The organism is Gottfriedia acidiceleris (genome assembly GCF_050457485.1).
In the GTDB taxonomy this organism is placed as follows: Bacteria; Bacillota; Bacilli; order Bacillales; family Bacillaceae_G; genus Gottfriedia; species Gottfriedia acidiceleris_D.
This window is the reverse complement of sequence record NZ_JBCMJM010000006.1, coordinates 158,111-215,781: the sequence shown is the minus strand read 5'-3', so window position 1 is coordinate 215,781 and position 57,671 is coordinate 158,111. Positions and strand designations below refer to the sequence as shown.

At 32.6% G+C, this 57,671-nt stretch carries 50 protein-coding genes, 1 pseudogene and 3 riboswitches (1 of these 54 cut by a window edge); of the genes and pseudogenes, 34 read left to right on the top strand and 17 right to left on the bottom strand.

The window, feature by feature from the left end:
- Window positions 1-716, bottom strand: the 5' end (the start) of a protein-coding gene (gene poxB, locus ABEY15_RS06405; protein ID WP_429889189.1) for a ubiquinone-dependent pyruvate dehydrogenase. It extends 1,021 nt beyond the left edge of the window; only the first 716 of its 1,737 coding nucleotides appear in the window; its start codon is at window positions 714-716; its stop codon lies beyond the left edge, outside the window.
- 247 nt (window positions 717-963) lie between these two features.
- Here poxB and ABEY15_RS06400 point away from each other — a divergent pair, with 247 nt between their 5' ends.
- Entirely contained in the window at window positions 964-1,386 is a 423-nt protein-coding gene (locus tag ABEY15_RS06400; RefSeq protein WP_429889187.1) for a MerR family transcriptional regulator, read from the top strand.
- The gene (locus tag ABEY15_RS06395; RefSeq protein WP_429889185.1) at window positions 1,373-3,037 is read left to right on the top strand and encodes an acyl-CoA dehydrogenase family protein; all 1,665 of its coding nucleotides are present in this window, start codon (window positions 1,373-1,375) and stop codon (window positions 3,035-3,037) included. The genes ABEY15_RS06400 and ABEY15_RS06395 overlap by 14 nt, the downstream gene beginning before the upstream one ends.
- A 236-nt stretch (window positions 3,038-3,273) precedes the next feature.
- On the opposite strand, the gene ABEY15_RS06390 is transcribed toward ABEY15_RS06395, so the two are convergent.
- Window positions 3,274-4,005, bottom strand: coding sequence for an IclR family transcriptional regulator (locus ABEY15_RS06390; RefSeq protein WP_429889184.1), 732 nt, complete (start codon window positions 4,003-4,005; stop codon window positions 3,274-3,276).
- Window positions 4,006-4,801: 796 nt separating this feature from the next.
- Here ABEY15_RS06390 and ABEY15_RS06385 point away from each other — a divergent pair.
- A complete protein-coding gene (locus ABEY15_RS06385; RefSeq protein ID WP_429889182.1) occupies window positions 4,802-6,016 on the top strand; it encodes an MFS transporter in 1,215 nt (404 codons plus the stop codon).
- A 170-nt stretch (window positions 6,017-6,186) separates the two neighbouring features.
- Entirely contained in the window at window positions 6,187-7,398 is a 1,212-nt protein-coding gene (locus ABEY15_RS06380) for an acyl-CoA dehydrogenase family protein (RefSeq protein ID WP_429889266.1), read from the top strand.
- Window positions 7,399-7,528: 130 nt separating this feature from the next.
- Here ABEY15_RS06380 and ABEY15_RS06375 read toward each other — a convergent pair whose 3' ends face one another.
- Window positions 7,529-8,086, bottom strand: a complete 558-nt coding sequence (locus ABEY15_RS06375; RefSeq protein WP_429889180.1) for a hypothetical protein — start codon at window positions 8,084-8,086, stop codon at window positions 7,529-7,531.
- Between the two features lie 116 nt (window positions 8,087-8,202).
- Between ABEY15_RS06375 and ABEY15_RS06370 the strand changes: the two genes are divergently transcribed.
- The 4 genes from ABEY15_RS06370 (at window position 8,203) to ABEY15_RS06355 (ending at window position 12,013) form a co-directional block, all read left to right on the top strand.
- Window positions 8,203-8,502: a metal-sensing transcriptional repressor gene (locus tag ABEY15_RS06370; RefSeq protein WP_025671826.1), complete on the top strand. Its 300-nt coding sequence runs from the start codon at window positions 8,203-8,205 to the stop codon at window positions 8,500-8,502.
- 14 nt (window positions 8,503-8,516) lie between these two features.
- Window positions 8,517-10,910, top strand: coding sequence for a heavy metal translocating P-type ATPase (locus tag ABEY15_RS06365; protein WP_429889178.1), 2,394 nt, complete (start codon window positions 8,517-8,519; stop codon window positions 10,908-10,910).
- Window positions 10,911-10,922: 12 nt separating this feature from the next.
- On the top strand, window positions 10,923-11,123 hold the full coding sequence (locus ABEY15_RS06360; protein ID WP_088014159.1) for a cation transporter: 201 nt from the start codon (window positions 10,923-10,925) through the stop codon (window positions 11,121-11,123).
- Between the two features lie 83 nt (window positions 11,124-11,206).
- Complete coding sequence (locus tag ABEY15_RS06355) at window positions 11,207-12,013, top strand: hypothetical protein (protein WP_429889177.1); 807 nt, start codon at window positions 11,207-11,209, stop codon at window positions 12,011-12,013.
- 241 nt (window positions 12,014-12,254) lie between these two features.
- On the opposite strand, the gene ABEY15_RS06350 is transcribed toward ABEY15_RS06355, so the two are convergent.
- The 5 genes from ABEY15_RS06350 to ABEY15_RS06330 are packed head-to-tail and all read right to left on the bottom strand — an operon-like array spanning window position 12,255 to window position 15,948.
- Entirely contained in the window at window positions 12,255-13,262 is a 1,008-nt protein-coding gene (locus tag ABEY15_RS06350) for a ThiF family adenylyltransferase (protein WP_429889176.1), read from the bottom strand.
- Entirely contained in the window at window positions 13,259-14,026 is a 768-nt protein-coding gene (locus ABEY15_RS06345; RefSeq protein WP_429889174.1) for a thiazole synthase, read from the bottom strand. The genes ABEY15_RS06350 and ABEY15_RS06345 overlap by 4 nt, the downstream gene beginning before the upstream one ends.
- 2 nt (window positions 14,027-14,028) lie before the next feature.
- Window positions 14,029-14,232 carry a sulfur carrier protein ThiS gene (gene thiS, locus ABEY15_RS06340; protein WP_429889172.1) on the bottom strand — a complete coding sequence of 68 codons (204 nt, stop codon included), beginning with the start codon at window positions 14,230-14,232 and terminating at the stop codon, window positions 14,029-14,031.
- 26 nt (window positions 14,233-14,258) lie between these two features.
- The gene (thiO, locus tag ABEY15_RS06335) at window positions 14,259-15,350 is read right to left on the bottom strand and encodes a glycine oxidase ThiO (protein WP_429889171.1); all 1,092 of its coding nucleotides are present in this window, start codon (window positions 15,348-15,350) and stop codon (window positions 14,259-14,261) included.
- Entirely contained in the window at window positions 15,334-15,948 is a 615-nt protein-coding gene (locus ABEY15_RS06330) for a thiamine phosphate synthase (protein ID WP_429889169.1), read from the bottom strand. The genes thiO and ABEY15_RS06330 overlap by 17 nt, the downstream gene beginning before the upstream one ends.
- An 88-nt stretch (window positions 15,949-16,036) precedes the next feature.
- Window positions 16,037-16,146: riboswitch (TPP riboswitch) on the bottom strand.
- Between the two features lie 234 nt (window positions 16,147-16,380).
- Window positions 16,381-16,495, top strand: a riboswitch (TPP riboswitch).
- A 135-nt stretch (window positions 16,496-16,630) separates the two neighbouring features.
- On the opposite strand from ABEY15_RS06330, the gene thiC reads away from it, so the two are divergent.
- Both thiC and ABEY15_RS06320 read left to right on the top strand, forming a co-directional pair.
- The gene (gene thiC, locus ABEY15_RS06325) at window positions 16,631-18,409 is read left to right on the top strand and encodes a phosphomethylpyrimidine synthase ThiC (protein ID WP_429889168.1); all 1,779 of its coding nucleotides are present in this window, start codon (window positions 16,631-16,633) and stop codon (window positions 18,407-18,409) included.
- 15 nt (window positions 18,410-18,424) lie between these two features.
- Window positions 18,425-18,595 (top strand): hypothetical protein, encoded by a 171-nt coding sequence (locus ABEY15_RS06320; protein WP_429889166.1) that lies wholly within the window; start codon window positions 18,425-18,427, stop codon window positions 18,593-18,595.
- 61 nt (window positions 18,596-18,656) lie between these two features.
- On the opposite strand, the gene ABEY15_RS06315 is transcribed toward ABEY15_RS06320, so the two are convergent.
- Window positions 18,657-18,836, bottom strand: a complete 180-nt coding sequence (locus tag ABEY15_RS06315; protein ID WP_429889165.1) for a small acid-soluble spore protein H — start codon at window positions 18,834-18,836, stop codon at window positions 18,657-18,659.
- A 427-nt stretch (window positions 18,837-19,263) separates the two neighbouring features.
- On the opposite strand from ABEY15_RS06315, the gene ABEY15_RS06310 reads away from it, so the two are divergent.
- Window positions 19,264-19,797, top strand: a complete 534-nt coding sequence (locus ABEY15_RS06310; RefSeq protein WP_429889164.1) for a hypothetical protein — start codon at window positions 19,264-19,266, stop codon at window positions 19,795-19,797.
- A 56-nt stretch (window positions 19,798-19,853) separates the two neighbouring features.
- Here the strand turns inward: ABEY15_RS06310 and ABEY15_RS06305 are convergent, their stop codons facing one another.
- From ABEY15_RS06305 to ABEY15_RS06290, 4 genes are all read right to left on the bottom strand, one after another.
- The gene (locus tag ABEY15_RS06305; RefSeq protein ID WP_088014171.1) at window positions 19,854-19,985 is read right to left on the bottom strand and encodes a YjcZ family sporulation protein; all 132 of its coding nucleotides are present in this window, start codon (window positions 19,983-19,985) and stop codon (window positions 19,854-19,856) included.
- Window positions 19,986-20,158: 173 nt separating this feature from the next.
- Window positions 20,159-20,419 (bottom strand): hypothetical protein, encoded by a 261-nt coding sequence (locus ABEY15_RS06300; protein ID WP_025672087.1) that lies wholly within the window; start codon window positions 20,417-20,419, stop codon window positions 20,159-20,161.
- Window positions 20,420-20,596: 177 nt separating this feature from the next.
- A complete protein-coding gene (locus tag ABEY15_RS06295; protein WP_429889163.1) occupies window positions 20,597-22,003 on the bottom strand; it encodes an amino acid permease in 1,407 nt (468 codons plus the stop codon).
- Window positions 22,004-22,428: 425 nt separating this feature from the next.
- Complete coding sequence (locus tag ABEY15_RS06290; RefSeq protein WP_056471502.1) at window positions 22,429-22,608, bottom strand: H-type small acid-soluble spore protein; 180 nt, start codon at window positions 22,606-22,608, stop codon at window positions 22,429-22,431.
- A 337-nt stretch (window positions 22,609-22,945) separates the two neighbouring features.
- On the opposite strand from ABEY15_RS06290, the gene ABEY15_RS06285 reads away from it, so the two are divergent.
- Complete coding sequence (locus ABEY15_RS06285; protein ID WP_429889161.1) at window positions 22,946-23,905, top strand: LacI family DNA-binding transcriptional regulator; 960 nt, start codon at window positions 22,946-22,948, stop codon at window positions 23,903-23,905.
- 96 nt (window positions 23,906-24,001) lie between these two features.
- On the opposite strand, the gene ABEY15_RS06280 is transcribed toward ABEY15_RS06285, so the two are convergent.
- On the bottom strand, window positions 24,002-24,901 hold the full coding sequence (locus ABEY15_RS06280; RefSeq protein ID WP_429889159.1) for a LysR family transcriptional regulator: 900 nt from the start codon (window positions 24,899-24,901) through the stop codon (window positions 24,002-24,004).
- Window positions 24,902-25,032: 131 nt separating this feature from the next.
- Here ABEY15_RS06280 and ABEY15_RS06275 point away from each other — a divergent pair, with 131 nt between their 5' ends.
- The 7 genes from ABEY15_RS06275 (at window position 25,033) to ABEY15_RS06245 (ending at window position 32,617) form a co-directional block, all read left to right on the top strand.
- The gene (locus ABEY15_RS06275) at window positions 25,033-26,298 is read left to right on the top strand and encodes an APC family permease (RefSeq protein ID WP_429889158.1); all 1,266 of its coding nucleotides are present in this window, start codon (window positions 25,033-25,035) and stop codon (window positions 26,296-26,298) included.
- Window positions 26,299-27,000: 702 nt separating this feature from the next.
- Window positions 27,001-27,148: riboswitch (FMN riboswitch) on the top strand.
- A gap of 332 nt (window positions 27,149-27,480) precedes the next feature.
- Window positions 27,481-28,128, top strand: coding sequence for a riboflavin synthase (gene ribE, locus ABEY15_RS06270; protein ID WP_429889157.1), 648 nt, complete (start codon window positions 27,481-27,483; stop codon window positions 28,126-28,128).
- Between the two features lie 12 nt (window positions 28,129-28,140).
- Window positions 28,141-29,334 (top strand): bifunctional 3,4-dihydroxy-2-butanone-4-phosphate synthase/GTP cyclohydrolase II, encoded by a 1,194-nt coding sequence (locus ABEY15_RS06265; RefSeq protein WP_429889156.1) that lies wholly within the window; start codon window positions 28,141-28,143, stop codon window positions 29,332-29,334.
- Between the two features lie 17 nt (window positions 29,335-29,351).
- The gene (gene ribH, locus ABEY15_RS06260; protein WP_429889155.1) at window positions 29,352-29,813 is read left to right on the top strand and encodes a 6,7-dimethyl-8-ribityllumazine synthase; all 462 of its coding nucleotides are present in this window, start codon (window positions 29,352-29,354) and stop codon (window positions 29,811-29,813) included.
- A 273-nt stretch (window positions 29,814-30,086) separates the two neighbouring features.
- On the top strand, window positions 30,087-31,085 hold the full coding sequence (locus ABEY15_RS06255; protein WP_429889264.1) for an MBL fold metallo-hydrolase: 999 nt from the start codon (window positions 30,087-30,089) through the stop codon (window positions 31,083-31,085).
- An 80-nt stretch (window positions 31,086-31,165) separates the two neighbouring features.
- Window positions 31,166-31,642: a YbaK/EbsC family protein gene (locus ABEY15_RS06250; protein ID WP_429889153.1), complete on the top strand. Its 477-nt coding sequence runs from the start codon at window positions 31,166-31,168 to the stop codon at window positions 31,640-31,642.
- 153 nt (window positions 31,643-31,795) lie between these two features.
- Entirely contained in the window at window positions 31,796-32,617 is an 822-nt protein-coding gene (locus ABEY15_RS06245; protein ID WP_429889152.1) for an MBL fold metallo-hydrolase, read from the top strand.
- A gap of 48 nt (window positions 32,618-32,665) precedes the next feature.
- On the opposite strand, the gene ABEY15_RS06240 is transcribed toward ABEY15_RS06245, so the two are convergent.
- Window positions 32,666-33,853, bottom strand: a complete 1,188-nt coding sequence (locus tag ABEY15_RS06240) for an ABC transporter permease (protein ID WP_429889150.1) — start codon at window positions 33,851-33,853, stop codon at window positions 32,666-32,668.
- Between the two features lie 181 nt (window positions 33,854-34,034).
- Here ABEY15_RS06240 and ABEY15_RS06235 point away from each other — a divergent pair, with 181 nt between their 5' ends.
- Complete coding sequence (locus ABEY15_RS06235; protein ID WP_429889149.1) at window positions 34,035-34,643, top strand: TetR/AcrR family transcriptional regulator; 609 nt, start codon at window positions 34,035-34,037, stop codon at window positions 34,641-34,643.
- A gap of 61 nt (window positions 34,644-34,704) precedes the next feature.
- Here the strand turns inward: ABEY15_RS06235 and ABEY15_RS06230 are convergent, their stop codons facing one another.
- Window positions 34,705-35,553 (bottom strand): MurR/RpiR family transcriptional regulator, encoded by an 849-nt coding sequence (locus ABEY15_RS06230; protein ID WP_025672344.1) that lies wholly within the window; start codon window positions 35,551-35,553, stop codon window positions 34,705-34,707.
- A 548-nt stretch (window positions 35,554-36,101) separates the two neighbouring features.
- Here ABEY15_RS06230 and ABEY15_RS06225 point away from each other — a divergent pair.
- The 13 genes from ABEY15_RS06225 (at window position 36,102) to ABEY15_RS06165 (ending at window position 56,137) form a co-directional block, all read left to right on the top strand.
- Complete coding sequence (locus ABEY15_RS06225; RefSeq protein WP_429889147.1) at window positions 36,102-37,361, top strand: helix-turn-helix domain-containing protein; 1,260 nt, start codon at window positions 36,102-36,104, stop codon at window positions 37,359-37,361.
- 364 nt (window positions 37,362-37,725) lie between these two features.
- Window positions 37,726-41,886 (top strand): S8 family serine peptidase, encoded by a 4,161-nt coding sequence (locus ABEY15_RS06220; RefSeq protein ID WP_429889145.1) that lies wholly within the window; start codon window positions 37,726-37,728, stop codon window positions 41,884-41,886.
- A gap of 625 nt (window positions 41,887-42,511) precedes the next feature.
- Window positions 42,512-46,684 (top strand): S8 family serine peptidase, encoded by a 4,173-nt coding sequence (locus ABEY15_RS06215; RefSeq protein ID WP_429889144.1) that lies wholly within the window; start codon window positions 42,512-42,514, stop codon window positions 46,682-46,684.
- 622 nt (window positions 46,685-47,306) lie between these two features.
- On the top strand, window positions 47,307-48,377 hold the full coding sequence (locus tag ABEY15_RS06210) for a GerAB/ArcD/ProY family transporter (protein ID WP_429889142.1): 1,071 nt from the start codon (window positions 47,307-47,309) through the stop codon (window positions 48,375-48,377).
- Window positions 48,374-49,840, top strand: coding sequence for a spore germination protein (locus tag ABEY15_RS06205; protein ID WP_429889140.1), 1,467 nt, complete (start codon window positions 48,374-48,376; stop codon window positions 49,838-49,840). The genes ABEY15_RS06210 and ABEY15_RS06205 overlap by 4 nt, the downstream gene beginning before the upstream one ends.
- Before the next feature lie 8 nt (window positions 49,841-49,848).
- Window positions 49,849-50,967 (top strand): Ger(x)C family spore germination protein, encoded by a 1,119-nt coding sequence (locus ABEY15_RS06200; protein WP_429889138.1) that lies wholly within the window; start codon window positions 49,849-49,851, stop codon window positions 50,965-50,967.
- A gap of 109 nt (window positions 50,968-51,076) precedes the next feature.
- Window positions 51,077-51,796 carry a hypothetical protein gene (locus ABEY15_RS06195; protein WP_429889136.1) on the top strand — a complete coding sequence of 240 codons (720 nt, stop codon included), beginning with the start codon at window positions 51,077-51,079 and terminating at the stop codon, window positions 51,794-51,796.
- A gap of 41 nt (window positions 51,797-51,837) precedes the next feature.
- Window positions 51,838-52,404, top strand: a complete 567-nt coding sequence (gene cobU / locus ABEY15_RS06190; protein WP_429889135.1) for a bifunctional adenosylcobinamide kinase/adenosylcobinamide-phosphate guanylyltransferase — start codon at window positions 51,838-51,840, stop codon at window positions 52,402-52,404.
- 10 nt (window positions 52,405-52,414) lie between these two features.
- Window positions 52,415-53,155: an adenosylcobinamide-GDP ribazoletransferase gene (gene cobS / locus ABEY15_RS06185; RefSeq protein WP_429889133.1), complete on the top strand. Its 741-nt coding sequence runs from the start codon at window positions 52,415-52,417 to the stop codon at window positions 53,153-53,155.
- The gene (locus ABEY15_RS06180; RefSeq protein WP_429889131.1) at window positions 53,152-53,751 is read left to right on the top strand and encodes a histidine phosphatase family protein; all 600 of its coding nucleotides are present in this window, start codon (window positions 53,152-53,154) and stop codon (window positions 53,749-53,751) included. The genes cobS and ABEY15_RS06180 overlap by 4 nt, the downstream gene beginning before the upstream one ends.
- Window positions 53,752-53,765: 14 nt before the next feature.
- Window positions 53,766-54,263, top strand: a complete 498-nt coding sequence (locus ABEY15_RS06175; RefSeq protein ID WP_025568888.1) for an ECF transporter S component — start codon at window positions 53,766-53,768, stop codon at window positions 54,261-54,263.
- Window positions 54,244-55,014, top strand: coding sequence for a hypothetical protein (locus ABEY15_RS06170; RefSeq protein WP_429889129.1), 771 nt, complete (start codon window positions 54,244-54,246; stop codon window positions 55,012-55,014). The genes ABEY15_RS06175 and ABEY15_RS06170 overlap by 20 nt, the downstream gene beginning before the upstream one ends.
- Before the next feature lie 34 nt (window positions 55,015-55,048).
- The gene (locus ABEY15_RS06165; RefSeq protein WP_429889127.1) at window positions 55,049-56,137 is read left to right on the top strand and encodes a DNA alkylation repair protein; all 1,089 of its coding nucleotides are present in this window, start codon (window positions 55,049-55,051) and stop codon (window positions 56,135-56,137) included.
- A gap of 60 nt (window positions 56,138-56,197) precedes the next feature.
- On the opposite strand, the gene ABEY15_RS06160 is transcribed toward ABEY15_RS06165, so the two are convergent.
- Complete coding sequence (locus tag ABEY15_RS06160; RefSeq protein WP_429889126.1) at window positions 56,198-57,070, bottom strand: hypothetical protein; 873 nt, start codon at window positions 57,068-57,070, stop codon at window positions 56,198-56,200.
- Between the two features lie 329 nt (window positions 57,071-57,399).
- Here ABEY15_RS06160 and ABEY15_RS06155 point away from each other — a divergent pair.
- Window positions 57,400-57,579, top strand: a pseudogene (locus ABEY15_RS06155) (alcohol dehydrogenase catalytic domain-containing protein); the annotation flags it as partial.
- Window positions 57,580-57,671 lie beyond the last annotated feature (92 nt).

Sequence of the window (57,671 nt, the reverse complement as noted above, 5' to 3'; positions counted from 1 at the left end):
AATTCTTTTCCTCGAAGCGCAATAACCATTGGAGATTTTAACTTTTCGCAAAGTAGCATTAAATGAGAATGAGCACCTTCACAGCCTGCTCCGCAAAGTAATGTAACTTTTTTACCATCATTAAGAAATCCAGCCAGTTTTTCCAATTCAGGTTTTGATGGACAAATCAAAGGGTTAGTAACATGAATTACTTGTTCTGGAACAGTTTGATGATCTTCTAAAGCAGCTATGTCTCCAGGTAAAACAAGTACAGATACACCTTTTCTTGCGATTGCATGCTGCATTGCAATTGTTGCTAGACGTGGCATTTGTTCTGCTCTATACACTGTTTCACAAAAGTGACTGCATTCTTTAAATAATTGTTCAGGTTTAGTTTGTTGAAAATATTCACTTCCAATTTCAATACTTGGAATATGTGCAGCAATCGCAAGAACAGGAATACGACTTCGATGACAATCGTATAATCCGTTAATTAAATGAAGATTACCTGGACCACTGCTTCCCGCACAAACTGCGATACTTCCACTCATTAGAGCATCTGAACCTGCAGCAAAAGCCGCAACCTCTTCATGGCGAACGCCGATCCATTCAATTCTTTTTGAGTTTTTAATTGAATCCAAAACAGCATTTAAAGAATCTCCAACAATACCATAAATTCTAGTAACTCCAGCCTGAATCAATGAATCAATTAGTAAATCTGCAATTGTTTTCCTCATTGTAATCTCCTTCTAGTTCACCATGATGGAACTAATTCAATTTATTAAACCTTAGGCTACAGATAATTTTATGTTTTGCAGAACTTTAAAACGTTATACCAAAAAAAGGCAGGAAAAGTAGGAGGTATTAAGAATAAATACTTTAAAAAGTCTATTATCCTCGAATTTTTTGTCGAAGGAATCCATCTTGAAACTTACGTTTACGTAAGATTTATAATAAATCTATAGCTAGAAGGAGGAGGGCATTTTGAAGTTTTATTCGATTCGAGAGATGACGAATGAATTTAATACGACTCATAGAACCCTTAGATATTATGAAGAAATCGGATTATTAATGCCTACCTATACTGAAAGTGGTAGAAGAAGGTACTCTCAAAAAGATTGTACACGTCTTTATTTAATTCAAAGAGGTAAAAATTTAGGCTTTAATTTACAAGAAATAAAAGAAATGATTGATTTATTTATGATTGATCGAACAGGTGAAAAACAATTACAAAAAACAATTGAATATGGGAATCAGAAGATTATAGAGTTAGATAAAAAAATAAACGATTTAATCCAATTAAAAGAAGAAATTATGAGAATGAAGAGTAATCTTGAGCGAAATTTATTTGAATTGGGAAGAAATACTTCCGAAAAAGGATGTGGAAGGCTTAATGAATTTTTATAAAGAAGATCTTAATCTACAGATGATTTTAAGAAAATATTTTAATGAAGATTTTTTTACATGGGCTAATAAAGAATTAAAAGAATTTGGAGAGCTTTGTGCGAATGAAATCGATCAACGTGCAATTCACACAGACAGAGAAGGCCAACCACGTTTAATCAAATATGATGCATATGGTAATGACATTTCACATGTTTGGGTAAATGAAGGTTATAAACAAACTGTAAAAGATACTTATAATAGAGGGATTGTTAGCTATGTCCATAAGCCAATTCCAGAACTTGGTATAAAGGGGAATTATATTTATTCCTATGCGCAAGGTTATTTATTATCACAGACTGAAGCTGGTTTTTATTGTCCAGTAACATTATCAATGGCTGCTACGTTTTTAGTTGAGAGATATGCAGATGAAGCATTAAAAGAAAAATATCTTCCTCATTTATTATCGACTGGGGAAACAGAATTATATGAAGGAGCGACTTTTTTAACCGAAAGACAGGGTGGTTCAGATGTTGGAGCCAATGTCGTGAAAGCAGTTAAGGAAGGAGATTACTATCGTATTTACGGAGAAAAATATTTTGCTAGCAATGTAGGTCAGTGTGGTATTACAACGATTTTAGCAAGAATTGAGGGAGCACCTCCTGGGAGTAAGGGATTAAGTTTATTTTTAGTTCCTTGGAAGAATGATGATGGTACAAATAACGGATTCACGATTCGTCGTTTAAAAGATAAGCTAGGTGTTAGAGCGGTTCCATCAGGAGAAGTTGAGTTTAATGGATCGAAAGCATTTCTAATCGGAGATCCTTCTAGAGGAATTAACTATATGATGGAAGCACTGAATCTTTCTAGAATATGTAATGCTGTAGCATCAGTTGGAATTATGAGAAGGGCCTATGTAGAAGCGAAGAAATATGCAGAAAATAGGCTAGCATTTGGACAATTACTAACAAATTTTCCGATGATCCAAGAGACATTAGCAAAACTTGCATCTATTCAAGAAGTACAAACAAGTGCAGTATTTAATTTAGTGGCCTTATATGATCGAGTAGTTGGGAAAGAAAATGGAACAACCGAGGAGCAAACACTAGTAAGACTTTTGATTGCTATTTTAAAAATGCGTACTGCTGAGGAAGCAATTCATTTCTCACATGAAGCGATTGAAATGCATGGAGGAAATGGTTATATTGAAGATTTTGTTACACCTCGACTTTTAAGAGATGCACAAGTACTTACAGTCTGGGAAGGAACAGCAAATATTTTAGGTTTAGAGATTTTGAGACTGTTTAACAAAATGAATGGATACAAAGCCTTTAAATTATTCATTGAAGAAAAATTTTTAGATATACCTCAAACATTAGTAAATGAAGGTGAAATAATAAAGAAAAAGCTGGATGAATTAAATGAAATTGTTCAATATCTGTATACTTTAGATGCTAATACGCAAACATACTATGTTAAGAAAATAGTAAATAAAATGGCTGATTTAGTTGAAGCAGTTACTGCTCTTGAAGATGCGAAAGATCATGTTCGAAAAGAGTATATTGCAAAAGTATTGATTCATGAACGATATTTTAAGGATGAAATTAATAAAGAACAAATTCATTTAAAGTATTTTGATGAAATTGTTAATTATAAAGTTTCGGTTAATAAATAATCTTAATATAAAAAAAGGAACCCCTTACTCTGCCAATTATAGCAGAATTAGGGATTCCTATTTTTTTATTTCACTTTAAGTAATTATAAGTTGGTAGCGATGATGGGTACTCGACGTAGTTGCCAATTATAGTAATAAAGTATAAGTGCAACACAGCTTTGACTTCGTCTAAACGGCCCGTCAGTCGACAAGTTTTTTTATAATACACTATTTTGGTAGTTTGGTGAAAACTTATTTTAATATAACGATTTAGATATATTTTCACTAGTTTTCAACAATAACGGTATATGTTGTTCCATTGATTTTTTATTCCAGCGAAAAAGAGGGCCTGAAATGGCTATAGCGCCAATAACCTTACCTTTTGAACCGAATACAGGAGCAGATAATGCAGCGACATTGTCTGTAAGTTCTTCTTCATTAGTTGAGTAACCAGTTTTTACGATTGTTTCTAGTTTCGCTTGAAGTATGTTTCTTTCTTCCTCGGATAGGAAACTTAATATTTGAGCTTTTATATCTTCACTTAGGAATGCTAAAATTACTCGTCCACTTGAACCAAGTTGAAGTGGTATTTTATTCCCAACACCCGCTCTTCTGCTTATTTCCTGTTTACTCTCGTGTTCTACAACACATAATCGATCCATTCCCGTTAACATATATAAGCCTACAGTTTCCCCAGTTTCGTCCCGTAACTTCATTAAATGTGGATCAATTAAAGAAATAATTGGCACATCAGAAATTACTTTATTTGCATAATCAATAAATACCGTACCGAGTGAATATTTTTTAGAATTGATATCCTGATAAACCATTCCCTCCAACTTTAAAGTGGTAAGAAGTCTATGAGTGATTGGAGGTGAAATATTAAGGTTTTCGCTGATATCTTTTATTCCTTGTGGCCCGTAATTTTCATTTAAATAGTTAATAATTTTTATTGCGCGTTGAACTGTTGACGAAATCTTTGAATTCATAAATATGTTCCCCCAAGCCAATTCCATTCCGATTTAGTTAATAAATACATTATATCATACTAATATAATTGGCCATACAGAGGTACGACGATATTAGAATTGATCGATTTTAATTACCAAAAATAAGAAGCTTATTTCAAAAAAAAATAATTGACCCTAAAGAAAATTATATTTATATTCATAATAAAGGAATTTAAATTCCGATATTATGAATTATTTATTATAGTTAGTATATTAAGAAGTGAAATAACAGATATTGCTTAATATTGGAATAGGTTTCCTAGATATGGGAAAACTTCCTTTACGATATGGAAATCAACGTCCGACTTTAATACATTATCAGAATTTTAAAACGAGATATTTTGATATTATTATTGCAATTGGAAAAGACGGACAATTTCTGCGTCTTTGTTGTGTACTAGAGGTTAGAGGTGGCTGAATTATCGATTGATGAGCAATTTGCGACAGCTAATGCTCGGATTATAAATAGGGAAATACTGATTCCTCTAATATAGAACGGTGTATAGTTAACAAAAATAGCGGATGAATGGTTTGGAATCATTTAATAATAATCCATGTGGACCAATCAATACACTTGATCGGGTTTGGGTTTAATCGATAAGAAATTGAAACTTTTAAGAATGAAAAAGTCAACTTAATATATGAGAATTTTAAATAACAGAATTCATCTTATTTCAATTAAATAATATTTTTTTTAGTGAAAAATTAAGTCCATTCCCATTTAAAAGAACTCGAAAATTAAAGTATAAGAATAGGTAAAGAAGTGGTGTTAATGATGGAGAAGAATACATCTAATCGAACATGGACTGTAGTCTTTGTTACTTGTTTTTTAGGTCTCTTGGTTGATGGTATGGACTTACAAATGCTTTCAATAACGATGCCAAGTTTGATGAAAGAGTTCAATATTGGAGCAGTGGATGCGGGACTAATTGCTACATGGTCTTTAGTAGGTATGGCAATTGGTGGAATTACAGGGGGATGGCTATCTGATCGTTTAGGCCGAGTTCGAATGGTAGCTTGGATGATGGTTCTATTCTCTGTCGGAACAGCGTTACTAGGGTTTGCTCAAACTTACCAACAATTTATTATTATTCGACTTATTTCTGCCATCGGAATTGGAGCGGAATATACAATATGTACGATGTTGATGGCAGAATACGTACCTACAAAAAAGAGAACGACAATTCTAGGATCCTTACAAGCGGCTTATTCAGTAGGATATTTAGTCTCAGCATTATTAGCTGGCTCCATTTTACCTCAATACGGATGGAGACCACTTTACTTTATTGCGATTATACCTGTGGTATTGGCCTTTTACATTGGATTTAGGATTCCAGAGCCTAAAGGATGGACAGATAAAATACAAAAATGTCAAGAATCAAAGAAAAATGAATGGTTGGTAATCTTTAAAGAATCGAAAACAAGATCAATTTTTATATTATGGGTTTTTACTGCAAGCTTCTTGCAATTTGCTTATTACGGAGTAAGTACTTGGCTTCCTACATATATAGTAACTGATTTAGGTTTTGATTTTAAAAAGATGACAGGATACATTGTTGGAACTTATTCAGCAGCAATCTTAGGGAAAATCATTACAGGTTGGCTAGCAGATCGTTTTGGACGCCGTACAATGTTTATCATTGGAGGAGTGTCAACAGCAATTGTTTTACCAGCTATTTATTTTTATAATTCACCGACTAATATTATTGCTTTACTTACAATATTAGGGTTTTTCTATGGAATGCCTTATGCAGTTAATGCAACTTATATGAGCGAAAGTTTCCCTACTTCTATTCGTGGTACAGCGGTTGGAGGTTCCTATAACATTGGTAGAATTGGGTCAGCAATCGCACCTTATGTTATTGGCATCATTGCAGAATCTCAATCAATCGGATTCGGCTTGGCTACATTAGGAATTGCTTATATCATATCTGCACTTATTCCAGCATTGTTTATCCGAGAAAAAATGTATGATCCATTTGGAAATTAAGAAAAAACATAAATCAAAAAGAGAGCGCTAACAGTGTGCGTATTATATAAAATTAACAAGCTGAAAAGCATTTATTGAAATTGAAAACCTTATTTTATTGGTCAATAAGAGTACCTTGTAAGACGTTATATAAAAAGTAAAAACAATTTGTAAAGGAGGAATTTGAAATGATGAATTTTTCAATAACGGAAGAACAAGAATCAGTAAGAAAAGTGGTACGTAAATTTGTTGATCGCGAAATTATTCCTTCTATTCAAGAATGGGATGAAAAAGGGCATTTTGAAAGAGGAATCTTGAAACGATTAGCTGATTTAGAGTTAATGGGAGTTTGTATTCCGGAGAAATATGGTGGTGTCGGAATGGATTACAATACATTAGCGATTGTTTGTGATGAGTTAGAACGGGGTGATACTGCATTCAGGACTGCCGTATCAGTTCATACTGGCTTGAACAGCATGACTTTATTACAGTGGGGCAATGAATTTCAAAAAGAAAAGTATCTAGTACCACAAGCGCGTGGTCAAAAGATCGGTGCATTTGGTTTAACAGAACCAAATACTGATTCGGATGTTGCTGCAATGCAAACAACAGCGAGACGAGAAGGAAATAAATATGTTTTAAATGGCTATAAGACATGGATTTCGCTTTGTGATGTAGCCGATCATTTCTTAATTTTTGCAAAAACGGATAAAGATAAGAACCATCACGGCATTAGCTGTTTCATAGTTGAACGAACGTTCCTGGGATTAACTACAAAAGCAATCAAAGGAAAGCTAGGTATTCGTGCAGGGAATACTGGAGAAGTGTTCCTAGAAGAAGTTCATGTACCGGCAGAAAATTTATTAGGAGAAGAGGGTGAAGGCTTCAAAATTGCAATGTCTGCTTTAGATAATGGTAGGTATACTGTAGCAGCAGGTGCTTGTGGATTAATTAATGCATGCTTAGAAGAAAGTATTAAATATTGTCATGAACGTAAAACACTTGGAAAAGAAATAGAAAAACATCAATTAGTACAGCAATTGATTGCCAAGATGTCTGCAAATCTAGAAATCTCTCGTCAAATAGTCTATCGAGCAGGTTCGTTAAAAAATGAAGGGAAACGAAATACTCATGAAACTTCGCTTGCAAGATGGTTTGCATGTGATGCTGCGTTTGAAGCAGCGAATGATGCTATTCAAATTCACGGTGTTTACGAATATTCGAACGAGTATCCAGTAGAAAGATTTCTAAGAAATGTAAAAGCTCCTGACATATATGAGGCTACAAGAGAAATTCACATAATTACGCAAGCTGAAAATGCTTTAGGTGATCGTGAAGATAAACCACATAGTAAAATGCTTCCATCATGGCCATTTGTCGAGAGCTTAGAAACTAGTAAATAAATAATATATTTGTATTTTAAGATTTTTAAAAAGAACAGACTTGAAAAAGAAATCATCAATGTCTGTTCTTTTTTTGTTGTCCTCTATGTTAATTATTTTCTACTTAATAATAGCACTAAAGTTGAATAAATCAGCCTTTTAAAAATTTATGGGGATTTTGATCGTAGTTTGAAAAAACAGTAGTTTCAAAATGAGTAAAAGAATAAAACACCGTTAAGATTAGTAGCAGGCTAGAAATAATAATTACTGGAAAGAATGATGATAGTAGTTTTGGGAATCGCTGACTTAGAAACATTGTAGAACAAAATATAGTTGAACAAGTTAATAATAATAAACAAATTAATAATAAAGCATGTGCTTCTGAAATTGAAATCATAACGACGATCATGCTCCCCATCATACCGGCCATCATTCCAGTAAAAATCCCCTCAAGTAGTGCAAGGAAATGTAATCGAAAGCCGATACATAATCCGATTAATGCAGGTAAACCCATCGAAATGAGTAAGGAATGGAAAAATTGTTGGTGATTTGAAAGTGTAATGAGTACACCTATTGTTAAACCAGTAGTCATACTGATCATCATCATATACATCATTTGATGCATCTGGTCATTTTTTGTTGGTTTGAGGTGGATCGAAATGATTGTTATTAAGAGCATTATGCTAATACATACCCAACTGGTGAACATATATGATACCCCCTAACTATTCGCTTTTTATCATCATATGGACAACTTAAAATAAATAGAATAAAAAATTGACACCTATACCCCCTATGAGTATATAATAATGTTGAGGTGATAAAATGGAAAATTGCCATGATGATCAAATGGTTCCAAGAAGTGAAGACGAAATTAATGATTTAATGAAGCGTCTTCGTAGAATAGAGGGGCAAGTAAGAGGTATTCAAAAAATGGTCGAAGAGGACCGATATTGTATAGATATTTTGACGCAAATTATGGCAGTTGAAGCTGCTATGAAAAAAGTAAGTTTCTCATTAATTGAAAGACATGCGAATCATTGTATGGTTAAGGCAGTTAAAGAAAACAATGGCGAAGAATCGGTTAACGAATTAATGGAGGTTATTAAGCGTTACGTAAAGTAAAGGGGGGGATTAGAATGAATGATGCAAAGCAGTTAACCCTCGGTATAGAGGGTATGACCTGCGCCGCATGTGCAACCCGAATCGAAAAAAGCTTAAATCGAATGGATGGCTTAAATGCGAATGTGAATCTTGCATTAGAAAAAGCTACTATTATATATGATAAAGGGCAATATCAAACTTCAGATTTAATAGAAAAAATCCATTCGATTGGTTATGAGGTTGCAGTTGAAAAAATTACGTTAAATATTGAAGGAATGACATGTGCTGCTTGTTCAGCTCGAATTGAAAAAGTAATAGGGAAAATGGATGGAGTTGTTCAAATTAATGTGAATCTAGCTATGAATATAGCAACGATTTCTTATTTACCTGAAGTACGCTCAGTCCAATCCATAATAGATAAAATTAGTCACATCGGTTACGTTGCAGCTATAAAAGACGAAAATGTAGTGAAAGAAAAAGACACAACAAGAAACAAACGGATTCAATTAATCGTTTCAATCTTACTTTCACTTCCACTATTGTATTCGATGGTATCTCATCTTCCATTTAGTACAAATATTTGGATGCCACATTTATTAATGAATCCATGGTTTCAATTATTGTTTGCAACTCCTGTTCAATTTATTATAGGTTGGCATTTTTATGTAGGAGCTTTTAAAGCAATACGAAATTACAGTGCGAATATGGATGTGCTTGTTGTACTTGGAACATCGGCTGCTTATTTTTATAGCTTAGTTGAGTCAATTAGGACAATTAATAATGATATGTATATGCCGCATCTATATTTTGAGACAAGTGCGGTTTTAATCACATTAGTTTTGCTTGGAAAATATTTTGAGCATATAGCTAAAGGGAAAACGACTGAAGCAATTTCAAAATTAATGGAATTACAAGCTAAGGAAGCAATTGTTTTAGAAAATGGAAATGAAGTTTATGTACCATTGGAAGCAGTAAAAGTTGGAGAACTACTACTTGTTAAACCAGGTGAGAAAATTCCAGTGGATGGTGTTATTGTTTCGGGAGTATCTACAGTTGATGAATCAATGATTACAGGTGAGTCTTTACCGGTTGATAAAAAGACCGATGATAAAGTTGTTGGGGCAACAGTTAATGGAAATGGTATTTTAACAATACGTGCTGAGAAGGTTGGTAAGGATACGGCATTAGCAAATATTGTGAAAATAGTTGAAGAAGCACAAGGTTCAAAAGCTCCAATTCAAAGATTAGCTGATCGAATTTCGAATATATTCGTTCCAATTGTAATTGGCATAGCTATATTGACATTTATCATTTGGTTTTTTGTAGTCGATCCACAAAATTTGCCTAAGTCAATTGAAGTAGCGATAGCTGTATTAGTCATAGCATGTCCTTGTGCTTTAGGACTTGCTACACCAACTTCGATTATGGTTGGAAGTGGAAAAGGTGCGGAAAATGGGATTTTATACAAAGGTGGAGAATTTTTAGAAACTACCCAAAAAATTAATACTATCATTCTTGATAAAACAGGAACTGTTACAAAAGGAAAGCCTGAAGTAACAGATATCATTAATTTAAATCATCGAGATGATTTATTGAAGCTCATTGCAAGTGTAGAGAAAATGTCAGAGCATCCTTTAGCACAAGCAATTGTTCAATACGCTGTTAAACAGGAATTGCAACTAACTGATCTTACAGAGTTTATTGCCATACCTGGACATGGGGTAGAAGCCTTAATTGAAAATAAAAAGGTATATATTGGTACTCGAAAGTTAATGAATGAAAAGAATATCGATTTTTCTCCAATTGAAGAACAATTAATCGTATTTGAATCTGCCGGGAAAACAGGAATGTTAGTAGCAATTGATGAGAAGCTTGAAGGAATAATTGCTGTAGCCGATACAATTAAAGAATCTTCAAGAAATGCGATAAACGCATTAAAGGATTTAAAAATAGAAGTTTTTATGGTAACCGGTGATAATAAACACACAGCAAAAGCGATTGCTGATCAAGTTGGGATTGAAAATGTATTTGCTGAAGTTCTACCAGAGAAAAAAGCAGATATAGTAGCTGAACTACAAAAACAAGGTAAAATTGTTGCGATGGTTGGAGATGGGATTAATGATGCTCCAGCTCTTGCTAAAGCTGATATTGGTATGGCAATTGGTACTGGTGCAGATGTAGCGATTGAAACAGCGGATGTTACGCTAGTAGGTGGCGACTTATCACATATTCCGAAAGCTATTAGCTTAAGTAAGAAAACAATGAATAACATTCGCCAAAATTTATTTTGGGCGTTATTTTATAACAGTTTAGGTATACCGATTGCAGCTTTAGGGTTATTGGAGCCTTGGATTGCAGGTGCTGCAATGGCATTTAGCTCCGTATCGGTTGTCATAAATGCATTACGATTAAAACGCATAAAAATTTAGGAGGATTTAGTAATGGAAACAATTTTAAAAGTAGAAGGCATGACATGTGGACACTGCAAAGCTGCAGTTATGAAAGCGGTAGAAGGAGTGTCTGGTACAAATAATATAATCGTAAGTTTGGAAAATAAAGAAGTAACATTCAATACTTCAAACGCTGAAACAATTGAGAAAGTGAAAGAGGCTATTGAAGATCAAGGTTACGATATCGTTTAATCAAAGTGTTATCGAACTAATAAAAGGCGAACTATGGGTTCGCTTTTTATTTGGGAAAAATACTATACTGGGGAGAGAATTAGATGAAATACTTATTGTTGATACTTAGTTTTTTTACTGTTTTAGGTTTAAGTGGTTGTGAAAGTAAGTCACACGTAGGATCAACTCATCAAAATATGAATCATGAAACAAAAGAAAAAAAAGATACTACTCAAGTGAAATTTTCATTTAATGGTATTCCAGAGAGTGATAATAAAGTAGATTTAAACATCCAGGTTAATAGTTTAAAAGGTAAACCAGTTGATCAGTTTGAACTCGAACATGAAAAATTAATGCACTTGATCATTGTAAGTAAGGATTTATCTTTTTTTGACCATTTGCATCCACAATATAAGGGTAAAGGATTATTTACAGTCATACCGAACTTTCCAAATGGCGGTGAGTATAAGTTATTTGCAGATTTTATACCTAAGGGCTCTGATAAAAATGTAAAATCCAATTTAGTAAAGGTATCGGGACAACCAGCAGGACCAGTTTCACTAATACCAGATAAAGTATTGACAAAAGTAATTGATGGAAAAGAAGTTACTTTAAAATTTGATAAATTAACAACAGATAATGAAGTTAAAATGACATATACGATCAAAGATGCTAAAACCAAAAAAGATATTAATGATTTACAGCCTTATTTAGGTGCAGTTGGTCATGTTGTTGCGATTAGTGGCGACACTAATACATATTTACATGTGCATCCTATGAATGAAAAATCAAGCGGACCTGTTGCGGAATTCATGACGAGTTTTCCAAAAAAGGGATTGTATAAAATATGGGGACAGTTTAAGCAAAATGGAAAGGTGTTTATCGTACCATTTATAGTAGACGTACCATAATTTAAACAGAAAAAAGCAGGAAACTTTTAAAGTCTTCCTGCTTTTTTGTATTTAATAGTTTTATAAAATATTCGGCTTAATATCTGCTGGATGACTATTGTTTTTTTAAAACCATCAGTCTTGCTAGTATCGTTATGTGACAAGTATTTAGTTTGAGTCTAATTAATTTATATAGATTGTTATAATTAGCCCTTTCAAAGACTAGTAAATTATTAGTCTTTGAAAGGGTATTTTTACTATTTTAACCAAAAACTTTGCGAAAGAGTTCCTTAGCAACAGACGGTTCTTTTGTACCGTGAATGATCGCTCGACCGTCTTTAAATAAAACAATGCGATGATCTTCATAAGTACATGACAATAAATAAGGATTTATAATCAAATCATTTACTAACCCTTGTAATCTTTCAGAAAGGTTAGTTAGTGTTGGGATTTTAGGAGATGATACTCTTAGTTGGACTGCATCTCTTCCACATAAAACATATGACTTCATATGGTCATCATCTTTTAAAAATGGATAACTTCTTATAGGACCACATGTTGGACAATTTTTATTTTTTAATTTTTCGATGTTTATATCAGACTTTTCATGCTTCCATACATCAATCGATTGTAAGATTGGTAAAAGTTCATAGTTAGTCAGATATTGCATGGCATAGGTTACTTGGTAGGCAGCAATCATTTGCACAATTGGACTGATTACTCCTACTGTATCGCAAGTCATATTTAAAGTTGGTATATGATTTAATAAACAGTTAAGACAAGGAGTTTTTCCTGGAATAATTGGAAACGAAAGACCATAACTCCCAACACACGCACCAAAAATAAAGGGAATCCCATGCTTAATTGCTGCATCATTCACTACCATTCTAGTTTCAAAATTATCTGTTGCATCTAGTATGATTGTTTGACCTTTAATCATCTCTTCAATATTAAGACTAGTAATATCTTTTATTAAACTAGTAATGGACACTTCACTATTTATTTGTTGAAGTCGATTTTTAGCTGCAATTACTTTAGGTAGTTTATTTCTAGCATCTTCTTCAGTATAAAGAGATTGCCTTTGTAAATTACTCCATTCAACGTAATCACGGTCAACAATTGTTATATTTCCAATTCCTGCTCTTACAAGCATTTCTGCTATTGATGAGCCTAGTGCACCAACACCAATAATAATGGCACTGGCTTTTTGTAAGTTTGATTGACGATCTCTTCCTAAAAATAATTCTTGCTTTGCATAACGGTTTGTCAAGAATTCACCAACCCTGTGATTGGGCTACTAGCTTCACCATAATTCTTTTCTTCAATTCTTCCTGCCTCATAACCAAGCCTTCCTGCTTCAATAGCAAGCTTCATTGCAATTGCCATTTTTACAGGATCTTTCGCATTAGAAACTGCAGTATTCAAAAGAACTCCATCAGCACCTAGCTCCATTGCAAAAGCTGCATCTTTTGGAGACCCGATTCCGGCATCTACTATTACAGGTACATTCGATTGCTCAATGATGAATTTAAGATTTAATGGATTAATAATTCCTTTTCCGGAACCGATTGGAGATGCACCTGGCATAATCGCATGTACACCAAGTTCTTCTAGTCTTCTTGCTAGCACAACATCATCGGAAGTATAAGGTAATACAATAAATCCTTCGTTTAATAACATTTCCGATGCTTTCAATGTTTCGATTGGATCAGGTAATAATGATTTATCACACCCAATTACTTCTACCTTTATCATGTCGCACAGGCCTGACGCTTTTGCCAATCTTGCAATTCTAACTGCCTCTTCAGCAGTTTTTGCACCAGCTGTATTTGGCAATAATTTATATTTCGTTAGATCTAATTGTTCAAGAAAATTTGGTTGGGATTCCTCAAAAATATTCATTCTTCTAACAGCAAAAGTTAGTATCTCGGCTTCCGATACTTCAACAGCTTCTTTCTGGACTTCAAATGAAGGGTATTTTCCTGTTCCTAATAATAATCTTGAATGAAACGTATGATTTCCTACTTTTAACATAATTAGCCACCACCTACAAAATGTATTAATTCTACAGAATCTCCGTTAGCGAGATAGGTTAACGAATACTGTTCCTTATAAATAATTTCTTTATTAACCTCGACAATAACAATTCGGTTTTCTAATTGATATTCATTAAGCAGATCCTGAATTGTACAGGTTTTGCTCGAAATATCGATATTCTTTCCGTTTAATCTTATTTCCAAATGCTTACACCTCCAGAGAGTTAAAATTAACGATTGATTTTAAATGCTTCAATCCAGTTACGATCGACTTTCCGTTTAAGGATTAAATCTCGAATTAATTTTCCAGTTGCTGGTGCAAGCAATATTCCATTTCGAAAATGGCCGGTCGCAAATAAGATTTGATCTTCTTCTGGATGAGTTCCAATAAAAGGATTATAGTCGAGAGTTCGCGGTCGTAATCCTGCCCAAAATGAATCAATTTTCATGTCTTCAATTTCGGGAAGCATTTTTTTAGCGCTTTGTATTAATGACTCAATTCCCCCTAAGCTAGGGTTCTCACTCCATTCGTTATCAATCATCGTAGCTCCGATGACAAGGCGTCCGTCATTCCTTGGAACAATATAATTTTGTTCATGGAAGAGAGTATGCTTTAATGCAACCTTTTCACTTTTGACCGAGATGCATTCACCTTTAACGGGAATAAGTTCGTGATGTAATCCAAGCTGTCCAAACAATGAATTACTCCAAACGCCACTTGCAACCACGATGGTTTTTGCTTCAAAATCGCCACTTGTTGATTTAATTAAATAATGTGAATCATTTTTTTGAATCTGAAATACATGTGTATATTCAAAAATAGATGCACCTAAAATTTGAGCACCTTTGCAAAACGCGTTACAGACAGAAACAGGCAATACATTCACGTCGTCTTCAATATAAGCTGCTCCACTTATGTTTGGATGGATGCCAGGTATCTGTTTTTTTAACTCCTCCTGGTTATACCAAAGTGCCGAAGTTTGAGTGAGTAGGGGAGTTAATTGTTTTTTTTCTAAATCTGTATAAGCTAGTTTGAAAATGCCACCTTTTTTAAGTTCAATATCAATTCCACATAATTCTTTTAATTCTTCTTGAAGGTGAAAATATGTTAATTGACTGTTTCTTGCAAAGGTAAAAAATGACTCGGAATGATCCCACTCGGAATGGGCACCAAGCATTCCGGCAGCTGCCTTAGTTGTTTTCTGTCCAACTTGTTGTCCTTCAAGAACTGCGACATTAATGTTTTCTTTCGCTAGATAATAAGCAATGGAACAACCTATTATTCCACCACCAATTACGACAACATCAAATTTCTTGTTCATAAGCAAATTTACACCTTTCAAAATATTGCAACGCAGCTTCTAGAGGATTTCGGGCAGAAAATATGCCAGACATGACAGCTATACCATCAATATCGTTCTTTTTTAGAACTTGGATATGTTCAGGTAATATTCCGCCGACCGCATAGATTGGTATAGTTAACGCTTTTTTCATTTCTGGAATTAGTTCAATTCCATTAGGTGTTAATCCATTTTTACACTCTGTTTCAAAACAATGACCGTACATAATATAGTCAGCTTTATCATTTTCTGCCTGTATTGCTTCAGTAAGTGTGTGAACTGATTTTCCGACTCGTAAATTAGGAAAATATTCTTTTACATCAACAAGTGGAAGACCATGTCCTGGCAAGTGAATATTTGATAGGTTAGAGAAAATAGCTATATCTAATCGATCATTTAAAACAATTTTTTTCATATCTACTTTGTTCATTTTTAGTAGATTTAAGAGTGATATTAGCTCGATTGCCTTTTTCGATTTTTCGCGAATATGTACATAATCAACTGCATCGATTATTTGAATTATTTTTGTAGCAAGTACTTCGACTGAGTATTGATCATCTGTAATTGCAATAAGTTCCATGTCCCAGCCTCTTTCATTATCAAAATTTTTTCAACAAAAAAACCACTTTCCTAAAAAAAAGAAAGTGGTTACATTGCACGCGAAAAAAGTATAAAATGCGCCACTTTCCTACGCAGGTACTAGCCTGTTCAGGTTTTGAGGGTTTAAAAGTAACTACTTTATTCTCAGCCCTTATCAAGGGATCCCCTAGTGATGAATATGTATGAAAATTAATCTTAGCATAGCATATAAAAAATAATATTCAATACTAAATATTTTTTACTAATCTATTTTTTTACCAGAAATTGGGCTTGAAGCATAATGATATCAAGTATTTTTGCGAGTATAAAAAAGCTTAAATTTTTTTAAATTGGCTATTTCTGTAAAAATTTAGGGAAATAAAAGCATTTACATTTTAAAAATGAGGGTTTATATTTAGGTTGAACAATTTAATAGATTGACTAGGGGTGTCCAATTAGTTGGGCTGAGAGAGAAACGCGTTTAAGTTTCTTAACCCTCAGGACCTGATCTGGTTCATACCAGCGTGGGGAAGTTAGAAATTTCTCATTAATGATTTCATAATTGTTAATGTAGTTTTACTAACATTTAGCCGGGTCTTAAAATAAGATTCCGGCTTTTTTCATGCTTTAAATGGATTGGATTTCGTCCTTTTTAAACTAATTAAAAAGGGGAATGAAATCAAATGAACAATTCTGTAAATGAAATGAATTTTTCCATCATGTCTAGTTTTTCAGGGAGTAAGAAGGTGTATGTTGAAGGATCTAGACCTGACATTAAGGTGCCAATGCGTGAGATTCAATTAAGTCCAACTACTGGCGCTTTTGGCGAAGAAGAAAATGCTCCAGTTAGAGTATACGACACTAGCGGACCTTACACAGATTCATCTAGCTCAGTTGATATTCGAATGGGACTAAAGGCGATTAGACAAAACTGGGTAATCGAACGAAATGATGTTGAAGAGTATGAAGGGCGTGAAATAAAGCCTGAAGATAATGGATATAGAAAAGAGTCAGATCAACATAATGTTGAAGTATTTAAAGGGTTAAAAAGAAAACCGTTACGTGCAAAGGATCATGGAAATATTACTCAAATGCATTATGCTCGTAAAGGGATTATTACACCTGAAATGGAATTTATTGCGATTCGAGAGAATGTTTCAGCTGAATTTGTTCGTGATGAAGTTGCAAAAGGAAGGGCTGTCATTCCCTCGAATATTAATCACCCTGAAAGTGAGCCAATGATTATCGGTCGTAATTTTCATGTGAAAATAAACGCCAATATAGGTAATTCAGCCGTCACGTCCTCAATTGAAGAAGAAGTAGAAAAAATGACATGGGCTACTCGTTGGGGAGCAGATACGATGATGGATCTTTCTACTGGTAAGAATATTCATACAACACGTGAATGGATTATCCGAAACTCTCCAGTACCAGTAGGGACAGTTCCGATTTATCAGGCGCTTGAAAAGGTTAATGGAATCGCTGAAGATTTAAGCTGGGAAGTATTTAGAGATACTCTAATCGAGCAAGCTGAACAAGGGGTAGACTATTTTACAATTCACGCGGGTGTATTATTACGCTATATCCCATTAACAGCAAAACGAGTGACAGGAATTGTATCTCGTGGTGGGTCTATTTTGGCTCAGTGGTGTTTAGCTCACCATAAAGAGAATTTTTTATATACTCATTTTGAAGAAATTTGTGAAATTATGAAGCGTTATGACGTAACATTCTCTTTAGGAGATGGATTACGACCAGGCTCAATCGCCGATGCAAATGACGAAGCACAGTTTTCTGAGTTAGAAACACTAGGCGAGCTAACGAAGATTGCATGGAAACACGATGTTCAAGTTATGATTGAAGGACCGGGACATGTTCCGATGCACTTAATTAAAGAAAATATGGATAAACAATTAGAAATTTGTCAGGAAGCACCATTTTATACATTAGGACCGTTAACGACTGATATTGCGCCTGGCTACGATCACATTACATCAGCGATCGGTGCAGCAATGATTGGTTGGTTTGGTACTGCAATGCTTTGTTATGTAACTCCGAAAGAGCATTTAGGACTTCCAAATAAAGAAGATGTAAGAGTGGGTGTTATTACATACAAAATAGCAGCGCATGCAGCTGACTTAGCAAAAGGACACCCTGGTGCACAAAAAAGAGATGATGCACTTTCAAAAGCAAGATTTGAATTTAGATGGCGTGATCAGTTTAATCTTTCCCTTGATCCTGAAAGAGCAATTGAATATCACGACGAAACATTACCTGCTGAAGGAGCTAAAACAGCGCATTTTTGTTCGATGTGTGGTCCAAAATTCTGTAGTATGAGAATCTCACAAGATATTCGAGATTTAGTAAAACAAGAAGAACTTCAGAATGATTCAATCATTGAAGAAGGAATGAAAGAAAAAGCACTTGAATTTAGAAAACAAGGCGGAGAAATCTATCAATAAGGGTGTGAGCCTTATATGAATAGGGTAGAAGAAATCATAAAAGAAATAAAGAAGTTGGAAAGAAATATGAGTCAGTTAAAAACTGAACTGAATGCAATTCAAAAAAATTGTGTACACGATTTCCAGAAGAAAGATACGATTCAGGAATGCCTTAAATGCAGTTTAATTGAAAGCTTGTCTTGGTAAAATTAGAAAATATAAAAAAACAAACCTCAAAAACAAAGAGGTTTGTTTTTTTACTTAAGAATTAATGTTCTGACAAACTATTGATTGAAACTTCTTCCTCTCGATCTGGTTGACCTAATGGATAGATTCTAGCAGTTTCATTTGATTCATCTACATGTTGAATGTAAATTGGCACTCCATTATATGTCACATTAGCCATTTCAGGTGAAGAAGCAATTTCCTGAGCTCGTTGTTTATTCATACATAACCTCCTCTACATTAATAATTGAAACCTAACATATTATTAACCGTAGTGTGATTGGATATTCATATAAAATTGCTCTTCAAAAGCATGCTACATTTTAAAGACTTGCGCTCTTAAATTAGAGAGAAGGTCTTTTTTGTTTTTTTAAGAGAACATGCTGAAGTTAAGAAGTGAAAAAAAGGGAATAGGAAGAGTCAAGCAAAGAAGAATTATATACAAATATTTCCATTGAAAATGGTTATCACTACTGATAGGATTATAGTTGTAACTGATAATGATAACTATTTTCAATTAACTGTAAAGGAGGGAGAATTTATCGAGGATAATCAACTTTGAGAATTAAGTATCAATTTTAAAAAAACAACACATGATGTTAGTGAGAATTTAGACTTTCTTACTATTAAGAATTGGAGAACTTATATAAATGGAATTATTCATTCAGCAACTTAAAAATAATGCTTTTCAAAGTTTATTTACTTTAATGCGAATTCTATTTGGAGTTGGTTGGTTATTTGCTGGGGTCACGAAAATTACTGAGAAGCGTTGGTATAGTGAACCTGGAGTTTTTATTAAAAACTATTTTATATTGGCCATTGAAAAGCCAAATGTCCCTGAGTTTTATAAATATTTCATTCAACATTTTGCAATGAAGCATTACTTATTTTTTAATTATACAATTCCTGTAGTTCAAATTTTAATTGGCATTTTATTAATAATGGGCTTATTCATTCTTCCTTCTGTTTTATTTTGTCTATTTATGCATATTAATTTCATTCTTTCTGGTAATATGAACTTAATAAGTTTAACCTTATATACAAGCTCTTTTGGAATTTTACTTTCTTTAAATCGAGTTTATGTATTAAGTTTAGATCGTTACCTTGGAATAGAAAAACTGTTCGTCCTAAAAAGTTCAATACATATCAATACCACTCATTCTAAGCAAGCACAAGCTTCTTAATATATTATAAAAAAACTCCTGTTAAAATTTAACAGGAGTTTTATAGTTTTTAATGATTACCAGTGGTGTCCATATCCATATCCGTCATATCCAGACCAGCAAGCTGCTCCAACAATGATTAATAAGATAAATAGAACAACGATTAAAGCAAAACCGTTAAGATGGTGTCCGTGATGTCCAGTACTCATATATGTGACCTCCTTCATACGATATTTAAGGGAAAACTCCCTTAGGGTCATGTAACTAATTGAAAATTACAATTAGGAGAGGTGGATAATGTATCGTATGTTTTTTTACCAACTATGAAACTAGTCTATAATGTAATTAGGCTTATACCTAGACGTAAGTTTTAAAAAATGTATTATTTTTCCTTAGGAAGTGAAATTGCTGTTTCAACCACATAACCATTTTGAAACTTCACAGCAATTGTACCTAAATAAGTGTCAGTAGGCTGAAGTGTTTCGGTACAAGTAAAATAACGAATATGTACAACTTCCTTCGTATCTTTACTAATCTTTTGACAAGCAAGTAAATTACTTAGTCGTTTTAATGCGATATCTCTTTTCACTCCAATAAGATCTTTTTTAATAAATGATTCATAGTAATTTTTTAATGGGAACATTTTAACAGCTCCTGTTCATTCGAAATTAAAATTTCTTAAGTCGTATCATATCATAAAGCAAATCTGTTTTTGTAAAGTTTGTTGTCGTGGATATTTATAATTATTCTAGATTGTTGAGGAAAATATGTAACTAACAAAAAAATCCCACTATAGTAACCTATAGTGGGATTTTTTTACTTATGCAGTTTGATTTGAATCCTTATCAAACTTATTTTTACTGTTTAGTTTAGAATTTTTATATCCGTATGTTATATAAATTACTAAACCGATTACTAACCAAACTGCGAAACCTTTCCAAGTAAATGATGAAAGTTGTAGCATTAAATATACACAGAATACAACAGCTAATACTGGTACTACAGGTACCCAAGGAGTTTTGAATCCACGCTTTAAGTCTGGACGAGTTTTTCTTAATACTAGAACACCAAGAGAAACAGCAGAGAAAGCGAATAGAGTACCGATATTTGTTAATTCAGCTAATTTGTTTAATGGAATTAAGCCAGCGAATAAAGCAACTAATCCACCAGTTACCCAAGTGCTTGTTACAGGAACTGCCGTTTTCTTATTAACTTTTGATAATTTACCTGGTAATAATCCGTCTTTACTTATTGCATAGAATAGACGAGTTTGTCCAAACATCATTACGATTAATACAGTTGTAATACCGATGATTGCGCCAAGTGAAATGAAGCCAGCAGCCCAATCTTGATGAATAAATGCAAGTGCAAAAGCAACAGGGTCTTTAACACCTAATTGATCAAATGGAACGATACCAGTAAGAATTAATGAAACGACAATATATAAGATTGTACAAATTGTTAAAGCCGTGATAATACCAATTGGTAAGTTACGTTGAGGGTTTTTTACTTCCTCAGCTGCAGTTGATACTGCGTCAAATCCAAAGTAAGCAAATACTACTACTGCAGCACCAGCTGTTACACCATGGAATCCCATTGGCATAAATGGAGTCCAGTTATGCGGTTGAACGTACCAAACACCAACTACGATGAAAAGTGCTACTACTGCTAATTTTACAATTACCATGATCGTGTTAAGTTTTGCTGATTCTCTAACACCCCTAGTAAGAATGAACGTTACTAGTAAAACAATGATTACTGCCGGTAAATCAATAAAGGTATGTTTAGATGGATCAAATGCACTTGTTAAAGCTGTTGGAAGGTTTAATCCAAAACCATGTAATAAACTTTGGAAATATCCAGACCATCCACTTGCTACTGCTGAAGATGCAAGTCCATACTCTAGTACCATATCCCAACCTAATATCCAAGCGATGACTTCACCAAAAGCAACATAACTATAAGTGTAAGCACTACCAGCCTCTGGAATCATAGATGCAAATTCAGAGTAACAAAGTGCAGCGAATGTACAAGCTAAACCTGCGATAATAAATGAAAGAATAAGTGCTGGACCAGCGTAATCAGCAGCTGCTACACCAGTTAAAACGAATATACCTGTACCGATGATGGCACCGATACCTAACATTGTAAGATCAAACGCTCCTAGAACTTGTTTAAGTGAACTAGGCGAACTGCTTGTAACTGATTTTTTTCGAAATAAATTCATATGAGCCTCCTCTAATCCTATTTTTAGTAGTTTTTTAATTTTCTATTTAGAAAGTTTATTATTTTCTAATTTTACCTTAAAAAATAGAAAATTCTGACAATTAGCTCCGAAGTAATATTACAAATTGTCTCGCTTAAGTGATTTTTATAATATCACACTTATAAAAATATTCAAAGAATTTTTCGACTTTTTTTTCAATTTTTTTAAAAATATGTAGTAAATTCGACATATTACTGAGTGCCTAGTTGTTCGGTTAAAATGAACTAAATAGCATTTGTGCCATAAGTAACACCGAATCTCTAGAAACTTTATATTTCTTAAGGTTGCAATTGTAATCAGACTAAATAATTAAATTTTTGTGTTTTTTCTTCAAAAATGAAATAAACCTCCTTAATAGAGGTTTATTTTTGGGTCTTTTTTATCATTTAATGTTCTTTTAAGTGACTTAATGATACTTCTTTATCATTTTGTGGTTGATCAAGAGGATAAATTCTTGCTGTACCCTCATTTTTATTAACATGCTGAATATAAACAGGTACTCCATCGCAAGTTACATTAATCATACCAGGTGCTGCTACTATTTCTAATGCTCTTTCAGTATCCATCATAATACCTCCTTTAATTACTAACCCATATTATTATTTACATAGTAAAGTTAGAGTATTCATGGAAAATAGGAGCTTTTTTAAAGGATTATGTAATATAGGACAGTGAGGAAAATTGTTGGAGCAATTGTTTTAAGTTTTGCCTGCATTACTTAACTCGTTTCTTTTCTTGTTGTATGATAGCAATTGAAGCCAAAAATAAAATTGAACTACACATAAATAGTAAACAAAGTAAACCAAAAAGTATTTGCATATTCGTACCTCCTTTTTATTATGAGAACAGAGTAAAGTATGGAACTAGTTTCAGAGCAAGAAAAAGTTTAGAAAAGGTGAGAAAATGTCTAATATTAAAGAAATTGCGAGGATTGCCGGGGTTTCAGTTACAACAGTCTCACGAGTTTTAAATGATGAACCATATGTTAGTGAGGAAAAAAGAAAAGCAGTTTTAAATGCAATTGAGCAAACCAATTATCAACGAAATCAAAATGCAGTAAATTTAAGCAAAGGAAAAACGAATCTAATTGGAGTGGTTATTCCTTTTTCACAACATCCGTACTTTGGATTGCTAATAGATGGAATTGCTAATGAAGCGATAAAAAATAATTATAAATTAGTACTATTTCAATCAAATTATGAGGAGAAGAGAGAAATTGAGGCTTTAAAGATGCTGCAGCATAAACAAATAGATTCACTCATTATTTGTTCTAGAATTTGTTCGATTGAAATGATCGAGAATTATAAGCAATATGGACAAATAGTATTATTTGAAGATACGAGAAATACAGGGGTTTCCTCAACATTTATCGATCAATACAATTGTTTCATGATTGCATTAGAATATTTATATCAAAAAGGACATCGGAAAATCGGTTATAGTATTGGTCGTAGAACAGGTAAGAATAGTAAACAAAGAGAATCTGCCTATATTGATTTTCATAGTAAATATAATGAATCACTAAATAACGATTTTGTATTCGATAATTGTTACTATTTTGAAGATGGTGAAAGAATCGTCCAGTCTTTATTAAATTTAAAAGAGAGACCAACAGCGTTGTTAGTAACAAGTGACCAAGTGGCAGCGGGTGTGCAGAATTGCTGTAATGATCGTGGAATAGCTATTCCTCATGATCTAGCGATAATTGGGTTCGATAATCAACCAATTGCAAAAGTAATGAAGTTAACAACAGTCGAAATTCCATTACAAGAAATAGGGAAGAAACTTTTTATACAAGCGATTAATTCTGTAATTAATCAAGAGGAGATAGCGATTAAATTAATTGAGCGGCAGACGGTATAGGTATAATAAAAAAGCTAGTCAGGACTAGCTTTTTTTCGTGTCGTTGTATGGGGGAGTGTATTCCACTATAACTCCAAAGTAAAAACTAATTAGAAACTAGCTCTTTATAGACTGATTCCATAAAGGTGACTGTTCTCTAACAACTTCCATAAAATTTCTAGCAGCACGAGATTGCCATCTGTTTTTATGCCAAGACATGATCGTAGATACACTTCCTAAATTTGTATCCCAATTTATGACTTTTAGTTTTTGTTGCTGCATTTCATTTTGAACTGCCACGAGTGGAAGTATGGATACACCAAGTCCACACATAACACATTGTTTAATTGCCTCAACACTCCAAAACTCCATTCCAGACTCAGTTGCGATTCCTTTACTTCTTAGAAATGCTTCAAAATAATCACGATAACTACCTTGTTCTGTGAGAATTATATTTTCATTCGCATTTAGTGTAAACGATGAAAGTGTTCTAGTATCAGAAGTTGGAGGTAGCAAAATGACAAGTGGTTCTTCAATTAGTGTTTCCGTATACAAATCCGAATCGGTTAATGGAGCCTGTAGGAAAAAGCCAATATCCAGATCACCTCGACGTAATTCATCTTGTAATTCCCAACAAGAACCAGATTTCATCATAATATTTACTTTCGGATTTTGTGATCGAAAGGCTTGGATAATTTGTGGGAGACGATAAATCGTTAAAGATTCAGGAGCTCCAATCTTTAACGTAGATACCTCTTCATTTTCCATTTGGAATACATCTTTTGCTTTTGTATAGAGCTGAATCATTTCGATAGCGTGAATTAAAAAGTTCTCACCGACCTCAGTCAGATGAACCTTTTTACCTAAACGGTCAAATAAAGGTACTCCTAATTCTTGCTCAAGTGCTTGTATATGTGCAGTTACTGTAGATTGTGCATATCCGAGATGGACAGCAGCTCTAGAGAACCCGCCCATATCCACAATTGACTTAAACGTAATTAAATGACGGATTTCCATAATAGCCTCCTAAGTATCGGATTTTCCGATGGTTTATATCACAACTATTCATTTTACCGATGATAGTTCGGTTCATATAATTAAATTATACGAGATTACAATTTGTTTCAATAACTATTGGAGGGATATGAATGGGGAATCGAAAAATTGGTTTTCTCTTGCTCAGCGGGTTAATGATTGGACCTATTTTAGGTTCGGGAATTATTATTTTACCACCTGCAGTGTATGAAACTGCAGGTAATTATGCAATTTTTGCTTGGATTCTTATGCTTGGTTTAAGTTTAATATTTGCACTCATGTTTGGTAAACTAAGTCTGTTGATACCAGGAGATTCCGGAGTACCATTGGCAGTTGAACGTGCATTTGGCACACAAATAAAAAATCTTTCAGCTATTTTCTTTTTACTTGCAGTTTGTTTTGGACCAATTGCAGTTACAGGAACGGCAGGGCATTATTTACAACTACTGACGAATCAAAGTTTCTTCAATGAAAAGTGGCTAGCTTTAGGAATACTCTGTTTTGTATATATCATTTTAACTAGAAGCATTGCCGATGTTGGAAAATTTGCCTTTTTTATGTCTAGTTTCATTGTAGTGACACTTATAGTTGGCAGTATTCATACATTAATTACAGTTGATGGGAGTTTTACTATATCGAATCCAATTACTGTTTCTGATTTTGGAGAAAGTTTACTTTTATTATTTTGGGCTTTAATCGGGTGGGAGGTCATCGGTAGCTATTCTTTAGAAGTAAAAACTCCAGAACGAACAATTCCTAGAGCAGTAGTCTTAAGTTTCTCGATTATAGCAATAGTAAGTATAACAGTTGCATTTGCTTTCCAGTGGATTCATTCTAAAAATGGAGATATGATGGATCAATCATTAGCACCGTTACTTCAGAGTTTATTTGGAAGTTGGTCAACTCCAATTATTTCATCAATTACAATTGCTCTTTGTATTAGTACGGTTCTCCTAGTAATAGGAGCAGTTTCACGGCTAATTGCCGATCAAGCCAAAAACGGTTTATTACCTTCGTGGCTTTCTTTTAAAAATAAAAATAATGTGGCAACTCGATCGTTATTTAGTTTGTTTTGCATTCACATAATTGTATTTATTCTTTATTTTAATGACTTCCTAAGCATCCAAACACTTGTAGCAATTGCAAATGCATTCTTCCTATGCAACGCTTTATTAGGAGTATTGGCATGTTTGCGCTTATTTGATTCTATATTTTTTAAAATTGGTTCATGTATTCTAGCAATTTGCTTTTTAGGAATACTTTTATTTTCTTCACCGGTCATTTTAATATTGATTGTATTAGTTTCAGTGTATTTTATTTTGCTACAAAAAAGAGATTCAAAACAACATGAAAAAATTCTACAAGTTGGAAATGAATAATGGGTTAGAAAGGAAACTTCTCTTAAAAGAAGTTTCTTTTTTTGAAACTAACTTTTTTATAATAATTACCCATACTGTATATTTATTATTATTTTTTCTAAAAGTATATTTAATATAATTTCATACCTTTTTTTCAGTTTGGTATAAATTGAAGCTGTTTATTTAGATTCTTTTTAGAGCGGATGAAGGTTTTTTTGTTATTTTAGAATTATATATTCAATTGTAGTTATCAGGTTTACATAATTCTATTTCGGATATAAAGAGAAACGCTTTAATAATTGATATTCTCAATGATTATAGGAGCAATGATAAGATGAGTTTATTATTCTTTGGTGTAAATAAATAATATAATGATAAAATGAAAAATCTGATTTTATACAAACGAAAGAACGAATTCAATTGAATTTTAATTACTTTAAATTTATGCAAATCTGGAATTTTTAAGTCTTAATCTCCATAGAAACTAATTTTTCTGTAATTACTTTAATGTTAATATTTATACACTTTTGTATTAGTTGTAAAAAAATATATAAAGCATGGTGAATAAATTTTTTATCTTAATAGTGTGTGGAAGTTTCCATATTTTATAAGGTTTTTTTACTTTGGTTTGCTTTTCGATCAGTTCGGTTTAAAGGAAAATAGAAACTTAAAAACTTTACAATCAAATAATTGCTAGTTATAATGAAACCAAATTTGATAATTAGTGTCCTTCGGGGTCGGGTGAAATTCCCAACCGGCGGTGTTGTATATTTTTATACTAAGCCCGTGAGCTTCATATAGATTTTTTATATGTTGCTGATCTAGTTAGAATCTAGAGCCGACAGTATAGTCTGGATGGGAGAAGGATGGAGTGCATATATGGTATGGTTATTTGTTTTTTCAAAAATACTATCCGTATAGGCTTAGTTCGTTGTGCATATTTTGTTTGCACAATAATAGACGCGTTATAGTACTGTCTTTAAATAGACTCTTATTGTACTAGCGTTTATTTAAGTATGCTTCCTTTCTTAAACATCTATTGCCCCTTAGGAGTTTTCTAAGGGGCTTTTCACTTTTTCAAATTAATTTGAATTAGAAGGTGTGATAAGGTGGATCAACTATTTATGAAATTAGAGATGGATCTTACAAAGTCATTTATCGGGCTAGAGTGTAATTTGCTTTTTCGAAATGAGGTGAAAAAACTTGTTTACTGGAATCGTTGAGGAAATAGGAACAGTAAAAAATATTGTAAAAAAAGGTAATACTTTATTGCTAACAATTGGCGCATCAATCATTTTAGAGGATGTTCATTTAGGAGATAGTATCTCTGTAAATGGAGTGTGTTTAACCGTTACGGATTTTACTAAAAATGAATTTTCTGTTGATGTCATGCCTGAAACATTTCAAGCATCCAATCTAAGTACTTTGGTTTCAAGCCAAAAAGTAAATTTAGAGCGGGCAATGGCTGCAACTGGACGGTTTGGTGGTCATATTGTATCGGGCCATATTGATGGTACAGGTAAAATTGTATCTGTAAAAGCAATGGAAAACGCAGTAATGTATAAAATTAATATTCCAAGTCAGTTTGCTAAATATTGCTTACAAAAAGGCAGTATAACGATTGATGGTACAAGTTTAACAATATTTGAAGTTGAAACTGATATTGTAACAATCTCTTTAATTCCTCATACCCGCTCACATACGATCTTAGGCAGTAAAAAAGTTGGAGATGTCGTTAATATTGAGTTTGATTTATTAGGTAAGTATGTTGAAAAAATGCTTGGTATGAATGAGACGAAAAAGAGTTCTGCAATAACAACTTCATTTTTATCTCAAAATGGCTATATATAAAGGAGTAAGCTCATGTTCTCTAAAATAGAAGAAGCAATTGAAGACTTAAAAAATGGGAAAATTATTATTGTTTGTGATGATGAAGATAGAGAGAATGAAGGAGATTTTGTTGTCATCGGAGAATTTGCAACTCCTGAAAATATAAATTTTATGGCAACACATGGTCGCGGTTTAATATGTGCACCTGTTTCTGAAGAGATCGCCAAAAAACTGGATTTATATGAAATGGTAACAAACAATACAGATTCTCATGGAACTGCCTTTACTGTAAGTATTGATCATATCGATTCTACTACTGGTATCTCGGCATTTGAACGTTCACATACAGTTTTACAAATGTTAAATGATGAATCAACTGGAGCCGATTTTAGAAGACCTGGGCATATGTTTCCTCTAGTCGCTAAAAACGGTGGTGTTATCGAGAGACCTGGACATACTGAAGCGGCAGTAGATTTAGCTCGAATGGCTGGATCGAAAGAAGTTGGTGTCATTTGTGAAATTATGAATGACGACGGAACAATGGCAAGAGTACCGGATTTAATTCATATTGCAGACAAGTTTGATTTAAAAATGATAACAATTAAAGATTTAGTTCATTATAGACGTAAAACTGAACAACTTGTTCAAAGAGAAGTTGAAATTAAATTACCAACTGATTTTGGTGATTTTAAGATGATTGGCTATACAAATGAAATAGATGGTAAAGAGCATATTGCGATTGTAAAAGGTAAGGTTAACGATGGTGAACCAGTGCTTGTACGTATTCATTCGGAATGTTTAACAGGTGATGTATTTGGCTCATGTCGTTGTGATTGTGGACCTCAGTTGCAATCAACACTATCAATGATTGAAGAAGCTGGAAAAGGTGTAATTGTTTATATGCGACAAGAAGGTAGAGGGATTGGTTTACTTAATAAGTTACGAGCATATAAGTTACAGGAAGAAGGCTTTGATACTGTTGAAGCAAATCTAAACTTAGGATTTGATTCAGATTTAAGAGATTATGCGATTAGTGCACAAATTATTAAAGATTTAGGTATTGTGAGTATAGATTTAGTAACTAATAATCCAGTTAAAATAGATGCGCTAAAATCTCACGGAATACAGATAAATAATCGAGTGCCAATTCAAACTGAAATGAAAAGAGAAAACGCAAAATATTTAATTACTAAAATCGAAAAAATGGGACATTTATTACACTATTAAAAATGGGAGAGATTAAGATGAAATTTGAAGGGAATTTAGTAGGATCTGGACTTAAAGTTGCTGTAATCGTAGGACGTTTTAATGAATTTATTACATCAAAACTACTTGGTGGGGCAGAAGATGCTCTATATCGTCATGGTGTAGAAGAATCAGACGTCGATGTTATTTGGGTACCAGGTGCATTTGAAATTCCATTAGTTGCAAAAAAACTAGCAGATACAAAAAAATACGATGCGATCATTACGCTAGGAACAGTTATTCGTGGGGCAACTACTCATTATGATTACGTATGTAACGAAGTAGCCAAAGGAGTTGCTGCTATTACTCTACAAACTGGTATTCCGGTTATTTTTGGTGTATTAACGACAGAAAATATTGAACAAGCAATTGAAAGAGCGGGCACGAAAGCTGGTAATAAAGGCTGGGATGCTGGTATTTCGGCAATTGAGATGGCTAATTTATTAAGAACTATAAACTAAGTGTAAATATAATAGAAGAAACTAGTTAAGGAGAGGGGGATTTTACCTCTCTTTTTTTTATTTTTTATCAAGAGAAAGTATTTTTTTATGTGAAAAAGCAATCTGAATATTTGTTTAATCTTCTAAATTTGTGGTAGTGTAAAATTTAGTAAAAGTTAATTTGGAGGTAGAAATTAAATGTTATTTTTACTAATTTTAGTATTGCTTGTTATCATAATAACAATGTTTTTAAATACATATCCTCATTTTGGGAAGAAATATTCAAAGGATAAAATGGAGTCATTTTATGCTTTGGATCATTATAAAAATGGTAAGTTTATAAACCAAGTCCCTACGGGTATGAGTATGGATTTCAAAACAAATATTTCTATGTTTAGAGACTTTGTTAAGAAAAATCCGAATCGTACGCCTAAAGATGGGATCCCAATGGAGAAAATCGATGTTTCATTATTGCATTCTAATTATAACGACACAAAAATTACTTGGTTTGGACATTCAGCTTTATTAATTCAAATCGATGGAAAAAATATTTTAATTGATCCAATGTTTGGGAACGCACCAACCCCGTTTCCGCAATTTGGTGGTAAAAGATATAGTGGCGGTTTACCAATTGAGATCAATGAATTACCAAAAATAGATGCGGTCATATTATCGCATGATCATTATGACCATTTAGATTACGGTACTATAAAAAAAATCAAACAAAAAGTTAATCGATTTATTGTTCCTCTTGGTGTAGAGAGTCACTTGGTGAGTTGGGGAGTACCGAAAGAGAGTATTTCTGAACATAACTGGTGGGATGAATTTAAATTTGATCAATTAACATTAGCTTGTACACCAGCAAGGCATTTTTCAGGGAGAAACTTAACTGATCGTAACAGTACATTATGGTGTTCATGGGTCATCATTGGTGAGAAAACGAAAATTTACTTTAGTGGAGATAGCGGTTATGCACCTCATTTTAAGGAAATAGGGGAAAAATATGGACCGTTTGATCTTGCGTTTATGGAATGTGGTCAATATGATAAACGATGGTCTGCAATCCATATGCTGCCAGAAGAAACAGTTCAGGCTTTTATTGATGTAAAAGGTGAAGTTCTTGTTCCAATTCATTTTGGTGCTTTTACATTAGCATTCCATGACTGGAATGACCCAATTGAACGAGCTGTGAAGGCTGCTAAAGAAAATGGGGTAAAGTATGCCACACCTAAAATTGGAGAAACAATTAATATAAGTACTGGTGAATATCCTAATTCAATTTGGTGGAAGTAGTTTATTTATATGAAAAAAGCAGGACTGTACACTTTATTATTGAATAAATAAAAAATCAATTTTTTAGGGAAGTGATGTTAATGGAAGCATTAAAAGAAAGTGCAAAAATAGTACAAGATTTAATTTTTGAGTTAGGTTATACAAATAAAGTGATTGAACTACCAAATAGTGCAAGAACTGCTAAGGAAGCAGCTGATGCATTAAATTGTGAAGTGGCTCAAATTGCAAAGTCTATTATATTTAAATTAGAAAGCTCAAATAGTCCTGTTCTAATCGTAGCAAGTGGAATAAACCGTGTAAATGAGAAACAAATCGAGAAAATACTAAATGATAAACTAGGCAAAGCAGATGCTGATTTCGTACGTGAACAAACAGGATTTGTAATTGGAGGGGTATCACCAATCGGTCATAAAAACCAAGTAATGACATTTATTGATGAGGATCTATTACAGTATAAAGAAGTATGGGCTGCTGCGGGTCATCCAAAAGCAATTTTTCAGTTAACACCAAATGAATTAATTGAAATGACAAAAGGTAAAGTAGTAAAAATTAAATAATAGAACATAAACCGTTTAGGCGCATTCAAGTGTAATAAATCAGTTTTTGATTTACTATACTTAAATGTGCCTATTTGTATTGGGAATTTTTACCTTGAAATCCATTTGAAATGGGTCAGATTAAATTAGAGGGAAAGTGAGATGAATAAGTAAATGTTCAAATTTATTTGTACGACTTGTGGCGTTGAGTATAACAAGTCGATTGATCCTCCTGAGTACTGCATAATTTGTTCTGATGAAAGACAATACATTAATCCAAGTGGTCAAAGTTGGACAACATTACAATCAATGAAAGAACAGAACTATCAAAATAATATTCGCTTTGAAGAAGAAAATTTATATAGTATTGTAACGAGCCCTAAGTTTGGGATTGGTCAAACTGCATATCTCATTAAGAATAAAGGGTTTAATGTTTTATGGGATTGTGTCACTTATCTAGATGAGAAGACGATTGAAGAAATTAGGAGGTTAGGAGGAATCAATGCGATTGCTCTATCACATCCACACTATTACTCTAGTCAAATTGAATGGGCTGAAAGATTTGATGTACCTGTATACATACATGAAGATGATCAAGAGTGGGTCACGAGTAAAAGTGATAAAATTATTTTTTGGTCTGGCGAATCGTTAGAGCTTAACAAAGGAATTCAAATTCATCGATTAGGCGGGCACTTTAAAGGTGGAGCAGTATTAGAATGGAAAGCTGGAAATGAGCAAAAAGGAATACTGTTAACAGGAGATATTATTCAAGTAGTTGCAGATCAAAAATGGGTAAGTTTTATGTACAGTTATCCTAATTTAATTCCATTACCAGCAAAAAAAGTAAAAGAGATATCGTTAGCAGTAGAGAAGTTAACATTTGATAGAATATATAATGCATTTCATGGGATTGTAAAAGAAAATGCAAAGCTCGTTGTCTATAATTCAGCTAATAGATATATTGAAGCGTTGAACGGGAAATTATTTGATACTTAACATAATAAAAAAAGGACCAAATTTTGTTTGGTCCTTTTGCTAATTTAATTAAATATTTAACGTTTGATTTACTTTTTCTTTTTTTGGCCTAAATGCAGATAATGATAAAAGAACAACGGAGATTACACCAATCCAAATAATAATACTCATTGGATGACTCATCGATAATCCTTTATCAAAATAGAAAATTTCTCTTAATCCGTCAGCACCAAATCGCATTGGGACCCATGAGTAAATCCAGTCTTTTGAAAAAGTTGGTAAAAGCTCTTTTGGCATTCCGATTAAAGAACCCGAGAAGAAAAAGATTAGGGCAAAGATTCCTACGCCACCAAAGCCGATCCAAGACATGACAGCAGAAATTAGGATATGGAAACAGAAATAAGCAATCGTTAAATATAGTGCAACGTCCAAGAAGTTTGGAAGTGTGAAGCCAATCCACTTTGCCATTAAAGTTATACTGAAACCGATTAGGAAGGATAGGACTACTCCTAATAGTAATTGTTCAAAAATAACTTTTAATTTACTGATTGAATTTGTTGTTTCTGTTTTCTTTTTCGCTAAAAAGACAATAACGGCACCAATTAAACTAGACATCCAAAGTGGTGTGATTAAACTTACTGGTGCATTTCCATTTGCTGTATGTGTTCCAATAGCATTTACATTTTCAACCTTCGTTATGATTGGATTTGCTAATACTTCAGCTTGATTTACTGAAACTTGGCTCACGCTTTTTTTTAATTCATTAAAAATTTCAGTATGAATATTTAAGTTAAGATTTTCTACTAAATGAGTCAACATTTGACTAGCCATCGTTGATCCATTTGCATTTTTACCTTGATTAACTAAAATTTTAATTGTAATAGGTGAAGGATTCGCTGTTTTTAATGATGCCTGATTTTTACTTAAATCATTTGGAAGAATAAGGGCAGCATAGTATTTTTGGTCATTTAGACCTTTACGTACTTTTTCTTCACTTGATACTTGAATCCACTTAATCGCTGGTTTTTCACCATTTTTCGTTTTAGATAGTGCATTTATTTTTGCAACCATCATATCTCCTATATTAACATTACCTTTTGATGGTACTTGAATTCCTTGATCTTCGTTTACGATCGCGATTGGAAGATTTTTAGGTGTAGGATTAACGGATGATGCTAATGTTAGACTGAATATAATCGCAACAACTAGTACTAGTATAGGAGCTAATATAGCTTGTTTTTGTTTAAATAAGTTCATTTCAATAACCTCCTAATTCTTTTAATAAAATAACTGAACAACGTGTTGACTATTGTTATGTGAAGATATTACAATGAGTTTTAATAAATCACAATAAGCAAATCATACAAATGTGTTCATTGCTAAACACATTTATCAAATTTGTTTAGTAAGAACTTATATTCCAGAAGGATGAGCTAAAATGAGTCAATCATTGAGAGAAATAAAAGTTGAAAAAACTAAGAAATTAATAAAAGAGACGTTGTTGGATTTAATAGAAGAAAAAGGATTCGAAGCTATTTCAGTTAGAGATATTACTTTAAAAGCAGGATTAAATCGCGGTACATTTTATCTACATTACAGAGATAAATATGATTTAATGGAAAAAAGTCAAAATGAAATATTGGAAGGATTACAGGATCGACTTATATTTATAAGGCCTAAAGAAATGAATGAGTTTTATTCAAATGATATGGTCTATCCACCTATTCTTAATGTATATCACTACTTAAAAGAAAATCAAAGATTTATAAAAATTTTAATCAGTACAAAAGGTGACCCAGCTTTTCCGAAGAAAATGAAGGAACATATTAAAGAGACAATTTATGAAAAACTAGTGGATTTATTAGAAGAAGAATACATGATTGAAATTCCACATGAATACACAACTGCGTTTATTTCATCGGCATTCTTTGGACTTATGGAGCAATGGCTAGAAAAAGAAGAGCCAATTACCCCTGAAGAAATGGCAATCATGCATATGAAGCTTTTGAAGTTTATGAAGAAATTTGTTAGTCAAATCGCTAAATAATATATGTCAGAAAAAAGATGTCTCAAGACTTTTATTTGAGACATCTTTTTTCCTAATAATATTAAGATCTTGTTTCTGATATTGCAGTTCTTACCTTTTCAAATGATGTTTTAGCTTTGTGAGAGTTTAAAATCATTAAGTTTACGTATAATGCATCAATAATACTTAATTGCGCAATTCTTGAAGCAAGTGCTTCTGGTCGATATTCTGTTTCTTCAGAAGATGTGTAAAGTGAGACATCAACATTTTGACTTAAAGGTGATTTGGGAAAACCTGTAATTCCAATTGTTTTGGTACCGTTTTCATTTAGTACTTGCAAAATACGAAGGATGTCTTTATTTGAGCCTGAGTGTGAGATAACGATTGCCACATCTTCCTTTGTCAATTGAGAAGCTGACATCAATTGAAAGTGAGAATCTGTATACGAGTTCGCTTTTATTCCTGTACGAATAAATTTATGGAAGGCATCCATTGCAATAACAGACGAGCCACCTACACCGTATAATTCAACTTTATTAGCTTTTAATATAAGATTTACTGCTTTTTTAATTGATGCACCATCTAAAATTTGTGCAGTATTTTCAAGTGTTCGAATATTAGATTGAAATATTTTATTTGCTATTGTTATTTCATCGTCTTTTTCGTTAATTTCCTCGTGGATTTGCTGAATCGGCGTCATAATTTCAGTTGCTAATGCAATTTTAAGCGCTTGGTATCCTTTAAATCCAATCCTTTTACAAAATCTAAAAACAGTTGCATCAGCAACGTTTAAGTCTTCAGCTACTTCTGTAATCGTACTGTGAATAATATGCTTTGGGTTTTGTAATATATAATCAGCGATTTTTTTTTCTTTATCACTTAATCGCGCATAATAAGAACGAATTTTACCTAAGCTGTTCGTTTGTTCCATATTCTTTACACCTTTCCTTAGGGAATTGATTTTTAGAATAATTAAATTTTTAATATAATATAAATTGAAAATGTTTGCATTTTAAAGATTTAGAAAAACATTATTATTTGCTTAATAATTATTATATAGGAAAAAAGAGTTTTTTTTAATAATAATATGAAAACCCTTTCATGTGAAAATTATTTCGCACATTATAATTTTTGTCAAAAAAATTTTTTTCACACCTATTTAGTATAGCAAATTTTCAAAATAAGTGGGTTAAGTGATAAAAAAGAAAGGGAATTTTATTTGCTTTATATGAAGAAAGATGAAGATAAACATAGTTAACTGAATAGGTCTTTAGGAATAAATAAAAATTAATACATTAGTCTTTAAGATAGGATTTCATTTTCAAATTCTATCTTTTTTTTAGTTATATTGTATTGAATTTGAAAGAAAATTTCCTAGTATTAGGTAAAAATCATTAATTGTTTTTTCCTTAAAAGGATATTAAAATTTAGTAAAGAATATTTAGATAAATATGTTTATAGAGATAGAGGAGGGTGCATATGATTGAGGGGGAAATCATAAAGTTTTATCGTGAAAAAATGGGGTTAACTCAAGCTATGCTTGGAGAAGGTATATGTACAACTACTCATGTAAGTAAAATTGAAAGAGGTAAGACGGCTTATTCACCTGATATTATTGCTTTATTTTCAGATCGTTTAGGAATCAATATTAATCAAGAAGTCCAATCTTTTTATAATTTAGAGAAAAAATTACATCTATGGCATGATGCATTAATCATGAAAAAAGAAGCTCAAATAGAAGAATATAAAGCAGAACTTGAACAAATGCCCTTTATTGACTATTCACAATATGCAGCCCACTATAATTTACTAAGAGCAAGATATTATTTTCATAATCAAAATTTAGATATGGTTAAACAAATACTTACATATGTAAAAAAAGAATTTAGTAATTTATCTCCTTTCGAGAAAAATTTATTCTATCATCTTCAAGGTATGTACTATATATCGAACTATACTAGCCTAAGTAGTGAAGACCATCAAAAGGCAATTAAAGTATTAAAGATGATTAATATTGATGAGTATCGAAATGAAGAATATTATCACCATCTAGCAATTGCCTATCATTTTGGAAGTTCAAAAATCTTAGCGTATAAATATGCCGAAATGGCACTTAAGTTTTTTCAGAAGACGAACAACTACTTATTTGCAATTAGTTCCGAAACCCTTATGCTATTGCAGTATGGTAGTGAATTAGAAATGAATTTTAGTGAAGTTGTAGAACGCTATAAAGATTTGATTCACAACTGTGAAGTATTAGGAGATCGCGAACGCAAGGCCATTTTATTGAATAATCTCGGAGTGAAATACTTTAAGCGAGAAGAGTATGAAACGGCATTGTATTATTTTGAGGAAAGTATTAATGAAACTGAAAATAAAAAATCAATCAATTATTTAAGACGTTTGTGCAATTATTTAGAGACATGTACGGAAGGCACACTATTAGAAAAAGAGATACTTCTTAGTGTGATGAAAAGAGCATTAGCATTAGCAAAAATGTTAAAAAGCCCAGTACATATTACATTAATTAAACTATTTAAGCTTAAGGCTGAGGGAGCCCGTGAAAAATTTTATCAATATCTATCGGATGAGGCACTCCCATTCTTTTATTCTACTAATAATAAATTTTATATAGAACAGTTCGGTAAGAAATTATATAAATACTATATAGAGATCAAAGAGTATCAAAAAGCTGCCGAATTATATGAATCTATTGAACATACATTTGTTAGCATGTAAAAAAAGAAAATACATAGACTACGTGGGTAACGTGTCTATGTATTTTTTTTTGTCTTTTTTAGGGTAGAAGTAGTGCATTTATTATTTTAGTGAATTTAAAATACCTAAAATTGGTTTAATCTGAAGGTGAAACATGTTGGAATTTGTCGAATTTTAAAGGGGTATTGAGTAAACGTTGATAGATCAGGGTTTGTTATAACCCAATTGCTTAAAAAAAGAAAATTCTCAATAATATAATTAATAGATATAAACGACAAATGTCATTCTATTTTGTTGATTACTTGAAGAAGTTGTCAAAAAAACATATATCTAGTAATTAACGTAAAAGGCAAACTAAGATGAAAAATGAACTGGAGGAAGAAAAATGGGGGAAAAGAGAGAAAAAAGTAAAGTTCTAAAAAGTTTTACTGTTTTAGCTTTAACATCTAGTTTTATTTTAGGTTCTCTTGGACAAGTGTCAAATGTATCAAGTGCAGCAAGTCCAAGTAAGGCAGAAGATATTTTGGCAAGTTTAAGTTCAGAGCAAAGAGCAGCTCTTAAGCAACTTTCTACTAGTGAAGATTCTGGGCTGCAAGTTTCCTCAGATATTAATTTGGATTCTACTGAACAAACGAATGTCATTGTAGAGTTTGCTAATAAACCAGTTAAAGTCGCTCAAATTGAAGCGAGTGTTGAAGGGAAAACTTTAACGAAAACAGATGCTGAAAAGCTAATTGATCAAGATCATGATACTTTTACGAAAGATGTCAGCCAAGTTATAACAAGTGGTAAAAGTAAAAAAGTAGATTATAAAATCAATCATTCATATAAACACGCATTTAATGGTGTTTCCATGACCTTACCAGCAAACCAAATTAAGAATCTACTAAAATCTAAAGCTGTAAAAAAGGTGTGGAGTAACCAAACATTTACAATTGATCCGCCAAAAGAAAATGATCAATTGAAAGCTGATGAAGCAAATGTTGCAAACTATACTCCATATGATGCCTTAGATCGCTTACATGCTGAAGGGTTTACGGGTAAAGGAATTAAAGTAGGAATTCTAGATACAGGAATGGATTATCATCATCCAGACTTGAAGGATGCTTATAAGGGTGGATATGATTTCGTTGATAACGATAATGATCCAATGGAAACAACCTATGCTGATTGGAAAAAATCAGGAAAACCTGAAATTAGTGGCTCATCAACTTATTACACTGAGCATGGTACACATGTAGCCGGAATTATAGGTGGACGTGGTGTAGCGAATAGTGAATATAAAACAATTGGTGCGGCACCAGATGCTGACCTTTATTCGTACCGAGTTCTTGGACCTTATGGATCTGGGACTGAGGAAGACATTATTGCAGGTATCGATCGAGCTGTTCAAGACGGTATGGATGTTATAAATATGTCATTAGGTGCAACCTTAAATGATCCGCTTTATGCAACATCGATTGCAGTAAACAATGCTGTATTAAGTGGTGTGACTACAGTTGTTGCAGCAGGAAATAGCGGCGATCAAATGTATACACTTGGTTCACCTGGAGCTGCAGCTTTAGCATTAACAGTTGGTGCATCATCAATCGCATTAGATGTATACCAATATGCAGGTGTTAACAACGGAAAGAATTATTCTGTAAGACAATTAGCTAGAAATTATTCAGATGACTTAACATCATTAAAAGGAAAAACATATCAGTTAGTAGATGTTGGTTTAGGTAATCCTGTAGATTTCAATGGTAAAGATGTAAATGGGAAAATTGCTTTCATTAAACGTGGAACGATTGCATTAATCGATAAAATTAAAAATGCAAAAGCAAAAGGTGCAGTTGGCGTTTTAATGTACAACGATGAAACAAATCAAGCTGAAGGTGCAATCCAATCTTTCCTTGGCGAATCAGTTGATGCAATTCCAGCATTCTCTGTTTCTAATCAAGAGGGGATAGAAATTGCAGCTGCAATCAAAGCTGGTAAATCAGAATTCACTTTTGGTGATTTTAAAAAGGTACAAACAGCATCAGATGAATTAGCAGGATTTAGTTCAAGAGGTCCATCGCGAGTAAACTATGATATTAAACCGGAAGTAACAGCTCCTGGTGTGGCGATCCTTTCAACTGTACCATTCTATGTAAATAATAAAACTGGTGATGGTTCAAAACCTGAAGATTACAAATATGCATATGAGCGCTTATCAGGTACGTCGATGGCGACACCTTATATAGCGGGTGTATCAGCATTATTACTTCAATCAAATAAAGACTTACAACCAGAAGATATCAAATCGATTCTAATGAATACAGCTGACCCGTTATCAAAAGCTTATAGTGTATTTGAAGCTGGTAGTGGACGTGTTGACGCATATGAAGCAATTCATTCGAATGTAGAATTAGAAGTAGTAGATCAAACGCCAACATATATTAATGGCAAACAAAAATCAATTAAAGAATTAACTGGTGGCATTAGCTTCGGATCTTATGGTTTCGATGATAAAGATGTTGCAGATTCTCGCAATATTACATTAAAAAATCGTAGCGAAAAAGCTAAAACATTTAATGTTAATGTGAAATTCCAAACTGGATTAAGAGGATCAAAAGATGCAGCTGAGAACAATGTAACTTTAACTGGTCCTACTTCTGTAAAATTAAATGGAATTAGCCAAAAGAATGTTAAGTTTAACTTAAATATTCCAAAAACAGCAGAAAAAGGAACATATGAAGGTTTTATTACATTTACAAATACACAAGACCCAACTGAAATTTATCAAATTCCATTTGGCGGTCGTGTAGTCGATGAAGGAATCGATTATTTTAAAATCGACAATCCAATGTATGGTAATGACACGAGCTGGCCAGCAAATGCATTTCCATTTTTATCATTCGATCTTTCATTAAAGTCACACATGAAAACATTAGATGTATTACTACAAGATGCTACAACAGGTGAAGATCTTGGTTTAGTCGGTTCTTTTACACCAATCGCATTGAATGAGAATCAAGATTACTTTATTGGAAGAGGATTTAGTTCAATTTACTATCCATTTACAGGTGATGCAAAAAAACCGATTAGTTATGATCCAGTAGTAGCAAAAGCAGGAAACTATAAATTAAAATTAGTTGGTACAAACGAAAAAGGTAAGACATTCGTAAAAACTGCTGATTTCGTTTATGATGTTGCAGCACCTACTATGACTTCTAGCTTTGACTCATTCGATCAAAAAGTTATTGAATACAAAGATAGTCAGTTTGATTCAAAAGGCGAATTCTTATACGACTTTAACATTAATTTAAATGATTCTGAAACTGCTGAAGCAAGTCGTCTAGGTCTACCAGTAGATCAGTCATCTAATGCAGTTGTGTCATTTTACGATAGTCCGTTCCCAGCTAATCCTATTAAAACAGATAAGAACGGGAACTATACAGACCAGATTTTAGTTAAGAAACGTTCTACACCATTACAAGTTTCATTCTATGGTATGGATGCAGCAAGAAACTTTACTGGAAATGCTACAAATATGTTAAGACTAGTATTCGTGGATCAAAATTTCCCATACTACTACTTAAAAGCAAATAAACAAACAGTTACAACAGGTGATACTGTAAATTATAGTGTTCGTTCAAATAATATTAAAAACTTAAAAACTACTAAGGTTAATTTCAAAGTTGATCCGAATCTAGCAACAATTCAAAATGTCGTTGTAAATGATGCAGTAAAACAATATGGTGATGCACAAGTTTCAGTAACTTCAGTACCTTCTGGATTAAGTCAGCTTTATACATTTACATTTACTTATAATGGATCAAAAGCTTTACCAGAAGACTTACAATTATTTAATTTTGATATGAAAACAGCGGAGAAGTGGACAAGAAGTGTACCTCATGATTGGTATACAATGACTGCATCAACAATTGATCAATCAAATGTTGAGACAAAAGATGTGTATGCGTACATGGAATCTTATAAAGTTAAGAACACTTACTCTAAAATTGATGGAGCATTACGCTTAGAGGGAACAACTGATCCGGTAACAGGTGGCCAAAATTATGCGCTTGATCAAAGTGTAATTGGTGCAAAAGTTACAGTTACATCTTATGATGGAAAAACAACTGTTCAACCTTCAATCAACAAAAGCGGACAATACAGCGCTGAAGGGTTGAAAGCAGAGCCAAAACTTTATACTTATAAAGTTGATGTACCTGGACATTTTACAATGAACAGACAAGTACTTTTATCAGATGAAGTACGTGGAGAAACTCTAGGAAAGAGATATAATGTAGGCTTATTAACAGCTGCAGCTGGTGATGTTAATAAAGATGACGTAATCGATGTTTTAGATGCATTAGCTGTACAAACATATTGGGGTACAAATAAAGCTACAGCAGACTTTAATTTTGATAAAGTAGTAGATAAAAAGGATATGGACTTTGTTGTTCGAAACTTTGGATTACAAAATCCTACTGTTGATAATGCACCAAAACCAAAAACTACTTATAAAGGTGCAACTTTAGATAGTATTTTAAAAGAGTTAGGTTTAGATCAATAATAATGTAGAAGAGGGAAGCCAACTAGATTGGCTTCCTTTTTTTATGTTATAGGAATATACGTGGAATGATGAAGTAGTGAAGTGCAATTAAAACAGTGAAAACTTCAATTAAAAAAGCGAAATCTGCAAATAAAAATTTTAATTTAATTGAGTGAAAAAACATGGATAAGGAAAATGATAAATTGAAAATGACCAAAAGCAGAAGTAAAATCCAATGAAACAATCGAAAAGCACAAATTGAGAAGTCAAAAAGCATTCTCTCGGACTGCCCCCAAATATCCGGAGGTTTATCTAAAACAATTAAAGTTTAATCAAATAAAGTAAGCGTTTTCAAAAAACTGACTATTTCTTTTAAAATGATAGAAAAATTGGGTTATTTTGATTGTTTTTCACGGGAGAATTTAAAGGAATCCTGTCGAATGTAGGGAGGAAGAATTGAAAACTTTGGTAAATTAGGGGAGGGATAACCCAATTGACCGAAAATTGAAATAAATTGATAATAAATGTAGAAAGTAAATTTGATGTATAGAGGTATATATGAAGATAAAAAGTAGCTTACTATTTTATAAATTATAGATCTTCATTGAATTTTACTTTAGATAAGAAAAAGCCAGGAGGAAGAAGAATGGGGAAAAGAGTAAAGAAAAGTAAGTTTGTATCAGGCTTTACCGTATTAGCTCTATCATCTAGTGTTGTTGTTGCACCGATTGCACATGTAACAAATGTTTCAAAGGCAGCAGGGAAAACGAAGACAGAAACAATACTTGCAAATTTAACTTCCCAGCAACGAGCTGCTTTAAAACAAATTTCAACAAATGAATCGACAGGGCTTCAAATCTCATCAGACATAGATCAAACGACTACAAAACAAACTTCAGTTATTGTAGAGTTTGCAAATAAACCCGCGAAGGTAGCACACATTGAGGCGCAAGTAGAAGGTAAATCATTAACTGAGACACAAGCAGGGAAATTAGTTGATCAAGATCATGCTACATTTACTACAGAAGTGGGACAAGTTCTTAAAGATGAAAATAATAAAAAGGTAGATTTTAAAATTAAACATTCATATAAAAATGCCTTTAACGGCGTTTCAATGAGTCTACCAGCAAATCAAATTAAAAATCTATTAAAATCAAAAGCAGTTAAAACTGTTTGGAGTAACGAGAAGTTCTCTATTGACCCTCCAAAGGAATCAGATAAGAATAGCGAGTTAAAAGCAGACGAATCTAAAGTAGCAAACTATTCGCCTTATGATGGCTTGGATAAGCTACATGCCGAGGGTTATACAGGAAAGGGCATTAAAGTTGGTATTCTTGATACAGGTATCGATTACAACCACCCAGATTTAAAAGACGCTTTCAAAGGTGGATATGATTTTGTAGATAATGATAATGATCCAATGGAGACTACCTATGCTGATTGGGTAAAAGCTGGTAAACCAGGTTCTGCAAATGGAGCTAATTATTATACTGAGCATGGTACCCATGTAGCAGGTATCATTGGTGGACGTGGTGCGTCAGATAGTGAATACAAACAGGTTGGTGCAGCACCAGAATCTGATATCTATTCATATCGTGTACTTGGACCAGGTGGGGTTGGAACAAGTGAAGCTATTATAGCTGGTCTTGATAAAGCAGTAAAAGATGGCATGGATGTTATAAATATGTCATTAGGTGCATCGTTAAATGATCCACTTTATGCAACTTCTATCGCGGTTAACAATGCTGTATTAAGTGGCGTAACGACTGTCGTAGCTGCAGGAAATGATGGAGACCAAATGGACACGTTGGGTTCACCGGGAGCGGCTGCATTAGCATTAACTGTCGGAGCTTCATCCGTTGCAATTGATCTTTATCAATTTAATGGAACACAGGATGGAAACAAATACAACTTTAGACAATTAGCTCAAAACTATTCTGATAATTTAACGACATTAAAAGGAAAAACCTATCAACTCGTTGACGTAGGTTTAGCAAATCCATCTGATTTTACAGGAAAAGACTTAAAAGGCAAGATTGCTTACATTCAACGTGGAACAATTGCATTGATTGATAAAATAAAAAATGCAAAAGCAGCTGGCGCAGTTGGTGTATTAATGGCTAATAATATTGATAACCAAAGTGAAGGAGCAATCCAAGCATTCTTAGGTGAGTCGGTAGATGCAATACCTTCATTCTCCGTATCATATGAAGAGGGATTAAAAATCACAGCAGCGGTTAAAGCAGGTAGAAATGAAGTTTCTTTTGGTGATTATACTAAGCTACAAACAGCTTCAGATGAATTAGCGACTTTTAGTTCAAGAGGACCATCACGTGTAAACTATGATATCAAGCCAGAAGTGACTGCTCCGGGTGTTTCGATTCTTTCAAGTGTACCATTTTATGTAAATAATAAAACAGGTGATGGATCAAAGCCTGAAGATTATAAGTATGCATATGAGCGTATGTCTGGAACATCAATGGCAACACCATATGTAGCAGGTGTATCTGCACTATTACTTCAATCAAATAAAGACTTACAACCAGAAGATATCAAATCAATCCTAATGAATACTGCTGATCCATTATCAAAAGCTTATAGTGTATTTGAAGTAGGTAGTGGACGTGTAGATGCATATGAAGCAATTCATTCAAATGTAGAATTAGAAGTGGTTGATAAAACACCAACGATCGTAAACGGCAAAGAAAAATTAATTAATGAGTTAACCGGTGGGATGAGCTTTGGTTCATATGGATTTGATAATAATGATATTGAAGATTCTCGCAGTGTTACTTTAAAAAATCGTAGTGAAAAAGCAAAAACATTTAGTGTTGACGTGAAATATCAAACTGGATTAAGAGGATCTAAGGATGCAGCTTCAAATAATGTTACACTTTCAGGACCTACATCAGTTAAGTTAAATGGAATTAGTTCGAAATCAATTAAGTTTAATTTAAACATTCCAAAAACTGCTGAAAAAGGAACATATGAAGGTTATGTTACTTTCACGAATACAGTGGATCCATCTGAACAATATCAAATTCCGTTTGGTGTTCGTGTAGTTGAAGAGGGGATCCAATCATTTAATTTATTCAACCCACTTTATTCAAATAAAATTACGAATCCAACTTATGCGTACCCATTTATTGATGGAAGTGTTTCTCTAAAAACACATATGAAATCATTAGATGTTATCGTTCAAGATCCAACAACTGGTCAAGATTTAGGGATTATTGGTTCATTTAATACTTCAGTAATGAAAGAAGATGTAGTGTACAATATTGGTCGACTTGTAGGAGGATATTACTTCCCATTCACTGGAGATGCGAAAAACCCGATTAGCAGTAAATATGAATTAATTAAACCAGGTCACTACAAATTAAGACTAGTTGGTGTGAGTGAAAGTGGAAAAACCTTTGCTGAAGCTAGAGACTTTATGCTGGAATATGCTGTTCCTAATATGACTTCAAGCTTTGACAAGTTAGATCAAAAGGTTTTTGAGTATAATGATAGTCAACTAGATAAAAATGGACAAATGTTATACGACTTCAACATTAACGTAAATGATCCAGAAATTGACGAAGCGAAAAAATACGGCATTAAAGCTGATCAATCAGATAACACAATTGTTTATACTTATAACTCTTTCTTCCCATCATTACCTATTAACGTAGATAAAAATGGGGATTATACTGATCAAATTTTAGTTGATAGTAAATATTCAGTATTACCTTTAACATTCTATGGAATGGATGCAGCGCTAAATCCAACTGCTCAAATTAGAATTGCTTTTGTAAAAAATACAACACCATATTATTACTTAAAAGCGAATAAGCAAAACATTGTACCTGGTGATACTGTAAACTACTCAGTTAAAGCAAATAATATTAGTAACTTAAAAACAACTAAACTAACACTTCAATTGAATAATAAACAAGGAATCATTGACAATATTCTAGTAAATGATGAAGTTAAAAAATATGGCGATGCACAAGTTACAGTAAAAACATCACCAACTACTTGGGACTATATTACACAATATGACTTTACTTTTACTTACTCAGGTTCAGCTAAGTTACCAGAGGATACTCAATTATTTAATTTCGATATAAAAACAATCGATAAATCATTTACAACAGGTTCAGCGATTAACTTCTCAGGTAACGGTACATCTACAATCGATACATCAAATGTTGAAATGAAAAACGTATACACTTATATTGAGGGTTACAATGTAAAACCTACAGTTTCAAAACTAACAGGTACACTCCAAGTTGAAGGAGCAAAAAACCCTCTAACAGGTGAAACAAACTATGCGATTGATCAAAGTAAATTAGGTGCAAAAATTACATTAACATCGTATGATGGAAAAACTGTTTTACAAACACCAATCACATCAAAACAAGGTGACTATGCATTTGATGGTGTGAAAGTAGACAATAAACCTTATACATTATCTGTAAATGTACCAGGTCACTTTACAATGAATCAAACAATGAATACTCTATTTGATAATATCCGCGGGGATTTAATCGGTAAACAATTACGCTACTTATTAGATGTTGCACCTGCTGGTGATGCAAATAAAGACGATGTAATCGACGTACTAGATGCATTAGCTGTACAAACTTACTGGGGTACAAACAAAGCATCTGCTGACTTCAATTTTGATAAAGTGGTTGATGCAAAAGATATGGATTATGTAGTGAAGAATTTTGGATTACAAAATTCAACAGTTCCAAATCCTCCTAACGCTAAAAAATCATATAAAGGTGCTACATTAGATAGTATTTTTACAGAGTTAGGATTAAACAAGTAATAAGATTTTATAAGATTATTAAGCAGCCTTCTCCCGATTATTTTTTGGGAGAAGGCTTTTTTACTTATCTTTAAGACAATTATTTTTTTATAAATAAATTGGGAAATATATACATAATGGATATATCGTTGGGTTAATTTAAAGGAATAAGGAGTTATAGCAGAGTGTTGAAATATAAAATGGTCAATAGGGAAAACGGACATTAAATGAACATTTATTTAATGATGAAATTATCATTTTTTGGATGATCTATTAAATGGTTTTAAATGTTAATATGTTGAGCAATTTAATGAATCCAATAACACTAATAATGATTTTTTCAGAAGTTAAAAATATTATGAGCTAATTTTTAGAAAAACAAATTCAATTGATTAGTTAATTAATGTTCGATATTAATTGACCTACAAGCTGATTAGTATACAACAATTAGGTTACTCTAGGTAAAGGCTATTTGATTAGGATTTATTGCAGACTTTTTTTGATGAATAAGTTGATTGGAACGAAAGGGATGCTCGACTCCTATGNNGTGGAAATCAACATCACTCTAAGCCTTTTACGTAAATTTGGTAATTTAATTGACAAGGTTGTTTTTTCAACAACGTGAGTTATAGGGAGTTTTTTTATGAATAAAAAGTTAATTTATTCAGTTCATATATATGTATTACTCATCATGTCGACAGGTTTTATGCTGCATGTATTTATCATTCCAAGTTTATTGACATCTTCATATCGAGATTCATGGGTGACAACAGTCGCAAGTGTAATCCCTTTTTTGATTTGGGCTGCTTTAGTATTCTATTTATATAAAAAGTTTAAAAATGAAGACGTTTTATCTGTCATGTTTAAAGTATTCTATAAACCAATATCTTACTTATTTTCTACCATTTTCGCCATTTACTTTTTAATATCTGCTTATATAACTATTCGCCTTACTCTTATTTGGGCTAATACAAATTATACTCAAGATATTCCTTTGTTTGTTGTCGCTTTTTTAATTTCCGTTATTTGTTTTTACGCCGCATATAGTGGAATACGTACGATTTGTACAATCGCATTTTTAGTATTACCAATCGTCAGCTTGTTTGGCTTCACTGTAGGAATGGGGAATGTAAAGAATAAAAATTATGCTTTATTATTTCCTATATTTGAACATGGGTATCATGACTTTTTTCATGGATTTATCTATTCATGCTCAGGTTTTTTTGAAATCATTTTTATTTTATTTTTAAACTCTTATTTGAAAGACAAAGTAAAAGCAAAATGGTTAGTCTTAGTTAGCCTTATGTTATTAATGCTAATTTTAGGTCCGCTTACAGGAGCTATAATGGAATTTGGATCGAATGAAGCAGAAAAAATGAGAAATCCAGTTTATGAACAATGGAAGCTACTAACTCTAGGCGTTAATATTACTAGATTAGATTTTTTATCGATTTTTCAGTGGCTGTCTGGAGCTTTTATTCGGATTAGTTTAAATCTATTTCTTGCAAACCATATTATTAATTATAGTGGGCGAAAAAAATGGAGTTTACCAGTCCTTTCACTCAGTTTACTAGTAGCGGCAATGATTCCTTGGAATGCAACTTCTTTTAATGATTTTTTACAAAACTATTTTTTCTTAATTAATTTATGTTTTTTACTTTGTATGATGTTTATTTTATTAATTATGTCAAAATTAAAAGGTGATTCAGCATGAAAAGAGAATCAACTAGAACAGATCAGCCTGATTTATTAATGTTTCTTGAATCTTTTAATCACTCATCAGATATAGCTTTTAGAACAAAAAGATTCAAAGATGGCGAAAAACTGCATGTTGTAATCATAATGTTTTGTCCAAACTTGATTGATATTCAATTTAGTAACAAAATTATTACCGACATTTTTAATGTGATACATAAGGAAAATCAATTCAACTTTGAGTTATTAAGTAATATTGTAGAAGCTAAAAAGTTAAGATCAGAAACCAAAATAAAGTCGGAAGTAGAAGAAAACCTTTTTTCAGGCAATCTAGTCATTTTTAATTCCTACTTAAATGAGATTTTCTTTATTCCTGTAGCGGATCCACCTAAAAGAGCTCCAGAAGAATCAAATTTGGAAAATTCAATTCGTGGACCAAGAGACGGGTTTGTTGAAAATGTTTATGATAATATGGCTTTAATTCGCCAGAGACTTAAAACATCGACATTAAAGAGTATTGAGTTTGATATCGGTGTACGAAGTAGGACGAAGGTATTGCTAGTTTATATTGAAGATATTATTAATCCAACCATACTATCAGAAATAAAAAATCGGCTAAGTTCGATTGAAAAAGACGTGGTTGTTAGTAGTTATGAAATAGAGGAGGCGTTATATGATCAGCCATTCTCCATTTTCCCACTTCTTGATAATATTGGTAGACCTGATTTTGTCGTTCAATCATTAAATCAGGGGAGGTTTGCAGTGCTCGTCGATGGGAATCCGACATGTTTAATCGGTCCAACCAATTTGAACCAACTTGTTTATTCACCCGAAGATATCCATTCGAGTTTTTATTTTGTCAATGTGGTCCGCTATCTAAGAATAATTGCGGTACTAACAACAATATTCTTACCAGGATTCTATATTGCATTGGTGACGTATCATATGGACCAACTACCATATCCCTTTCTTGCTACGATTGCGATGTCTAGAAATGGATTACCGTTTGCAGCACCACTTGAAGCCTGTTTAATGCTAGTATTTTTTGAATTGTTTAAAGAAGCGGGTATACGATTACCTAAGGCAGTAGGACAGACTGTCGCGGTATTAGGTGGGTTATTTATTGGTGATGCCGCAATACGTGCAGGACTAACCTCTCCAGCTATGCTTGTAATCGTAGCACTAACAGTTATCTCTGGTTATACATTAATCAATCAAAATATCGCAGGTAATATAGTATTCCTTCGCTTTTTTATTTTATTTTTATCATCAACATTAGGATTAATCGGCTATTTTACAGGCTTTTTTCTAATTATTACAATGTTGGTTTCGTTAGAAAGTATAGGGCAACCATATATGACTTTATTTTCGGTACCAAGTATCTCAGACTTTTTTAGTGTACTTATTAAAATTCCGCAAGAATATAAGAAAAAGCGAAATCAATCACTCCATCCAGTCGATCTAGACCGTCAAAAGGAGTGATTGATTGAATGAAAAAATTATTAATCTTTCTATTAATGCTCTTTCAATTATTTATATTAACAGGATGCTGGGGCGATCGGACGATAATAGATCAAGTATTGATTACAGGTTTTGGAATTGATTTTAAAGATAATCAGTATATTGTAACGGTACAAGCACTAAATTTTTCAAATATTGCAAAGCAAGAAGGTGGAGCACAACAAGTCCCAGCTCCTCCATTAATAGGTCAAGCAAAGGCAAAAACGATTCAAGCAGCATTTAATAAAATAGAGGAACGGTCACCCATTCCTTTATACTATGGTCATGTTAGTGCTGTTGTATTAAGTAAATCAGTCATTGAAAGTAAGATGAATGAAGTCAGTTCATTTATTAGTGGACGGCCTTTATTAAGATATACAATGTGGGTTTTTGGTACAGAAAGAGATATAAAAGAAATTTTCCTGAGCAAAAGTTTTTTTAATTTACCATTTTTGTATACTGTCGTAAATAACCCTGCAGAAAAAAGTAGAGGCAGTCTGATTTTACTTAGCCTTAAATTTCATCAATTTATTTCAAGATATTCTCAGCCAGTTGGAACAGTTTTAATCCCAATATTAGATATTGATGAACAAGGTTTTAAAGAAGATGGAAAAGGGGATAATGTGGCTTATATAAATGGTGCATTTGCCATTTTACAGAAAAAATATAAAGGTCAAGTAACTATAAAAGATTTAAATTCACTTAATTTTATGAAGCAAGAAAATTACAATATGCCACTTTTACTTGAGAAAGATAAAGTTAACTTAGAGGTAAGAAAATCGAATGGATCAATTAAAGTTATTAAAGGTGGTAAAAAGCCAAAATATATTATCAAAATAAAAACAGAAGTAGCAATTGCTCAAAATGAGAATCTCTTAAGTAACAAAGAAATTATGTCTAAAGCGAGTAAAAAAATAAAAAAAGAAATATTAAAAACGATTAAAAAAGGAGAAGAGCTCCATGTTGATCTTCTTAATATTTCAGAAAAGCCGTACCATTTTTATCGACATGATTGGAATATAAAAGTAATGAACGAAGTAAATATGGATTCAATAAAAGATATTAAAGTACACATACATGTATTAGGAAGTAAAGCCTATAAAAGATAAAAAGAGCATAAAAAGAAGGTCAATTTTTATTGTTAATCCTTCTTTTTAATGCTCATTTTTATTCAAAATGAATTATGATAGAAAGGAACTGAATAAAAGGAGTAGGGCTATGAATGAAAGAGTAATAGATAATTGGTTTCCAGGTCGTTGGTTAGGTGGGTTCTCCCTAATATTAGGTCCAATTTTTATGCTTATAGGTGTTGTTTTAAGAAGTAAGTTTTATTTCTTCTTCCCGGACCAGCTAGAAGCATTTAAAACTCATCCAACTTTACTATTTTTTTCTTATAGCTTCTTTATTGCTGGGAACGTCTTATTGTGGCCGGCAGTAATCTCACTATGTAAATTAATCAGTATAACGAAACCAAATTGGGCATTATGGGGAGGAAGTTTTGCGATATTTGGACTTTTTGCTCGTACTTTTCATGCTGGGGTTGATCATCTAGCTTTTCAAATGGTGCGAATTTTAGGTGTGGACACTGCAACAAAAGTTATGGCGCAAACTTATGGATCGTTTCATATATTCCATAGCTTTTCACCTCTAATCATGTTTGGCTGGATTATTTTAGCAATTGGCTCATATCGCGCAAAAGTATTAGGATTAATTCGTTCCGTACTGTTAGGACTTATGAGTTCATTACCATTAGGCGTACTAAAAGGTACAACTTCATTCTCGATTTTAGCTACATTGGCACTTTGCATTGCACTTGTTCCACTAGGTATAAGAGTTTTAAAAGATGGTCCGAGACCCGGTTTTAAGAAAATAATTGGGTCAGTTATATTAATGCTCATTTTATTAGTTGGTTTATTTGTAATTGGAGAGTTAGGTTAATTAAACCTAGATATTAAGATCTCATAAAAGGGGTGAAGAGAGTGATTCTTGTAATTGGTGGGGCTCGTAGTGGAAAGAGCTCCTATGCAGAAAGACGAGTAAAAGAGTTAAAAACAAACGCAAATGACGTCGTTTATATTGCGACTGCAATACTATTTGACGGAGATATGAATGAAAGAATTAAAAGACATCAAGAAGATCGTCCAAATGAATGGCATACTGTTGAGCAATATAAACAATTTAATCAATTAAAAATGAATGAAGCATATTTACAATCTAAGTATGTCATTTTAGATTGCATGACAGTCATGATTACAAATTTAATGTTTGATCATTATACTGATATTGATTTTGAGACAATTAATAATGAGCAAATAAATAAACTAGAAAAAGATATAGAAAATGAAGTGCACGAGTTGGTAAACGTTTGTGATCAGCAAGGTAAGACATTGATAGTTGTATCCAATGAGGTAGGTTATGGACTTGTTCCGTCTTATCGACTAGGAAGGATTTTTAGAGATATTGCTGGGCGTATAAATCAAAAAATTGCTTCAAGAGCAGATGAAGTTATACTCGTTACAGCTGGTATACCATTAAGAATAAAGTAGGAGTACCAATATGAATCGATTTAAAATGATCCTCAGTTTTTTTTCAACCATCCCTGTTAAAAATTACGATTTTATTGAAGCCGAACTAGGTAAAGGAATCAGATTGGTTCCATTAGTAGGTGTGTTATTTGGTTTAATACTTGTTAGTTTGAATACTGGAATTTCATTAGTTTTGGAAAATGAAGCGGGTGCATTTCTTATTCTATTAGTCTATTTATTCTTAACAGGTGGATTACATTTTGATGGAGTAGCTGACACGTCAGATGGAATTTTTAGTCATCGTTCAAAAGAAAGAATACTAGAAATTATGAAAGATAGTCGCATTGGCGCATTTGGGGTAATTTCCTTAATTGTTTTATTTTTAGGAGATTGGTTATTTTTATCAAAGAGTACTACATTTGTTATTTTTTTATTTCCGATTATTGGAAGATGCATTGCCTTATTTACATGCAGAATAAGTACTTATGCTAGAAATGAAGGATTTGGAAGTCAATTTATAATCGAAGCCAAAAAATCTAATTCATTATTTGTTTTAATTGCATACGTGTTCCTCATTTGTGTAAGTAGTGTCTTAATTAATGAAATAGCCATTATTATTGCAGTATGTGTCACGTTTATTTTTATTACTTTTGTAACGAAAAGAATCAATCAGAAACTAGATGGCATTACAGGGGATGTAATTGGATTTACAATTGAAGTTTCCCAATTATGCTTTTTAATTTTTGCTGTTATAGGTGAGAGATTAGTATGAGAATATTTTTAATTAGACATACAGAAAGCATTGGAAATAGAAAAAAAGTTTATGCAGGAATGACTGATTTTGATTTAACAGAAAAAGGCTTAAGTCAAATAGGTAGTGTGATAACCCAGTTTACGAAAATGATTGAGCCTACTTCACGCTATACTTTGTATTCTAGTCCACTTCGTAGATGCACTTTATTAAGTGATGCGATTGAAGGTTTAATAGGAGAATCGAAAATAGTTGATCATCGGTTACAAGAGACAAATTTTGGGCTATTTGAAGGGAGAACATATACTGATCTTTTAAATGAAGTGCCTGAAGTTGTAGAAAAGTGGAATGAAGATTTGATTCATTTTCAAATTCCGAATGGGGAAAGCTTAAAGCAGTGTGCAGAAAGAGTTAATACATTTTGTCATGACATTAGATCAAAAAACGAAGATGTAATAGTTGTATCACATGGTGGAATTATGAAGCTTCTACTCTTAAATTTACTTCATTTAGATTTAAGTCATTTCTGGAAATTTTATACGAGTAATGGATGTATTATTGAAATTGAGTATAACGATGGTTTTGGATTTTTGAAAAATATCATTCAACTAAATTAAGAGGATGGAGAAACTTGAACACAAAAAGAATTGTTTTACTTTCATTATTTATCGCATTAAGTGCAGTACTGTCTAATATAAAAATTGTCTATTCTATTGCATTTGATTCATTGCCAGCTTTTCTGGCTGCTATGATGATTTCACCAATTGCAGGCGGGATTGTAGGGGCACTAGGTCATCTTCTTACAGCAATTACTTCAGGTTTTCCATTTACAGTACCAGTGCATCTATTTATCGCAATACAAATGCTTGTGATTGTTTGGATTTTTGGCGTATTATTTAAAAAAATGAATCAATACATCGCAATGGTCGTGGCAATTATTTTAAATGGTCCGGTGGCAACTTTATTAAGTGGTCTATTAATTGCTTATTTGAATCACTCGTTTACGGCAAAGACTATTAGTAGTTTTTTTATCTTAATGGTTGTGCCATTGACTTTAGCTTCAGCGGCAAATATTGTTTTAGCATTTATACTTCAAAAGGTGATGAAACGTGCAAATTTCAAAATATAGAGATTTAACTTTAATGCATATAGATGGGAATCGTTATTTTACAATTGCTTGTGATAGCTGCGGTGGAATAGGGATGAGTGAGCTTGATTTCATAAAAGTTGATGAAGAAATTGTAGGTTATTTAACAGCCAAATTATGTTTAGTTGAAACATTAGCATTTCGAGCTAAGCCTACTGTTTTAATTAATACTTTATGTGTAGAAATGAACGGAAGAGGTAAGCGAATAATAAACGGGATTGAAAAAGCGATTAAAGAATATAATGAAGCTAATTTTTATGAAGACAACTTAGAAATAAATATTACTGGAAGTACAGAAGAAAATATTCCAACAAAACAAACAGGTTTAGGAATTACTTTAATGGGAGAAATATATAATCCGTTTAATAGAAATGAAGTCATTTCAGGGGATCGTGTAATATTAATTGGTTATCCAAAAGTAGGAAATGAAGTTTTAGAGGATTTAAATGAAAATAAAAACGAAATCATTAATTTTAATTCATTAAAGCAATTAACAAATTGCGAAAATGTATTAGATCTATTACCTATCGGTTCAAAAGGCGTTCAATATGAATTGAATCAGTTAAAGGAAACACATAATATCGATATAAAATTAGTGAATCAATCTAGTATCCCATTACAAAAATCGGCAGGTCCCGCGACATGTGCACTAGCAATTATTAAAAAGGATGCGATTGAGGGATTAAAAAGGCAAATCTTACAGCCAATTACTTTACTAGGTGAGATTGTTTAATGAATCGATTGAAATAAAAATATGGAGAATTAATATGGCAGAAGCTTTAAAAGATTTATATAACTACGATTTAATTTCAAAAATTGCAAATGAAATCAGTAATGTCTATACAGATTTTAATCGTGAAACATTTATGAATAAGGTTTTCAATGATAGCTGGGAAGAAAAAACATTAAAGGAAAGAATGAGACATATTACGATTTGTTTAGGAGAAACACTTCCAAACAAATATGAAAAATCAATAGAAATTTTAAGTAGTATTGTAGAGAAATTTCCAAAAGGCCAATTAAGTAGTATTTTTTTTCCTGATTTTGTTGAAGTGTACGGCTTAGATCATTGGGAAAAATCAATAGAAGCCTTAGAATTATTCACAAAGCACTCAACATCAGAATTTGCTGTTAGAGCGTTTATTGTACAAGACCAAGAACGAATGATGGCACAAATGCTAAAATGGTCTACTCATTCAGATGAGCATGTAAGAAGACTTGCAGGCGAAGGATGCCGTCCAAAATTACCATGGGGGATGGTTCTAAAAAGTCTAAAAAAAGACCCAACTCCAATCCTTCCTATTCTAGAGAACTTAAAGGAAGACGAGTCATTATATGTTCGCAAAAGTGTAGCGAATAATTTAAACGATATTTCCAAAGATCACCCAACTCTAGTATTAAAGATTGCGAAGGAATGGTACGGTAAAAATACATATACAAATTGGATTATAAAGCACGCATGTAGAACCCTATTAAAAAAAGGTAATATAGAAGCTTTAACGATTTTTGGATTCCAAACGACAAAAGCAATCCATATAGACCAATTCCAATTACAATCAGACAAGATCGAAATTGGAGGAGATTTAAACTTTTCATTTACAATTCATAGTAACGAACCGACCACCACAAAACTTAGAATCGAATTTGCAATTGATTATGTAAAGTTAAAAGGTAATCGTACAAGAAAAATTTTTAAAATATCTGAAAACACAATTGAAAATGACAAAACATTATCATACAACAAAACACACTCATTCAAAAACTTATCAACAAGAAAACACTACCCAGGCCAACATAGCATCACAATACTTATCAATGGAGTGGAAAGTGGAACTTATGATTTTACGGTAAACTAAAAAAGAGATTCCAATTTTTTTGGAATCTCTCTATTTTTTAAATTGCATCTTTTCTGCATTTTAACCCTGTCTCTTGTGCATCATCACATCTTCAGTTAGTGGAGTAAAACCAAGTTTTTCTTGTAATACACTTTTAGGAATTTGTGATTTAGTGATTGTAACTGCTGTAACTTTTCGATTGATGTTTTCATTATGGATGATCGACATTATATCATAAAAATAAGGGGTAGCTGCTTCAGTATAAGCAACAGCTAATATTTCTGAATACCCAGTATCTGGTCTTATTGTCATACCAAAATAGGCAATGAGTTGATTTTCTAGCTTACATTCAACTGCATAGTCAAATTCAATTGAACTATAATACTCATTCATCATGGCAACTTGTTCGTTTGTAAGAATTTGTTGCTTCATTTTTAAATCTTTCCAAACATTAAATTGAAATTGATCTTTTATCTCATACGAAAATCCAGGAATACTTTGGATTGCTTTTATAAGAAGTGGATAATACGCACCAACTATTTGAGTACGATTGGTAATGTTGAATCCTTTTGATAAGAAATAGTCTATTTGTTTTGACCACTGTCCTCTAAATCGCTGTGCAAATAGTTTTCCACCGTATTCCTCACTAACAGCAAATTGATATACTCTTTCAAACAATTCATCCCGCACAGTATCCTCATATTCAGGTAATACCCATGGATAACCTAATGATACAAACTCACCTTTACCAGAGAAACTCATATAACCGACAAGCTGATCTCCGTCAAAAGCGAAGCATCTAGATTTTTTATTAAATTCAGATTGTTGTTCAAATAATTTTGGAGATAAAGTTGCTTTCCAAGCATATGGTAGAGATTCGGTCATCTTATTCCAAAAATCAAACTGCAAATCAAGATCTGTTGGACTCTCATAAAAACGATAATCAATAGTCATATCAATATCCTTTCCTAAATCGTACTAATTTTAATAGTATCAAATTCATTTGGATTTGAATCTTCAAGAATCGTTAATTTTACTAAAAATCAACAATAACATCTAATAGGGTCAATTAAATAAATATCACATTAATTAAAGTATGATTTTATAGTCATTCTGTTGCCTATAAAAAAGCATTGAGCAAGAAGTTTAATTAGAGTCTGTAAAGGGGCACTTTTTTTGTTTCACTTTTTATTACTGAAGATTATTATGTTTTTTATTAATAGTTACAATTTTTTACTCCTTAAGGTAACGCTATAAAAATGACCTAAATTAGAAGGCGTACTATGCGGGCGGTTACTTATCAAGGGCATTTAAATGTAAAAATGATTAAAGTAGATGATCCAAAAATTCAACATAAAGATGATGTCATTATTAAAATTACTTCAACAGCAGTTTGTGGTTCTGACCTTCACCTATATCAAGGCAATTTTCCAATAAAAAAAGGCTATATTATTGGACATGAGCGGGAACTATAATGCGTTTCCTTTAATTTTCGTAAAAGGAGTTTAGTGAGGTTGATTTCCACTACGGGGTGCTCGCTTTCCATGGGGGGAGA

Excerpts from the sequence above, each read along its gene's own strand:
- ABEY15_RS06395 (WP_429889185.1), top strand. The coding sequence starts at position 1,373 with ATGAATTTTTATAAAGAAGATCTTAATCTACAGATGATTTTAAGAAAA.
- ABEY15_RS06390 (WP_429889184.1), bottom strand. The coding sequence starts at position 4,005 with ATGAATTCAAAGATTTCGTCAACAGTTCAACGCGCAATAAAAATTATT.
- ABEY15_RS06385 (WP_429889182.1), top strand. The coding sequence starts at position 4,802 with ATGGAGAAGAATACATCTAATCGAACATGGACTGTAGTCTTTGTTACT.
- ABEY15_RS06380 (WP_429889266.1), top strand. The coding sequence starts at position 6,187 with ATGAATTTTTCAATAACGGAAGAACAAGAATCAGTAAGAAAAGTGGTA.
- ABEY15_RS06375 (WP_429889180.1), bottom strand. The coding sequence starts at position 8,086 with ATGTTCACCAGTTGGGTATGTATTAGCATAATGCTCTTAATAACAATC.
- ABEY15_RS06370 (WP_025671826.1), top strand. The coding sequence starts at position 8,203 with ATGGAAAATTGCCATGATGATCAAATGGTTCCAAGAAGTGAAGACGAA.
- ABEY15_RS06365 (WP_429889178.1), top strand. The coding sequence starts at position 8,517 with ATGAATGATGCAAAGCAGTTAACCCTCGGTATAGAGGGTATGACCTGC.
- ABEY15_RS06360 (WP_088014159.1), top strand. The coding sequence starts at position 10,923 with ATGGAAACAATTTTAAAAGTAGAAGGCATGACATGTGGACACTGCAAA.
- ABEY15_RS06355 (WP_429889177.1), top strand. The coding sequence starts at position 11,207 with ATGAAATACTTATTGTTGATACTTAGTTTTTTTACTGTTTTAGGTTTA.
- ABEY15_RS06345 (WP_429889174.1), bottom strand. The coding sequence starts at position 14,026 with ATGTTAAAAGTAGGAAATCATACGTTTCATTCAAGATTATTATTAGGA.
- thiO (WP_429889171.1), bottom strand. The coding sequence starts at position 15,350 with ATGAACAAGAAATTTGATGTTGTCGTAATTGGTGGTGGAATAATAGGT.
- ABEY15_RS06330 (WP_429889169.1), bottom strand. The coding sequence starts at position 15,948 with ATGGAACTTATTGCAATTACAGATGATCAATACTCAGTCGAAGTACTT.
- thiC (WP_429889168.1), top strand. The coding sequence starts at position 16,631 with ATGAACAATTCTGTAAATGAAATGAATTTTTCCATCATGTCTAGTTTT.
- ABEY15_RS06320 (WP_429889166.1), top strand. The coding sequence starts at position 18,425 with ATGAATAGGGTAGAAGAAATCATAAAAGAAATAAAGAAGTTGGAAAGA.
- ABEY15_RS06315 (WP_429889165.1), bottom strand. The coding sequence starts at position 18,836 with ATGAATAAACAACGAGCTCAGGAAATTGCTTCTTCACCTGAAATGGCT.
- ABEY15_RS06310 (WP_429889164.1), top strand. The coding sequence starts at position 19,264 with ATGGAATTATTCATTCAGCAACTTAAAAATAATGCTTTTCAAAGTTTA.
- ABEY15_RS06305 (WP_088014171.1), bottom strand. The coding sequence starts at position 19,985 with ATGAGTACTGGACATCACGGACACCATCTTAACGGTTTTGCTTTAATC.
- ABEY15_RS06300 (WP_025672087.1), bottom strand. The coding sequence starts at position 20,419 with ATGTTCCCATTAAAAAATTACTATGAATCATTTATTAAAAAAGATCTT.
- ABEY15_RS06295 (WP_429889163.1), bottom strand. The coding sequence starts at position 22,003 with ATGAATTTATTTCGAAAAAAATCAGTTACAAGCAGTTCGCCTAGTTCA.
- ABEY15_RS06290 (WP_056471502.1), bottom strand. The coding sequence starts at position 22,608 with ATGGATACTGAAAGAGCATTAGAAATAGTAGCAGCACCTGGTATGATT.
- ABEY15_RS06285 (WP_429889161.1), top strand. The coding sequence starts at position 22,946 with ATGTCTAATATTAAAGAAATTGCGAGGATTGCCGGGGTTTCAGTTACA.
- ABEY15_RS06280 (WP_429889159.1), bottom strand. The coding sequence starts at position 24,901 with ATGGAAATCCGTCATTTAATTACGTTTAAGTCAATTGTGGATATGGGC.
- ABEY15_RS06275 (WP_429889158.1), top strand. The coding sequence starts at position 25,033 with ATGGGGAATCGAAAAATTGGTTTTCTCTTGCTCAGCGGGTTAATGATT.
- ABEY15_RS06265 (WP_429889156.1), top strand. The coding sequence starts at position 28,141 with ATGTTCTCTAAAATAGAAGAAGCAATTGAAGACTTAAAAAATGGGAAA.
- ribH (WP_429889155.1), top strand. The coding sequence starts at position 29,352 with ATGAAATTTGAAGGGAATTTAGTAGGATCTGGACTTAAAGTTGCTGTA.
- ABEY15_RS06255 (WP_429889264.1), top strand. The coding sequence starts at position 30,087 with ATGGAGTCATTTTATGCTTTGGATCATTATAAAAATGGTAAGTTTATA.
- ABEY15_RS06250 (WP_429889153.1), top strand. The coding sequence starts at position 31,166 with ATGGAAGCATTAAAAGAAAGTGCAAAAATAGTACAAGATTTAATTTTT.
- ABEY15_RS06245 (WP_429889152.1), top strand. The coding sequence starts at position 31,796 with ATGTTCAAATTTATTTGTACGACTTGTGGCGTTGAGTATAACAAGTCG.
- ABEY15_RS06240 (WP_429889150.1), bottom strand. The coding sequence starts at position 33,853 with ATGAACTTATTTAAACAAAAACAAGCTATATTAGCTCCTATACTAGTA.
- ABEY15_RS06235 (WP_429889149.1), top strand. The coding sequence starts at position 34,035 with ATGAGTCAATCATTGAGAGAAATAAAAGTTGAAAAAACTAAGAAATTA.
- ABEY15_RS06230 (WP_025672344.1), bottom strand. The coding sequence starts at position 35,553 with ATGGAACAAACGAACAGCTTAGGTAAAATTCGTTCTTATTATGCGCGA.
- ABEY15_RS06225 (WP_429889147.1), top strand. The coding sequence starts at position 36,102 with ATGATTGAGGGGGAAATCATAAAGTTTTATCGTGAAAAAATGGGGTTA.
- ABEY15_RS06220 (WP_429889145.1), top strand. The coding sequence starts at position 37,726 with ATGGGGGAAAAGAGAGAAAAAAGTAAAGTTCTAAAAAGTTTTACTGTT.
- ABEY15_RS06215 (WP_429889144.1), top strand. The coding sequence starts at position 42,512 with ATGGGGAAAAGAGTAAAGAAAAGTAAGTTTGTATCAGGCTTTACCGTA.
- ABEY15_RS06210 (WP_429889142.1), top strand. The coding sequence starts at position 47,307 with ATGAATAAAAAGTTAATTTATTCAGTTCATATATATGTATTACTCATC.
- ABEY15_RS06205 (WP_429889140.1), top strand. The coding sequence starts at position 48,374 with ATGAAAAGAGAATCAACTAGAACAGATCAGCCTGATTTATTAATGTTT.
- ABEY15_RS06200 (WP_429889138.1), top strand. The coding sequence starts at position 49,849 with ATGAAAAAATTATTAATCTTTCTATTAATGCTCTTTCAATTATTTATA.
- ABEY15_RS06195 (WP_429889136.1), top strand. The coding sequence starts at position 51,077 with ATGAATGAAAGAGTAATAGATAATTGGTTTCCAGGTCGTTGGTTAGGT.
- cobS (WP_429889133.1), top strand. The coding sequence starts at position 52,415 with ATGAATCGATTTAAAATGATCCTCAGTTTTTTTTCAACCATCCCTGTT.
- ABEY15_RS06180 (WP_429889131.1), top strand. The coding sequence starts at position 53,152 with ATGAGAATATTTTTAATTAGACATACAGAAAGCATTGGAAATAGAAAA.
- ABEY15_RS06165 (WP_429889127.1), top strand. The coding sequence starts at position 55,049 with ATGGCAGAAGCTTTAAAAGATTTATATAACTACGATTTAATTTCAAAA.
- ABEY15_RS06160 (WP_429889126.1), bottom strand. The coding sequence starts at position 57,070 with ATGACTATTGATTATCGTTTTTATGAGAGTCCAACAGATCTTGATTTG.